At 66.7% G+C, this 57671-nt stretch carries 44 protein-coding genes and 1 other RNA gene (1 of these 45 cut by a window edge); 27 read left to right on the forward strand and 18 right to left on the reverse strand.

Annotated elements, in window-relative coordinates; genetic code table 11:
• The 4 genes in view from ACT3SZ_RS14210 to ACT3SZ_RS14225 are tightly spaced (at most 44 nt apart) and all read right to left on the reverse strand, a layout consistent with a single transcriptional unit that may run on beyond the window.
• Window positions 1-565, reverse strand: the 5' portion of a protein-coding gene (locus ACT3SZ_RS14210; protein ID WP_444619678.1) for a dihydrofolate reductase. The gene continues 71 nt to the left of window position 1, outside the view; only the first 565 of its 636 coding nucleotides appear in the window; it begins with the start codon at window positions 563-565; its stop codon lies off the left edge, out of view.
• 20 nt (window positions 566-585) lie between these two features.
• Window positions 586-1398: a thymidylate synthase gene (locus tag ACT3SZ_RS14215; RefSeq protein ID WP_444619680.1), complete on the reverse strand. Its 813-nt coding sequence runs from the start codon at window positions 1396-1398 to the stop codon at window positions 586-588.
• Window positions 1399-1442: 44 nt separating this feature from the next.
• Window positions 1443-2678: a phospholipase D-like domain-containing protein gene (locus ACT3SZ_RS14220; protein ID WP_444619682.1), complete on the reverse strand. Its 1236-nt coding sequence runs from the start codon at window positions 2676-2678 to the stop codon at window positions 1443-1445.
• A gap of 28 nt (window positions 2679-2706) precedes the next feature.
• A complete protein-coding gene (locus ACT3SZ_RS14225; RefSeq protein ID WP_444619684.1) occupies window positions 2707-3474 on the reverse strand; it encodes a 3'(2'),5'-bisphosphate nucleotidase CysQ in 768 nt (255 codons plus the stop codon).
• Between the two features lie 129 nt (window positions 3475-3603).
• Between ACT3SZ_RS14225 and ACT3SZ_RS14230 the strand changes: the two genes are divergently transcribed.
• From ACT3SZ_RS14230 to ACT3SZ_RS14240, 3 genes are all read left to right on the forward strand, one after another.
• Window positions 3604-8496, forward strand: coding sequence for a DEAD/DEAH box helicase (locus tag ACT3SZ_RS14230; RefSeq protein ID WP_444619686.1), 4893 nt, complete (start codon window positions 3604-3606; stop codon window positions 8494-8496).
• 129 nt (window positions 8497-8625) lie between these two features.
• Complete coding sequence (locus ACT3SZ_RS14235; RefSeq protein WP_444619687.1) at window positions 8626-8832, forward strand: type II toxin-antitoxin system HicA family toxin; 207 nt, start codon at window positions 8626-8628, stop codon at window positions 8830-8832.
• An 8-nt stretch (window positions 8833-8840) separates the two neighbouring features.
• The gene (locus ACT3SZ_RS14240; RefSeq protein ID WP_444619689.1) at window positions 8841-9230 is read left to right on the forward strand and encodes a hypothetical protein; all 390 of its coding nucleotides are present in this window, start codon (window positions 8841-8843) and stop codon (window positions 9228-9230) included.
• Window positions 9231-9291: 61 nt separating this feature from the next.
• Here ACT3SZ_RS14240 and ACT3SZ_RS14245 read toward each other — a convergent pair whose 3' ends face one another.
• On the reverse strand, window positions 9292-10422 hold the full coding sequence (locus tag ACT3SZ_RS14245) for a Swt1 family HEPN domain-containing protein (protein ID WP_444619691.1): 1131 nt from the start codon (window positions 10420-10422) through the stop codon (window positions 9292-9294).
• Window positions 10423-11596: 1174 nt separating this feature from the next.
• On the opposite strand from ACT3SZ_RS14245, the gene ACT3SZ_RS14250 reads away from it, so the two are divergent.
• The 6 genes from ACT3SZ_RS14250 (at window position 11597) to ACT3SZ_RS14275 (ending at window position 18036) form a co-directional block, all read left to right on the forward strand.
• Window positions 11597-12580, forward strand: a complete 984-nt coding sequence (locus ACT3SZ_RS14250) for a GDSL-type esterase/lipase family protein (protein WP_444619693.1) — start codon at window positions 11597-11599, stop codon at window positions 12578-12580.
• A gap of 63 nt (window positions 12581-12643) precedes the next feature.
• Entirely contained in the window at window positions 12644-14317 is a 1674-nt protein-coding gene (locus tag ACT3SZ_RS14255; protein ID WP_444619695.1) for an AMP-binding protein, read from the forward strand.
• 11 nt (window positions 14318-14328) lie between these two features.
• Window positions 14329-16152: an oleate hydratase gene (locus tag ACT3SZ_RS14260; RefSeq protein ID WP_444619697.1), complete on the forward strand. Its 1824-nt coding sequence runs from the start codon at window positions 14329-14331 to the stop codon at window positions 16150-16152.
• Window positions 16153-16241: 89 nt separating this feature from the next.
• Window positions 16242-17084, forward strand: coding sequence for a DNA-formamidopyrimidine glycosylase family protein (locus ACT3SZ_RS14265; RefSeq protein WP_444619699.1), 843 nt, complete (start codon window positions 16242-16244; stop codon window positions 17082-17084).
• A gap of 89 nt (window positions 17085-17173) precedes the next feature.
• Entirely contained in the window at window positions 17174-17509 is a 336-nt protein-coding gene (locus ACT3SZ_RS14270; RefSeq protein ID WP_444619701.1) for a hypothetical protein, read from the forward strand.
• 278 nt (window positions 17510-17787) lie between these two features.
• Window positions 17788-18036, forward strand: coding sequence for a hypothetical protein (locus ACT3SZ_RS14275; protein WP_444619703.1), 249 nt, complete (start codon window positions 17788-17790; stop codon window positions 18034-18036).
• On the opposite strand, the gene pgi is transcribed toward ACT3SZ_RS14275, so the two are convergent.
• From pgi to ACT3SZ_RS14320, 9 genes are all read right to left on the reverse strand, one after another.
• Window positions 18037-19740 carry a glucose-6-phosphate isomerase gene (pgi, locus tag ACT3SZ_RS14280; RefSeq protein ID WP_444619705.1) on the reverse strand — a complete coding sequence of 568 codons (1704 nt, stop codon included), beginning with the start codon at window positions 19738-19740 and terminating at the stop codon, window positions 18037-18039.
• A gap of 89 nt (window positions 19741-19829) precedes the next feature.
• Window positions 19830-20639 (reverse strand): inositol monophosphatase family protein, encoded by an 810-nt coding sequence (locus ACT3SZ_RS14285; RefSeq protein WP_444619707.1) that lies wholly within the window; start codon window positions 20637-20639, stop codon window positions 19830-19832.
• Between the two features lie 25 nt (window positions 20640-20664).
• Complete coding sequence (gene glgX, locus ACT3SZ_RS14290; protein ID WP_444619709.1) at window positions 20665-22857, reverse strand: glycogen debranching protein GlgX; 2193 nt, start codon at window positions 22855-22857, stop codon at window positions 20665-20667.
• A complete protein-coding gene (gene glgA / locus ACT3SZ_RS14295) occupies window positions 22854-24344 on the reverse strand; it encodes a glycogen synthase GlgA (RefSeq protein ID WP_444619711.1) in 1491 nt (496 codons plus the stop codon). Before glgA ends, glgX begins: the two co-directional genes overlap by 4 nt.
• Window positions 24341-25678: a glucose-1-phosphate adenylyltransferase gene (gene glgC / locus ACT3SZ_RS14300; protein ID WP_444619713.1), complete on the reverse strand. Its 1338-nt coding sequence runs from the start codon at window positions 25676-25678 to the stop codon at window positions 24341-24343. The genes glgA and glgC overlap by 4 nt, the downstream gene beginning before the upstream one ends.
• Window positions 25675-27858: a 1,4-alpha-glucan branching protein GlgB gene (gene glgB / locus ACT3SZ_RS14305; RefSeq protein ID WP_444619714.1), complete on the reverse strand. Its 2184-nt coding sequence runs from the start codon at window positions 27856-27858 to the stop codon at window positions 25675-25677. The genes glgC and glgB overlap by 4 nt, the downstream gene beginning before the upstream one ends.
• Window positions 27859-27953: 95 nt before the next feature.
• Entirely contained in the window at window positions 27954-30410 is a 2457-nt protein-coding gene (locus ACT3SZ_RS14310) for a glycogen/starch/alpha-glucan phosphorylase (protein ID WP_444619716.1), read from the reverse strand.
• Between the two features lie 51 nt (window positions 30411-30461).
• Entirely contained in the window at window positions 30462-32120 is a 1659-nt protein-coding gene (locus ACT3SZ_RS14315; RefSeq protein ID WP_444619718.1) for a glycoside hydrolase family 13 protein, read from the reverse strand.
• Window positions 32121-32972 carry an inositol monophosphatase family protein gene (locus ACT3SZ_RS14320; RefSeq protein ID WP_444619719.1) on the reverse strand — a complete coding sequence of 284 codons (852 nt, stop codon included), beginning with the start codon at window positions 32970-32972 and terminating at the stop codon, window positions 32121-32123.
• Between the two features lie 74 nt (window positions 32973-33046).
• On the opposite strand from ACT3SZ_RS14320, the gene prfB reads away from it, so the two are divergent.
• From prfB to ACT3SZ_RS14355, 7 genes are all read left to right on the forward strand, one after another.
• Window positions 33047-34171 (forward strand): peptide chain release factor 2, encoded by a 1125-nt coding sequence (gene prfB / locus ACT3SZ_RS14325; protein ID WP_444619721.1) that lies wholly within the window; start codon window positions 33047-33049, stop codon window positions 34169-34171.
• A gap of 286 nt (window positions 34172-34457) precedes the next feature.
• The gene (locus tag ACT3SZ_RS14330; RefSeq protein ID WP_444619723.1) at window positions 34458-35453 is read left to right on the forward strand and encodes an aldose epimerase family protein; all 996 of its coding nucleotides are present in this window, start codon (window positions 34458-34460) and stop codon (window positions 35451-35453) included.
• Window positions 35454-35477: 24 nt separating this feature from the next.
• The gene (locus ACT3SZ_RS14335) at window positions 35478-37130 is read left to right on the forward strand and encodes a sodium:solute symporter family protein (RefSeq protein WP_444619725.1); all 1653 of its coding nucleotides are present in this window, start codon (window positions 35478-35480) and stop codon (window positions 37128-37130) included.
• Between the two features lie 32 nt (window positions 37131-37162).
• Entirely contained in the window at window positions 37163-37483 is a 321-nt protein-coding gene (locus ACT3SZ_RS14340; RefSeq protein WP_444619727.1) for an LPXTG cell wall anchor domain-containing protein, read from the forward strand.
• 14 nt (window positions 37484-37497) lie between these two features.
• A complete protein-coding gene (gene galT / locus ACT3SZ_RS14345; protein ID WP_444619757.1) occupies window positions 37498-38682 on the forward strand; it encodes a galactose-1-phosphate uridylyltransferase in 1185 nt (394 codons plus the stop codon).
• A complete protein-coding gene (gene galK, locus ACT3SZ_RS14350; protein ID WP_444619729.1) occupies window positions 38676-40010 on the forward strand; it encodes a galactokinase in 1335 nt (444 codons plus the stop codon). Before galT ends, galK begins: the two co-directional genes overlap by 7 nt.
• 311 nt (window positions 40011-40321) lie before the next feature.
• A complete protein-coding gene (locus tag ACT3SZ_RS14355) occupies window positions 40322-41521 on the forward strand; it encodes an RtcB family protein (RefSeq protein WP_444619731.1) in 1200 nt (399 codons plus the stop codon).
• Window positions 41522-41682: 161 nt separating this feature from the next.
• Here the strand turns inward: ACT3SZ_RS14355 and ACT3SZ_RS14360 are convergent, their stop codons facing one another.
• Window positions 41683-45177: a bifunctional proline dehydrogenase/L-glutamate gamma-semialdehyde dehydrogenase gene (locus tag ACT3SZ_RS14360; protein WP_444619733.1), complete on the reverse strand. Its 3495-nt coding sequence runs from the start codon at window positions 45175-45177 to the stop codon at window positions 41683-41685.
• Between the two features lie 468 nt (window positions 45178-45645).
• Window positions 45646-47274 carry an AbgT family transporter gene (locus ACT3SZ_RS14365; protein WP_444619735.1) on the reverse strand — a complete coding sequence of 543 codons (1629 nt, stop codon included), beginning with the start codon at window positions 47272-47274 and terminating at the stop codon, window positions 45646-45648.
• A 113-nt stretch (window positions 47275-47387) separates the two neighbouring features.
• On the opposite strand from ACT3SZ_RS14365, the gene ftsE reads away from it, so the two are divergent.
• The 10 genes from ftsE (at window position 47388) to ACT3SZ_RS14415 (ending at window position 55131) form a co-directional block, all read left to right on the forward strand.
• Window positions 47388-48077, forward strand: coding sequence for a cell division ATP-binding protein FtsE (ftsE, locus tag ACT3SZ_RS14370; protein WP_444619737.1), 690 nt, complete (start codon window positions 47388-47390; stop codon window positions 48075-48077).
• Between the two features lie 14 nt (window positions 48078-48091).
• The gene (ftsX, locus tag ACT3SZ_RS14375; protein ID WP_444619739.1) at window positions 48092-48994 is read left to right on the forward strand and encodes a permease-like cell division protein FtsX; all 903 of its coding nucleotides are present in this window, start codon (window positions 48092-48094) and stop codon (window positions 48992-48994) included.
• 21 nt (window positions 48995-49015) lie between these two features.
• The gene (gene smpB, locus ACT3SZ_RS14380) at window positions 49016-49576 is read left to right on the forward strand and encodes an SsrA-binding protein SmpB (RefSeq protein WP_301442797.1); all 561 of its coding nucleotides are present in this window, start codon (window positions 49016-49018) and stop codon (window positions 49574-49576) included.
• A 99-nt stretch (window positions 49577-49675) separates the two neighbouring features.
• Window positions 49676-50053: a transfer-messenger RNA gene (gene ssrA, locus ACT3SZ_RS14385) on the forward strand.
• A 174-nt stretch (window positions 50054-50227) separates the two neighbouring features.
• Window positions 50228-51556 (forward strand): hypothetical protein, encoded by a 1329-nt coding sequence (locus tag ACT3SZ_RS14390; RefSeq protein WP_444619741.1) that lies wholly within the window; start codon window positions 50228-50230, stop codon window positions 51554-51556.
• Between the two features lie 281 nt (window positions 51557-51837).
• On the forward strand, window positions 51838-52101 hold the full coding sequence (locus ACT3SZ_RS14395) for a helix-turn-helix domain-containing protein (RefSeq protein WP_444619743.1): 264 nt from the start codon (window positions 51838-51840) through the stop codon (window positions 52099-52101).
• Window position 52102: 1 nt separating this feature from the next.
• Entirely contained in the window at window positions 52103-52312 is a 210-nt protein-coding gene (locus ACT3SZ_RS14400; protein WP_444619745.1) for a hypothetical protein, read from the forward strand.
• A 46-nt stretch (window positions 52313-52358) separates the two neighbouring features.
• Window positions 52359-53306, forward strand: coding sequence for a hypothetical protein (locus ACT3SZ_RS14405; RefSeq protein WP_444619746.1), 948 nt, complete (start codon window positions 52359-52361; stop codon window positions 53304-53306).
• Between the two features lie 903 nt (window positions 53307-54209).
• Window positions 54210-54545 carry a hypothetical protein gene (locus ACT3SZ_RS14410; protein WP_444619747.1) on the forward strand — a complete coding sequence of 112 codons (336 nt, stop codon included), beginning with the start codon at window positions 54210-54212 and terminating at the stop codon, window positions 54543-54545.
• Between the two features lie 145 nt (window positions 54546-54690).
• On the forward strand, window positions 54691-55131 hold the full coding sequence (locus ACT3SZ_RS14415; protein WP_444619748.1) for a hypothetical protein: 441 nt from the start codon (window positions 54691-54693) through the stop codon (window positions 55129-55131).
• Window positions 55132-55528: 397 nt separating this feature from the next.
• Here ACT3SZ_RS14415 and ACT3SZ_RS14420 read toward each other — a convergent pair whose 3' ends face one another.
• Window positions 55529-56035 (reverse strand): hypothetical protein, encoded by a 507-nt coding sequence (locus tag ACT3SZ_RS14420; RefSeq protein ID WP_444619749.1) that lies wholly within the window; start codon window positions 56033-56035, stop codon window positions 55529-55531.
• Window positions 56036-56098: 63 nt separating this feature from the next.
• On the opposite strand from ACT3SZ_RS14420, the gene ACT3SZ_RS14425 reads away from it, so the two are divergent.
• The gene (locus tag ACT3SZ_RS14425) at window positions 56099-56266 is read left to right on the forward strand and encodes a hypothetical protein (RefSeq protein WP_444619750.1); all 168 of its coding nucleotides are present in this window, start codon (window positions 56099-56101) and stop codon (window positions 56264-56266) included.
• A 254-nt stretch (window positions 56267-56520) separates the two neighbouring features.
• On the opposite strand, the gene ACT3SZ_RS14430 is transcribed toward ACT3SZ_RS14425, so the two are convergent.
• Window positions 56521-56994, reverse strand: coding sequence for a BRO family protein (locus ACT3SZ_RS14430; RefSeq protein WP_444619752.1), 474 nt, complete (start codon window positions 56992-56994; stop codon window positions 56521-56523).
• Window positions 56995-57671 lie beyond the last annotated feature (677 nt).

Raw genomic sequence — 57671 nt, forward strand, 5'->3', positions numbered from 1 at the left:
CCTTCGCCGAGTCCAGCCACGGGCCGTCGGTGACGGTGAAGGAACCGTCCTCCAGCGTCGCACGCATGTCGGGTGCAGCGACGGTGAAGCGCTCCGGTGCCCCACAGGCGATCTCGGTGACCACCACCCGGTCGGCGACCGGCAGGCACTGGCGGTAGATCTCCCCGCCGCCGAGGATCCACACCGTGGGCACTGTGGACGCGTCCGCACCGGCGACGCGGTAGGCGGCGGCGATGGCCTCGGGGATCGTCGCGCACACCGTCCCACCCGGGGCGTCGTACGAGGTATTGCGGGTAATCACCACGTTGTCGCGTCCGGGGAGGGGACGAAAGCGCGGGTCCAAGGCCTCCCAGGAGATCCGGCCCATCACCACCGGTGCGCCGACCGTGGAGTTCTTGAAGTGCTCCAGGTCCTCCGGCAGGTACCAGGGCATGTCGGTGCCGTCGCCGATGATGTTGTCGGTGGTCTGCGCCCAGATCATCGCCACCTCGACGTCGTCGGGCAGCCCGGCGGCGCGCAGTGCGTCCCTGGTTAGTGCATCCCTGCTCTGTGCGGTCTCGCTCATGCTGACTGTATCGTCCTTCCTCACACCGCCACCGGGGCCTTGATGCCCGGGTGGGGGTCGTAACCGTCCACGGAAATGTCGTCGAAGGTGTAGCTGAACATGTCGGCCGCCTTCGTCAGCGACAGCGTGGGGTAGGGGCGCGCCTCCCGGCTGAGCTGGCGTTCCACCTGCTCCACGTGGTTGTCGTAGATGTGGCAGTCGCCACCGGTCCAGATGAACTCGCCGACCTCCAGGCCCGCCTGCTGGGCGAACATGTGGGTCAGGATCGAGTAGCTGGCGATGTTGAACGGCACACCCAGGAACATGTCCGCACTGCGCTGGTAGAGCTGGCAGGACAGCTTCCCGTCCGCCACGTAGAGCTGGAACATCAGGTGGCACGGCGGCAGAGCCATGTTGTCGAGCTCGGAGACGTTCCACGCCGAGACGATATTGCGCCGCGAGTCCGGGTTCTGCTTCAGCGTCTCCAACGCCGCGGCGATCTGGTCGACGTGTGCGCCGTCCGGGGTGGGCCAGCTGCGCCACTGGACGCCGTAGATGGGCCCCAGGTCGCCGTTGTCATCGGCCCACTCGTCCCAGATGCTCACCCCGTGCTCGTGCAGCCAGGACACGTTGGAGTCCCCGCGCAGGAACCACAGCAGTTCACCCACGACGGACTTCAGGTGGACCTTCTTGGTCGTGATCAGCGGGAATCCCGCCGACAGGTCATAGCGGATCTGGCGGCCGAACAGGCTGCGTGTGCCGGTGCCGGTGCGGTCGCCCTTGGCGTTGCCGTCGGCGAGGATCTCGGCCAGGAGATCCTCGTAGGGCGTGGAGATGGGGGAGGTGGAACTCATGGTGTCCAGAATAGGTGTCGGTGGCGCTGGTGGCACCCGGCGGGTCACAACACCTTGCGCAGCGGCATCAGGGCGATCTCGGCGACACGGGACAGCGGGTGCTCATCGCGCCAGGACGTGGAGTTGACCGTCTCGCAATGCTCGATGTCCGCGGTGAAGATCTCCTCCAGCGTGGCCGCGAAGTCCTTGTCCGTCACCTCCATGTTCGTCTCGTAGTTGAACGACAGCGACAGTCTGTCGATATTCGCCGTACCCACCGTGGACCACTCGCCGTCGATGGTGGCGGTCTTGGCGTGGATCATCGTGGTGGCGTACAGGTGCAGGGTGATGCCGTGCTCCAGGATCTCGCCGTAGAACCCCCGGCTCACCCAGTCGGCGATCATGTGGTTGGACTCCTTGGGCACCATCAGCCGCACGTCCACCCCGCGGTCGGACGCCCGGTAGAGCGCCTGCAGGATCTGCTGGTCCGGGATGAAGTAGGGCGTGGTGATCCAGATGTGATCGCGGGCGCGCTCGATGGCGGTGAGGTACATATTGCGCAGCGGGTACACCAGCTGCACCGGCAGATTCGCCACGACCTGGATCCGGGAGTCCCAGCTGTCCGGGGCGGTCCAGGGGATGTCCCCACCGTCCGGCCACTTCTGGTTCCACACCCGGGTCACCGCGTTGCGCAGCCCCCAGGTCTTCGGGCCGACCTGGCGCACGTGGGTGTCGCGCCAGTGCCCGGCGAACTCGGAGCCGATGTTGTAGCCACCGACGAAGCCGGTGTGATCGTCGACGACGAGGATCTTGGAGTGGCACACCCCGGTGGTGCGCACCGGGGCGGTCCACAGTTTGCGGGTGACCACGGGCAGGCGGGCGACGTGGACCTTGTCGGAGAAGTTGCGGTAGAACGAGCGCGGCACCACGAGGTTGCCGAGGCCGTCGTAGATCACGTAGACATCCACGCCGCGCTCCGCGGCGGCGTTGAGCGCCTCGATGAACGCCAAGCCGTCCTCATCGTTCTTCCACATGTAGTTCTCCATGACGATGATGTCCTCGGCGCTGTCGATGGCGTCGACCATGTCGTCGTAGAGGCTGCGACCATCGGTGTAGACGGTCATCTCGGAGTCGCCGACGGTGGCGGAGAAGGTGCCCGGACGTGGGGCTTCACGCTGCTTGCGCCCCTGGCGCCGGACGAGGTCAGCGGTGAGTGCGGGCAGGGCGGCGGCCGCGGCGAGCGCGGCGGCGCCGCTCACGGCGAGGCCACCGTAGGTGGCGGCGGTGCGGGCGGAGATCATCCCACCGAGTGTAGAGAAGTCGGGAGAACTACGCGGTGGTGTACGAGCCGTTCTCCGCGGTGAAGCGGGCGACGGCGGCGAGGATGTCCTCGGCGACGTCGGGACGGCAGATCAACAGGTCGGGGAGGTAGGTGTCCTCGTTGTTGTACTTCAGGGGCGAGCCGTCGAGGCGGCTGCAGTGCAGGCCGGCGGCCTGGCAGACACCGACCGGGGCGGCGTTGTCCCACTCGTACTGGCCGCCGGCGTGGATGTAGGCGTCATTGTCGCCGAGCAGGACGCTGATGGCCTTGGCGCCGCAGGAACCCATCGTCGTGAGCTCCACGCCGAGCGCCTCGGCAACGTAGGGGGCCACGTCCGGCGTGCTGTTGCGCGAGATCACGAAGCGGTTCGTCGGCGCCCCGGCGACCGCGCGGGATTCCGCAGAAGTGAACACCTGCCCCAGGTCCGGCATACCGACGGCGGAGACGGTGACGGTGCCCTTCACCGCCAGGGCGATGTGCACGGCCCAGTCCTGGCGCACGCCGGCGTACTCGCGGGTGCCGTCGAGCGGGTCGATGATCCACACCCGGTCTTTGCCGAGCCGGGAGAGGTCGTCGGTGGCCTCCTCGGAGAGGACGGCATCGTCCGGGCGGTGCAGGGCCAGGGACCGGGCTATCCAGTCCTGGGCGATCGCGTCACCGGCGGCACCCAGGTCTCCGCCCCGCAGAAGTCCCACGTTGCGGACCCCTTTGAGGATCTCTCCGGTGCCCTGGGCAAGGCGACCGGCAAGGGTCTCGTCGTCGATGAAGCGCGTCATGGGTACCTATTGTAATCGCAGAGGCGTGGAGAGACAGCGGAAAGTGTCGTGAAGTCTGCCGACTATGCCGGAGCAGGGGTTTTGCGTGCCACAATTTTCATGTCCGTGCCGCGTGGTTGACTGGTGGGCATGACAGACGCCCCCGATCCGCTGGACCGTTTCTCCGCCCCGGTCGCCGCCTGGTTCCGTGAGGTCTTCACCGAGCCGACGGTGGTGCAGTCGCAGGCGTGGGACGCAATCAGCCGCGGCGACAACGCGCTGGTCGTCGCCCCGACGGGTTCGGGTAAGACGTTGGCGGCATTCCTGTGGGCGCTGTCGAGGCTGACCTCACAGGGGCTGATGAGCGGGGCGCAGGACGGTGCCAGCGCGAGCGCCGGCACGCGCGTGCTGTACATCTCCCCGCTGAAAGCCCTGGGCGTGGACGTGGAGCGCAACCTGCAGGTCCCGCTCGCCGGTATCGCGCGCACCGCCGCGGCGTCCGGCGCCGACATCGCGCCGGTGCGCGTGGGCGTGCGCTCCGGCGATACCCCGCAGGGCGAGCGGGCGAAGATGCTGCGCACCCCGCCGGACGTCCTGATCACCACCCCGGAGTCGCTGTACCTCATGCTCACCTCCAAGGCGGCCGGCACATTGCGCGGGGTGGACACCGTGATCATCGACGAGGTCCACGCCGTGGCGGGCACGAAACGCGGCACCCACCTGGCGCTGAGCCTGGAGCGGCTCGAGCAGATCGCCGAGAACCCCGTGCAGCGGATCGGGCTGTCCGCCACGGTGAACCCGGTGGACACCGTCGCCGCTTTCCTCGGCGGGGACCGCCTTGTCACGGTGGTCAACCCGCCGACCACCAAGTTGTGGGATGTGCGGGTGCGCAGCGTGGTCGAGGATTTCCGCGACCCGCCGGCGCTGGAGGACGTGGCGGCCGCGGCGGGGGAGAGCTCGGGAGACGACGCGGATGCAGTACCGTTCGACGAGGCACTCGACGGCCCGTCGTTGATCGGCGAGGGCGTTGGCGGGGTCACCGACGCAGGAAGTGGCTCACGGGTGGCGTCCGGCGTGGACCGCGAGTCCGCGCTGCCGCAGCAGAAGTCCGTGTGGCCGCACGTGCAGCGGGCGATCTACGAGCAGGTCATGGACAACCGTTCCACCCTGGTGTTCGTCAACGCCCGGCGCACCGCCGAGCGGCTCACCGGCGCGCTCAACGAGATGTGGGCGATGGAGCACGACCCGGACTCGCTGGCCCCGCCCACACGCCGCGACCCTGCCCAGCTCATGGCGCAGTCCGGGGCGGTGCCCGGCGCCCCGCAGGTCATCGCCCGGGCGCACCACGGATCGGTGTCCAAGGATGAGCGTGCCGATATCGAGGCAGCGCTGAAGGACGGTTCGTTGCGGTGCGTGGTGGCCACCTCGTCGCTGGAGCTGGGCATCGATATGGGCCTGGTCGACCATGTTGTGCAGGTCGGGGCGCCGCCGAGCGTGTCTTCGGCGGTGCAGCGCTGTGGGCGCGCCGGGCACTCCGTGGGTGCGGTGTCACGCGCCACGATCTACCCGCTGCACCGGGCGGACGCGGAGGTGGCGACCGTGATCGTGGACCGGATGCTCGCCGGTGATCTGGAGCCATTGAGGGTGGTGGCCAATGCGTTGGACGTGCTGGCGCAGCAGACCGTCGCCGTGGCTGCCCAGGCGGCGGCGCAGGTGGGGGCGAAGGTTGGGGATAGCGACGGGACGGTGGACGTGGAGGACTGGTTCCGCATCGTTCGGCGTGCCCACCCCTACGCCGCCCTGCCGCGCGAGGCCTTCGACGGGGTGCTGGAACTGGTTAGCGGCCGGTACCCGTCCACCGACTTCGCCGAGCTGCGCCCCAAGGTGGTTTACGACCCCGCGACCGGGGCTTTCGAGGCGCGTCCCGGTGCCCAGCGCACCGCGGTGACCTCGGGCGGGACGATTCCCGACCGTGGCCTGTTCGGCGTCTTCCTCCCCGCCGACGGCGATGCGAATACCGGTGGCCGGCGTGTCGGTGAGCTCGACGAGGAGATGGTCTACGAGTCGCGGGTGGGCGACGTATTCACCCTGGGGGCGTCGTCCTGGCGGATCGCCGAGATCACCCGTGACCAGGTCATCGTTACCCCGGCGGCCGGGCACACCGGGCGCCTGCCTTTCTGGGTGGGCGACGCCGAGGGCCGTCCCGCCGATCTTGCCCCGGTGCTCGGCGCCGCGCGTCGCGGTTGGGGCAGGGGAAAAGACGGTGACCTGCGCGGCTCGGACTTCCTGGACGACAACACCCGGCGCAATCTCGACGACTTCTACGCCGGCCAACGCGAGGCCACCCAGGTTGTGCCCGATGAGCGCACCATCTTGATTGAACGTTTCCACGACGAGGTCGGCGACTGGCGCGTCGTTGTCCACACCCCCTGGGGACGCTCGGTGAACGCGCCCTGGGCGCTGGCGATCGGCGCGGAGCTGTCGCGGCGCTCCGGCATCGACGCGATGGCCGTCGCCGGCGACGACGGCATCGTCCTGCGACTGCCCTATACCGAGGACGCCCCGGGCGCGGAGCTGCTCACCGGTGGGGCCGGTGGTGGTGCAAGTGGTGGGGCAGGTTCAGACGCCGCGCCGGTCGTCGCCGAGGTCACCGACGCCGTCGGATCGTCCGCCCTGTTCGCCGGGCGGTTCCGCGAGTGTGCCGCGCGCGCCCTGCTGCTGCCGCGGCGCAACCCGGGCAAACGTCAGCCGTTGTGGCAGCAACGCCAGCGCGCCGCCCAGCTGCTGGACGTCGCTCGCCCGCACCCGGAGTTCCCGATCATGGTGGAGACCATGCGCGAGTGCCTGCGCGATGTCTACGACCTGCCCGCCCTGGAGGAGGTCGTCGCCGCGGTGGGTACCCGTGCGATGCGCGTCGCCGAGATCACCACCGAGACCCCTTCGCCTTTCGCCGAGTCCCTGCTGTTCAGCTACACCGGGGCATTCCTCTACGAGGGCGACTCCGCCGACCGGGCCGCGGCGCTGACCGTGGATCCCGCCCTGCTCGCCGCAGTGCTGGGGGCACGTGGTGAGGGCCTGGTGCTCGACCCGGACGTGGTCGCGGAGGTCGTCGACTCGCTGCAGTGGCTGGCGGAGGGACGTCGCGCCCGCACCGCCGAGCAGGTCGTGGACATGCTGCGCGCCCTGGGGCCGCTGGCACCTGAGGAGGTGGGCCGACGTGTGGACCCGGTCGAGAGAGAGACGGTGATCGACCAGGTGCGGGGCATGATCCCGCGGCGGGTGTGCGAGGTCAACGTCGGTGGCGTGCCACGCTGGGCAGTGGTGGAGGACGTCGCCCTGCTGCGCGACGGGCTCGGTATTCCCGTGCCACCCGGTGTCGCCGCTGCGCGCGAGACGGTGGACGACGCGGTCGACCAGCTCGTCCTGCGCTGGGCGCGCACCCACGGCCCGTTCAGCGCTGCCGAGGTGGCCGCCGAGTTCGGCCTGGGTGTGGCCACCGCCGACTCGCTGGCCCGGCGGTGGGTCAGCGGTCGACGCCTGGAGTCCCATGAGAATAGGGGAGAGAACCAGGGCGGCAACCAGTACGTGGACGCTGGCGTGCTGCGTCGGCTGCGCGCGGCCACGTTGGCCAAGGCCCGCGGGGCACTGGAACCGGTGAGCGTGCAGACCTACGCCGCGGTGCTCGCCGACTGGCACGGCCTGGGTGTTGGGGAGCGCGAGGACCTGCCTGGGGTCATCGAGCAACTCGCCGGGGTGGCGTTGCCCGCCAGTGCCTGGGAGACCGTGGTGCTGCCCGCGCGCATCCCCGACTACCGCACCGGCGACCTGGACGACCTGGTGGCCGCAGGTGAGATCCTGGTGGTGGGAGCCGGGGCGACCTCGGCGACGGACCCGCGCATCATGCTGCTGCCCGCCGACCTGGCACCCCTGCTCGTGGAGGAGACGGGCGCCGATGAAGGTGCAGATGCTACGGAGGATCCCGTGGGACCGGTGGCGTCCCTGGTGCGCGACCGTGTCGGCGGGGGCGGGGCATTCCTCGCCGCCGAGATCGAACGCGGGTTGGGGGAGACCAGCGACCACGACGCGGTGGACTCCGCCATCTGGGAACTCTTCGACGCCGGGCTGCTCATGCCGGACTCCTTCGCCCCGATCCGGGCACGGTTGGCCGGCACCGGGATCACCGACCGGACCGGTAGCAGAGCCGGTGGGACCGGTTCCGGCGCGCACAAGGCACCGCGACGCAACCGCGGCCGCGGCACCACCCGACGACTGCGGATGGGACGCAGCACCTTCGCCCAGACCGTCGCGTCCCAGGAGGTTCGCTCGCGCCGGGCGGCGATGAATGCCCACGCCGGAGTACCCGGACGCTGGTCACAGGTGCCCGTGGCAGAGGGCGCGGCCGCCGAGCGCGCGATCGCCACCGGTGAGGCGTGGCTGGACCGCTACGCCGTGGTGACCCGCGGCGCGGTGATGGCCGAGCACACCGAGGGCGGATTCGCCGCGGCCTACCGGATGCTCACCGCCTGGGAGGACAACGGCACCGTGCTGCGCGGCTACGTGGTCGACGGACTGGGCGGGGCACAGTTCGCCTCCCGGGAGGTCATCGACCAGCTGCGCCGGGCCGAGGAGAACACCGCCTCCGGCGACGGGGCGGCCGCCCCGCGGCTGCTCGCAGCGTCCGACCCGGCGAACCCCTACGGAGCGGCGGTGCCCTGGCCGGACGTACCGGAGGACGCACCGCGTCCGACCCGTGGTGCCGGCGCCCTGGTCGTCCTGCGTGACGGTCGGCTGCTGGCGCACCTGACCCGGGGCGGGCGCACGGTCACCGTGTTCACCAGGCCCGGGCTGTCGGACGCTCCGACACCGCTAGACCCCGGCGACGTGGCCGGCGTGGTCGCCGTGCTGTCCGATGCGGTGCAGGCGGGCAGGCTGTCGCCGGTGACCGTGGAGCGTGTCAACGGGGTGGACGTGATGGGTGTGGCCACCGGCGTGTGGACCGAGGCCGGTGCCCGGTTCACGCCGAAGGGGCTGGTCGTGCGGTGACGTGGGGGAGGCTCAGCAACGGCGGGAGCGACGGTAAAGTGACAGTACAGATCCGACTACGGGCTGATAAACGGCTGTAAAAGCAAGCGAGGGGTTGCTTGCGATGCAAGGGAGGGGTGTCGTACGCTAATGGCGAGACCGCAGAAGTACAAGGACGTCGCACGTTTTCTCCGCGGTGCGGGGTGGAAAATGCAACGTCGAGGCAAAGGAAGCCATGAGGTCTGGGTAGGGCCGGATGGTGGGAGAATAGTTGTCCCCCACCACAGGGAAGTGTCTGCCGGGATCATCGGGGACATCGTAAGGAAGGTCCCCGGAGCCCCGGACAACTGGAAATGAGGCGTTGCATGAGTGTCAGCATTGAAGCGACGGTAGAGCGTGACGGCCGCTGGTGGGTTATCCGAGTGCCCGAATACGACATCAGTGGTCAGGCAGCTCGACTCTCTGAAGCGGAGTCGGTGGCGAGGGAAATCACGTCACTGTGGCTGGGCATCGAGGAGGAGGACGTCGTCGTGTCGCTGACACAGCGTGTGCCGGATGACGTCACACTGGCACTGCGACAGGCTGAGGAAGAGGGGCGTGCAGCCCGGGAGCTTGCAGCGCACGCAGCTTCGGTGAAGGCTGCGGCCGTGCGGCGGTTATTGCAGACTGGCATGCACCAGAACGAGGCCGCTGAATTGATTGGGGTATCTCGGCAACGGATTGCGCAGATCGCCCGTGCAGGGCAGGAGGTGTAGGCGCGGCGCGGCTCCGTGATGCCCTGTAGGAGTAAGAGGAAACCCGGAGGGCAGTCCGCGGTCAGAGGTGCTGCTGGGCCCGGTCCAGATGCGCGGTGATCCCGCCGGTCATGCGCTTGCGGCCGAACGCCCGCAGGACAGCGCGCCGGGTTTCGCCATCCGAGGCATTCGGGGTGCGCGCGGCGATGATACGCCACGCATTGGCGATCTCGACGGGGCTGATGTCATCGAAGGGCCGGTCAGCGTCGGAGTCATTCGGCCGGAACTCCCGCCAGCTTTCGGGGGTCATGTCGGACGGCCAGATGAAGTCGTCCTCATCGACGGCGAGCCCAATCTGCCGAAGTTGGCGGGCGATCTGCTGCTTCTTCTTGGGACCGCATCGGGACATCCCGAATGACCTGGTCGTCAGTGTGACGAGCCGCTCGATACTGATGGGGCCCTCGAACTCGGCGATCTCGGCGGCGACTCCCCGTACCTGCATCTTGGCGGCCTTCTTGGGAAGGTCGTCGATGACCTCGGAGCCCCCGGCGGGGACGACCTCCCACGCCTCGAACTCATAGCGCCCGTTGCCGATGGTTGGCGTGTTGGTCGGGTCAGCACCTTTGCTGTCGGTGCGATGCAGGTCGTCGGCGCTGGGGGCGGTGTAGTCGGTCTTGCGCTTCGTGGGCTGATCGGCGGGCTGCACGGTGGGGAGATCAGGCAGCGAGACTGATGCTCGCGATGCCTCGCCGTGCGCCGCAACGTAGGCGGTGAGGAGCCTGGTCCGTTCCTCCCCGAGGCTGTGCGCGGCCCCGGCATCGCCGAGGGAATTCAGGAGGCGTGCGCCGAAGTCTGCGGTGCGGACCGCGTCGAGGTCGGTGAGGATGTCGTTGTGTGCCCACCGGTTGCGGATGATGCGAAGCTCGCTGGCGACGGTACTGACCTGGCGGAGCTGGTCGTCGAAGGGGTACCCGAGTCGACCGAGCCTCTCGGTGAGCATGCGGAGCTGGGACTGCAGGTCGGTGCGCTTGTAGGTCCGCGCAGAGCGCCCGCGGGAGTGATCGAGTTCGGTCAGTAGGCTCGTCCACTCCCGTCCCCGGAGTCGGTCCTGCAGTTGTCCGGTGATGAGTGGATCGAGGCGGCGGGCGAGACGGGTGAGGATCTCCGAGACCACGATTGTCGGGGAGGTAGTGGTGCGGGGAGACTCGGGCATGTGATTGATTGTGCCATCTCGTCGTGCCGGGAAAACGGAGCCTCACGGTGTCCGCACTGTGCTGGTGGTGCTCGCGAAGCTTCGGTCGCGTCAGCAGCCGAGCAGGGCGAGGGGAATGACGGCGACACCGTCCGGGCGACGGTAGGCGTACTGGCCCGAGTAAAGAACAACGAGGTCGACGACGTCATCGGGGAACTGGTCGCGGAACCACAGCAGGTGCGAGCCCCGGGGAGCGATAGATCCCTGGAGCTGTGGCTTTGCGGGCGTCGCGCCAGGATTGGATCCGCCGACTGGCGCTTTGGGTCGGGCTGGTCATCTTTCAATGGATTGCGTACCGAGTTCCGGGCGGGAATCGGGTCGAGGACCCAGATTTGCGAGAGGATGCCAGGGAATCCACTGACCGCGATCGCCTCTGTCTAGTCGGGGAGTGCGGCGGCCGAGGTTTCGCTGATTCTGGGGTTATTTCCGGACATGAGGTCAGTGAAGCTGACAGTAGCGGTGAAGTCCCCGCGTTCGAACAGGGACATGGGGCGCATGCGCAACGAAATGACCCGTCCGGCCTCGGGGCGGCGCTTCCCGTGACGAGGAATCTGCCTGCTGGCGCATGGCGGTCGGCCGGATGCCGGACGGCGTCCCACGTCACAGGTGGGTCCTCGAGCCGCTCGTGCAGGGCTGCGTCGGGCACGTGGGGGAGGCCGCCCTTGCTCGATATCGTCGCAGGTAGACAGTGCTACTAGTCCATACTGCGTTCCGCTACTAGTCCATTTTTCGGCCTCTTACTAGTCCATATTGCGCTCCGTTACTAGTCCATTTTGTGAGCGGATGTCGGGGCACGCCCTCTGGGGGAGGCCCTGCCGGTGCCCCCGGAAAGGAAGCCTCCGGGGTGGAAAGATATTCGCTCCGTACGAACTGCCGTAGGTTCCGGATACTTATTAATCATTTTCGATAGTTACGCGCTGAAGTACATTGAGTATTACCGATAGGCGCGCACTATTGACCGCTCGATAACCATTAAAAACTGCACATACCTACAAATATTCCATATCAAATGGGGGAATGTCGCGCCCAATTGAAGTTCGGGGTATCTTCAAAATGTCCTGCGCCTACGGTGGCGAGACGAGGAATTGTCTGACGGAATTCCTCCGGGAACTATTTCTGTACGAAAGGCACTTCAGTGGAGAAGAACAGCACGGCGGGAAAGCGCAAGATCAGGCGGGCGGCCCTGGCCGTCGTCGCGGCGTGGAGCGTCGCCGTCGCCGGCACCGTGGTGGTCAGCCCGCAGGCTCAGGCGGCCCCCGCCCGGAACCTGGTCACCTTCGGTGATTCCTACATGTCCAACCCCACGCCCGCCGAGACCGTCGGCGCGAAGGTCCGGTTGGCCGCAGAGAACGCCGGCATCCCGCTGGACAACCCGGTCACCGCACCGCTGACCCAGTACACCGCCCACGGTTGCGGTCAGTCGCCGACCAACGCCCCGCGTCAGATCGGCCGGATGAAGGGCCTGACCGTCAACGACTACTCCTGCCCCGGAGCCATGGCCTACTCCACCGGCGCCCCGGCGATGACGCTGCGCGGCGAGGTCGACAACGCCCTGGCCGACCGCGCGCTCAACGCCCAGACCAGCAACGTCGTCATCCAGTTCGGCTTCAACGACTCCTATAGCTGGCTGATGGGCAAGGTCATGGCCAACGGCCTGCCCGACACCTACCTCAACCTGCAGCAGCGCTACGCCGAGCAGAAGGTTCTGTGGGACCGCGCGATGAACGACGCGATCAACCGGATCAAGGCCGCCGCCCCCAACGCCCGGGTCACCATCGCCAGCTACCCGACGATCTCCAAGCCCGACACCGCCGAGCAGTGCCTGCTGCACGTCGAGATGATCCCCGGTGACATCGGCATCCCCGCCTTCTGGATCCGTGACGCCGAGGTCAACATCAGCAACTGGTCCAAGGCACTGGTCGCAGCACGCGCCCGCGACAACGTCGTGCTCGCCGACCTGCGCGGCGCCACCGCCGGCCGCGGTGAGTGCGCCCCCGACAACGTCCGGCTGATCGCCGGCGTCATCGACACCACCAACCGCTCCGGCTACAACCTGCCGGTGCACATGACCAACTGGGGCGTCACCCGGTCCGCTGAAGTCATCGCAGCGACCTTCTAACTCCCACCCCTTCCGAGACCTCCGGCCCAACCCCGGGGGTCTCGACCCCTGAAAGGATGCAACATGCACAAGCACGGAACCCGCGTGTCGGCTCGCACACAGGTCACCCAGATGGTCGGCTCACTCAAACCCCTGGTCAAGGCCGGCGTGCTGCGCACCGGCGGGCCCAAGGAGTCCGCCGGACTCATCGGCGCGATGGGTAACTGGGGCATGTCCCTGGCCGCCCTGGCCGAGATGGGCGCGACGTCCTTCCCCGAGCGCACCGCCCTGATCGACGACCGCGGCGCGATGACCTACACCCAGCTGCGCGACGACGCCCGCGCCCTGGCGCGCACCCTGCGCAGCTACACCACCGGCGACGGGCAGGACGTCTCGTCGATCTCGGTCATCGCGCGTAACAGCCGCGGCCTCGTCCTGCCGCTCATCGCCGCCGCCTACCTCGGCGCCGAGGCTAAGATCCTCAACCCCGGTTCCTCGCTGTCGCAGTTGCAGGACATCGCCCGCGAGTACCCCAGCGACGTGACCTTCATCGACGCCGAGTTCGGCGAGGTCCTCGCCGAACTCAACGCCGACAACAAGATCGGCGTCGCCGAATGGTCCGGTAGCACCCACGACGCAGAGACGCTCGAGTCGCTGATTACCGCAGGACGCGGCGCGTACCGCCACGTCGCGCTGCCGCAGCGCCCGACCCAGGCGTCCACCGTCATCATGTCCTCCGGCACCCGCGGCGTCCCGAAGGCGGTCGTCCTGCCGGTCCCGCGCACCCCCAAGGTGCTCGGCAGCATCCTGGAGCGCATCCCGTTCCGCTCCGGCGACGTGATTCAGCTGTCCGTGGGCATGTTCCACGCCTGGGGCTGGCTGAACCTGCACATCTCCATGGCCACCGGCTCGACCCTGCTGACCCGCCGCTGGTTCGACGTGGACACCGAGGTCGCCGACATCACCGCCCACAAGGTCACCGGCATCGTCTCCGCCGCGGTGTACCTGCGCCAGGTCCTCGCCGGCGTCAACGACGCCAACGTGGACGTCACCGGCGTGCGCTACATCGTCTCCGCCGGCAACGCCATCGCCCCCGAACTCGTCGTCGAGCTCAACGAGCGCTTCGGCGACCGGACCGGGGTGGTCCACAACTTCTACGGCTCCACCGAGCACGGCCAGATCACCCTGGCCACCGCCGCCGACATGGTCACCGACCCCACCACCGCCGGACGCCCCGGCCCCGGCGTGCGCCTGGAGATCCTCGGCGACGACCTCACGCCGCTGCCGGACGGTCAGACCGGCGTGATCTACTCGTCGAACTCCATGACCTCGCTGGGCTTCCTGTCCGACAAGGACTCCGGCGACGTGGTCGACGGCATGCTCTCCACCGGCGACAAGGGTTATATCGACGCCGACGGCAAGCTTTACGTCTGCGGTCGCGCCGACGACATGGTCATCCGCGGCGGCGAGAACATCCACCCGCGCGTCATCGAGGAGTTCCTGCTCACCCTGCCGCAGATCGACGACGCCTTCGTCATCGGCCATCAGGACGACGTGGTCGCCACACTGAACGCTTTCATCGTCGTTTCTTCTGAGGTTTCCGACGACGAGATCAACGCCGCGGTGCTCGCCGGGGTCAACCAGTTCTGCTCACTCGACAACATCGTCCGCCTCGACGACCTGCCTCGCAATGACTCCGGCAAGGTTGTCCCGCGCCTGCTGCCGCAGGTCGGCGACAAGGCAGACAACGCCTCCTAGGAAGGAACACCATGTACTACTCCAACGGTAACTACGAGGCCTTCGCCCGCCCGCGCAAGCCCGAAGGCGTCGACGACAAGCACGCCTGGATCGTCGGCACCGGCCTGGCCGGCCTCGCCGCGGCGACCTTCCTGATCAGGGATGCCCAGATGCCCGGCAAGAACATCCACCTCATCGAGGAACTCCCGCTGGCCGGTGGGTCCCTCGACGGTGAAGAGCGCCCCGACATCGGTTTCATCACCCGTGGTGGACGCGAGATGGAGAACCACTTCGAGTGCCTCTGGGACATGTACCGCTCGATCCCGTCGCTGGAGATCCCCGGTGCCTCCTACCTCGACGAGTACTACTGGCTCGACAAGGACGACCCGAACTCGTCGAACTGCCGGCTGATCCACGACCGTGGCAACCGGGTGCCCACCGACGGGGACTTCACCCTCACCGAGAACGCCCAGCTCGAGATCGTCAAGCTGGTCACCGCCTCCGAGCACACCCTCGAAGGACGCACCATCGAGGACTACTTCTCCGAGGAGTTCTTCGCCAGCAACTTCTGGTTCTACTGGGCCACGATGTTCGCCTTCGAGAAGTGGCACTCGCTGATCGAGATGCGTCGCTACGTGATGCGGTTCATCCACCACACCGGCGGGCTGCCGGACTTCACCGCTCTGAAGTTCAATCGCTACAACCAGTACGACTCCATGGTCCGTCCCATCCTGGCCTACCTGCTCGACCACGATGTCGACGTGCGCTACGGCACCACCGTCACCGACATCGACGTCACCATCGACGGTGCCGGGGACAGCGAGAAGAAGACCGCGACCGCCCTGCACCTGGCGACCGCCGAGGGCGGGCAGACTGTGGAACTCGGCGCCGAGGACTACGTGTTTGTCACCAACGGGTCGATCACCGAGTCCACCACCTACGGCTCGCACCACACCGCGGCACCGGTGACCACCGAGCCCGGTGGGGCATGGGAACTGTGGGAGAACCTGGCGTCGAAGTCACCGGACTTTGGCCGTCCGGCGGTGTTCTACAAGAACCTGCCGGAGAAGAGCTGGTACGTCTCGGCCACCGCCACGGTGAAGGACGCCCGGGTGGAACCGTTCATCGAACGACTCACCCAGCGCTCGCTGCACGACGGCAAGGTCAACACCGGTGGCATCATCACCGTCACCGACTCCACCTGGTTGATGAGCTTCGCGGTGCACCGTCAGCCGCACTTCACCTCCCAGAATCCCGACGAGACCGTGGTGTGGATCTACGCGCTCTACTCCGATGTCGATGGCGACTATGTGAAGAAGCCGATCGTGGAGTGCACCGGCGAGGAGATCACCCAGGAGTGGCTCTACCACCTGGGCGTGCCGGTCGACCAGATCGAGGATCTGGCTTCCCAGACGTCGATCAACACCAACCCGGTGTACATGCCCTTCATCACCGCGTACTTCATGCCGCGGCGTGCCGGCGACCGTCCGGCCGTGGTGCCGCAGGGCTCGGCGAACCTGGCGTTCATCGGCAACTTCGCCGAGTCGCCCTCGCGCGACACGGTGTTCACCACGGAGTACTCCGTGCGTACTGCCATGGAGGCCGTCTACACCTTCATGAACGTCGACCGTGGCATCCCGGAGGTCTTCGGATCGGTCTACGACCTGCGCGAACTGCTCAAGGCCACCTACCACCTGCGTGACCGTAAGAGCTTCGACGAGCAGCCGATGACCACGAAGTTCAAGCTGCCGGTGCCTAGCTTCGTGAAGACGAAGGTGCGCGCGAAGCTGGACGGTGTCCTGCGCGGGACCTGGATCGAGGAGCTGCTGCAGGACTCCGGTCTGCTGAAGCGCTGACCAGTTCCACGTCAGTTGCCCTGCGGCGTACCCTGAGCCCCGGATCACCGCTCGTGGTGATCCCAGGCTCGTAGAAGGAGGTGCGCCAGATGCCCGAGGGCGACTCCGTGCTGCAACTGTCCAACCGCATGCAGTGGATGACCGGGCGCACCGTGACCCGGAGCGACATCCGCGTGCCCCGCTTCGCCACCGAGGACCTCGCCGGACGCAGCGTCCGGTGTGTGTGGCCCTACGGCAAGCACCTGTTCATCGACGTCGGCGGGCGCGTGCTGCACACCCACCTGAAAATGGAGGGCGTGTGGTCCATCCACGTCGCCGGCGCGCGCTGGCGCCGGCCCGGGCACACCGCCCGGGTCGTCCTGCGCTTCAGCCCGCAGCACCCCGGCGGCCCCGAGATCGAGACCGTGGGCCACAGCCTCGGCTTCGTCCGACTCTTCGACATCGACGAATACCCGCAGGTCGTCGGACACCTGGGCCCCGACATCCTCGCGCCCGACTGGGCGTCTGCAGGAGGACGGGACGACGCCCTGGCCCGCATCCTGCGCCGGCCTGAGCGCAGCATCGGTGCCGCGCTGCTGGACCAACGCAACGTCGCCGGCATCGGCAACGAGTACCGGGCGGAGGTCTGTTTCCTCGGCGGCGTCGACCCTCGCCGGCCGGTGGGGCAGGGGCAGGACGCTGCGAGCACCGCCGCGCACCTGCTCGACCTGTCGCGCACGGTGATGTGGGAGAACCGGCTGGAACCCCGTCGGCTGTTCACCGGCGACCGACGCCCCGGCATGGGCAACTACGTATTCGGCCGGGCAGCGAAGGCCTGCCGGCGCTGCGGCACCCCGGTGCTCAAGGGTTTCCTCGGCGGGGTGGACGCCGGCGGCGACGACGGGGAGCTCGAACGGGTCATCTGGTGGTGCCCGGTCTGCCAGCCGGAGTGAGGTTGTTATGGGGCGGGGTTCAGCCGCCCTTGCTCCGGACATTCTTCCCGGACCTATTCGTGGGTCGGTCTTTGTGGCAATCTGGGCCTATGGCTACCGCGACGCATCCGGCACATGACACCGTCCGAGAGAGGATCCGCGAGCTTCGGCAGGGAACACTGTCTCCGGTCGACGTTGACATTGATGAGGTGGAGGGACGCTACGGAGACTCCGTGGAAATCACCGTCTCGCTGTCCTCATCGACACGAGGGGCATGGAATCCGCGTGACTTCCTGGAGATTCGTCGATATGCCCGGGCCATCGCTCAAGAAGAGTACGGGAGATTCGGGGAGGTGAGCCTGGTCTATACGTCCGCTGACGAAGGCGATGCAGAGGCGGCGGAGCCCGAGTACTCGTCGGACAAGAACGCTCAAGAGGCGATCTGATGTCTCGGCGGTACATCCAACCGCACGAGCTTCTGGAAGTGGCGGATAGTTTGGCAGGTCGCGGTGCGGGGCCTGGGAAGCCGAAGACCATTGCACTTCGTCGGGCGATCAGTACCGCGTACTACGCTCTCTTCCACAAGCTGTCGCAGCATACTGTCGAGAGGTTAATGGGGCCCGGCTGGTCAGATAACCATGCTGCTGTTGCACGTTGGATTGCCCACACGGACCTCGCCAAACTCTCGATCGCAGCGAACGGGCAAGGGAGCGGGGCGTTGCGGATGGCACTTGAACCCGTGGCACCGGACGTCGCGGACGTGGCACAGGCCTTCGTTGATCTGCAGGACGCCCGGCACGGTGCAGACTACGACGATCTCTTCGACGTGACGAAGAGCATGACTCTTTCGTACGTGGATACCGCGAAGGATTCAGTGGCTCGTGCGGACGCGCTCTTTGAGGCCGAGGATCAGAGTTACCTACGTTTCCTCGGCCTCGCGGTGGGTGGGGTGAAGGTGGCGAAAGCCCGCTGACTAGCGCTTCCGGTTGCGCAGCACGTGGCGCAGCAGGGAGTCGGTGGAGGGGTCGCCGGTGTCGACGTCGGAGGAGTCGGTGTTGGTGCTCAGCAGCGGCAGCAGCTCATTGGCCTGCTTCTTGCCGAGTTCCACACCCCACTGGTCGAAGCTGTTGATGCCCCACACAACACCCTGCACGAAGCAGATGTGCTCGTAGAGGGCGATCAGCGCGCCGAGGGTGCGCGGGGTCAGCTTGTCCGCCACGATCGTGGAGGACGGACGGTTGCCCGGCATCACCTTGTGCGGGATCAGCTCCTCCTCCACGCCGGCCTCGCGCAGTTCCTCGGCACTGCGGCCGAAGGCCATCACACGCGACTGGGCGAGGAAGTTCGACAGCAGCATGTCGTGCATGCTGGTCTCTCCGTCGGAGCCCTTCTGGTCGGTGTGGGGGTTGACGAAGCCGATGAAGTCCGCCGGGATTAGGTGCGTGCCCTGGTGGATCAGCTGCATGAAGGCGTGCTGGCCGTTGGTGCCGGCCTCGCCCCAGTACACTTCACCGGTCTCGGCGGTGGTCAGTTCCCCGTCGAGGCGCACGGACTTGCCGTTGGACTCCATCATCAGCTGCTGCAGGTAGGCCGGGAAACGGCCCAGGTCCTGCGAGTAGGGGAGCACCACGTGGGACTGCGAACTGAGCACCGAGGTGTACCAGACACCGAACAGGCCCATGAGCACCGGAGCGTTCATCTCCAGCGGCTCGGAATAGAAGTGGTTGTCCACCTCGTGGAAACCGGCGATGAACTCCATGAAGTCACGCGGGCCGATCGCCGCCATCAGCGACAGGCCGATCGCGGAGTCCACCGAGTAGCGTCCACCGACCCAGTCCCAGAAGCCGAACATATTGTGAGTGTCGATGCCGAACTTCGCGACCTCGTCGGCGTTGGTGGACACCGCAACGAAGTGCTTGGCCACCGCGTCCTTCGACGCCGCCTCATCAGAGGTATCCACACCGGTGCGCTTGAGGCCGTCGAGAAGCCAGCGCCGGGCACTGTGGGCATTGGCCAGAGTCTCGGAGGTGGTGAAAGTCTTCGAGGAGACCACGAACAGCGTGGACTCCGGGTCGAGCCCGTCGAGCGTGGCGGTGATGTCCGCCGGGTCCACGTTCGACACGAAGTACGGGGTGATCCCGGCGGTGCAGTAGGGGCGCAGCGCCTGGGCGGCCATTGACGGACCCAGGTCAGAGCCACCGATGCCGATATTCACCACGTTCTTGATGGTGTGGTTCGTGGCGCCACGCCAGTCACCGCTGCGCAGCGCCTTGGCCAGCCCGCGCATGCGGTCGAGGGTGTGGTGCACGTCCTCGGCGATGTCCTGCCCATCCACCTTGAGGTCCTGGTCGATCGGCACGCGCAGACCCGTGTGCAGGGCGGCGCGGTCCTCGGTGGTGTTGACGTGCTCACCGTTGAACAGTGCCTGGCGGTAGTTCTCGATCCCCTTGGCGCGGGCCACGTTGAGCAGCAGGCGCACCGTGTTCTCGTCGACGAGGTTCTTCGACAGGTCCACGTGCAGTGGGCCGACCTCGAAGGTCATGTCGCCGGCACGCCCCGGATCGTCCTTGAACAGCTCCTTCAGGGTGGTGCCCTTGAAGCGGGTCGCGTGGGCGACGAGGGCCTGCCACTCCGGCGTCTTCGTCACGGGGGTGGGGTTCGGGACGGTGAAAGTCACAGGTGTCGCCCTTTCGAGAATCCGGTGTGTCGTGTCAGTTCACCGCCCACGGTAGCGGAAAACCGGCTGCCCGGCCGGGGATCAGGGGGTCAGTTCGGGGTGAGCGCGGTGAGCACCGCGTCCTGCAGCAGTCCGTTGGACGCCACGGCGGAACCCTCGTACGGCCCTGGGGTGCCGTCGAGGGCGGTGAAGCGTCCGCCGGCCTCGCGCACCAGGACGTCCAACGCGGCGAGGTCCCACAGGTTGACCTCGGGTTCGGCGGCGACGTCGACGGCGCCCTCGGCGACGAGGCAGTAGGACCAGAAGTCGCCGAAACCGCGCAGGCGCCAGGCGGCGTCCGTCAGCGCGATGAGGTCCTCGCGGCGTCCGACCTTGTGCCAGCCCTCCAATGAGGACAAGGAGATCGAGCAGTCCGCTACCTCGGACACCTTCGACACGTTGATCTGGCGCGCCTCGCCGGTGCCGAAGGTGGACCAGGCGCCCATGTCCTCTGCCGCCCACCAGCGCCGCGACAGGCCGGGGGCGGAGACCACGCCGACTACGGGGGTGCCATCGACGACCAGGGAGATCAGCGTGGCCCATACCGGCACGCCGCGTACGAAGTTCTTCGTGCCGTCGATCGGGTCGATGACCCACTGGCGGCCGACGCGGGCGGCATCCCCGCCGAACTCCTCACCGAGCACGTCGTCGTCGGCGCGTCGGGAAGAGAGCACCTCGCGAAGCTGGCGTTCCACCTCCGTGTCGGCGTCGGAGACGGGGGTGAGGTCCGGCTTCGTGGAGACCTGCAGGTCACCGGCACCGAAGCGGGCCATCGTGACGGCGTCGGCGGTGTCCGCCAGGTGCAGGGCCAGGGTCAGGTCGTCGGCGTAGCGGGCGACGGTGGTGGCGTTGTCACTCATGGGGACAAGGATAGCCAGGTGCGTGTTACCGCGAGAACACCACCACCGACTGGGCGGCGACGTCGTACTCGCCGGACCAGGTCGCCGACCGGGCGGAGGTGCCGCTGCCCCCACCGTCGGGGAGCGAGGTGTCCACCTCCAGGCGCCATATGCCGTCCGGGAGGACGATCCCGGTGGCCTCGCCGGGGTTCAGAACAATGAAGACCACACCGGTCAGTGACTCGCCGACCGGGTCGCCCGCGGTGCCCCGCAACTCGGCGCAGACCGTCCGGAATTCGGGGTCGTGCCAGTCCCCGGCATCTGGTTCGGAACCGTCTGCGCGATGCCACACCACGTCCCGGGCCCCGTCGCGGCGCTGCCTCCCATGCCGGAATGCCGTCTGGCGGAGCACCGGCAGTCGCCGTCGCAGGCTGATGAGTCGACGGGTCAGATCCAGCAGGCCCGTGTCCGGATCCGACCAATCAACCCAACCGGTCGGGTTGTCCTGGGCGTAGGCATTGTTGTTGCCGCCCTGGCTGTTGCCGATTTCGTCCCCGGCCAGCATCATCGGGGTGCCCTGCGAGACGAACAGCATCGCCAGCATCCCGCGTGCACGTCGGTACCGCGCCTCGAGGATCGCCGGGTCCGAGGTCGGTCCCTCAACCCCGAGGTTGTCGCTGATGTTGTCGTCGTGCCCGTCCCTGCCGTCCTCGCCGTTGGCCTCGTTGTGCTTCGCGTCGTAGGACACCACGTCCGCGAGCGTGAACCCGTCGTGGGCGGTGATGAAGTTCACCGAGGACGTCGCGGCCCGGTGGCCGTGCTCGAACTGGCCTGCCGACCCCAGCAGGCGTGAACCGGTCTCGGCGTTATCCAGCGACGATGCGCGCCACGAGTGACGGACCGTGTCCCGGAACCTGTCGTTCCACTCGGACCAGGGGTGGGGGAAACCACCCAGCAGGTAGCCGCCCGGGCCCAGGTCCCACGGTTCGGCGATGACGGTGAGTCGGGAGAGCACCGGGTCCTGGTTCACGGCCTGGAAGAACGCCGCCTCGGGCGAGAACCCGCCCGGGGTGCGGCCCACCGAGGCCGCGAGGTCGAACCGGAAACCGTCGACACCGAACTCGGTCGCCCAGTACCGCAGACTGTCCATGACCAGGGCCAGCACCATCGGACGTTCGACGGCCAGCGTGTTCCCCGTCCCGGTGTCGTTGACGTAGGCGCGGTCGCTGGAATCACCGGGATCGTCCGGGGAGCCCGGGGCGTCCTGCAGGCGGTAGTAGCCGGCGTTGTGGAGTCCGCGCAGGCCCAGAGTGGGGCCGTGCTCATCGCCCTCCCCGGAGTGGTTGTAGACCACGTCGACGATCACGGCGATACCGGCCTCGTGCAGGGTATGCACGAGATGACGCAGTTCGGCCCGCGCCCCGGTGCCCGACTGGTCGACGGCGTACCGGGGTTCCGGGGCGAACCAGGTCAGCGGCTGGTAGCCCCAGTAGTTGGACAACCCCTTTTCCACCAGGTGCCGGTCGTCGAAGAAGCCCTGCAACGGCAGCAGCTCCACCGCCGTGACCCCCAGCCGGGTCAGGTGGTCGACGACAGCGGGAGACGCCATCCCGGCGTAGGTGCCCCGGAGCTCCTGAGGGACCTCCGGGTGCGCCGCGGTCAGTCCCCGGAGGTTGGTCTCGTAGATCACCAGGTCGCTGGGGCTGACGACCGGCCGGTTCGCCGCCGGGTCCGGTCCGGCTTCTGGGCCTGTTTCTGGGCCCGTCGCGGTGGCGGTCACGATGCACTTCGGCACCACCGCGGCACTGTCGCGCTCGTCGGGACGCTGGCTCCCGTCCTCCCCGAACACGGTCCCGGACATCTCCGGAGCCCACCGCACCGGCCCCTCCAGTGCCCTGGCGTAGGGGTCGAGGAGCAGTTTGGCGGGGTTGAACCGGTGCCCCGCACTAAGGTCCCAGGGGCCGTGGGCCCGCAGCCCGTACCGGGCACCGGGTTGGATCCCGGGGACGTGAGCGTGGAGGACGCCGCCATCGCGGTGACGCAACGGGTACCTGGTCTCGTGCGCGTCCTCGAAGACACAGAACTCGACGAGCTGGGCGTCCGGCGCCCACACGGCGACGTTCACGCCGTCGCCGTCCGGGGTCACTCCGAGGGGACGGGACAGGCCGGGCGACGTGGCGTTGTGAGCGGTGCCGTGAGCGGCGTCGTAAAAAGCGTCCGGGGACGCAGAGGGGGTCATTCCAGCAGCGTAGCGAACAATCCGGCGTAACGTGATGCCGACGTCGACCAATCGACCGGGGTAAGCATCGCCTGTGTACGCAGCCGCGCCCACGCCTCGGGGTCGGCGTACAGGTCCACCGCACGGCCCAGGGCGAACCGGAGACCGCCGGCGTCCACCGTGCCGCCGAGGGAGGCATCCCCGAAGGTGAACCCGGTCGCCGTGCCGTCGGCCAGGGACTCCGGCGTGGCGTCGGTGACGGTGTCACGCAGTCCTCCGGTCGCGGCGACGAGCGGCACGGCACCGTAGCGTTGCCCGTACATCTGGGTCAGGCCACAGGGTTCGAAGCGGGACGGAACGAGCACCAGGTCCCCGCCGGCGTACATACGGTGGCTGAGCGGCTCGTCGTAACCGATCCGCACGGCCACGGAACGCGGGTGGGCGTCCTGCAGTTCCAGGAGCCCACGTTCGTACGCCGGGTCACCGGACCCCAGCACCACCACGGCACCGCCGTCGTCGATGAAGGAAGGCAGGGCGTCGAGCAGCAGGTCGACACCCTTCTGGTGCGTCAGCCGGGTCACGACCACCGCCAGAGGGCCCTCCGGGACGGGCAGGTCGAACTCGTCGAGCAGGGCCCGTCTGGCCTCCTGCTTACCGGACTGGTCCTGCGCCGAATAGGGGACCACGTGCGGGTCCGCGGCAGGATCCCACACCGTGGTGTCGATGCCGTTGAGGATTCCGGCCATCTGCCCGCGGTCGCGCCGGGCGGCGACCACCCCCTCCAGGCCGAAACCGAACTCTGGGGTCGCCAGTTCCTCGGCGTAGGTCGGGCTCACGGTGGTGAGGAGGTCGGAGTGCACCATGCCGGCCTTCAGACTGCTGACCAGACCGTGGTACTCCAGTGACTCGGGATGGAAGTCCCAGGTGGGCAGCTTCAGCCGGTCCAGCTGATCGGCGCCGAAGACCCCCTGGAAGGCGATGTTGTGGATCGACATCACGGTGGGGATGTCCGCACCTGCGTACCGCAGGTAGGACGGCACGAGGCCGGCCTGCCAGTCGTGCACGTGGACCAGGTCCGGACGCCACACGCCGTCGCGTCCCGCGGCACCTTCCACCGCCAGCTGCGCGCCTACCCATGACAGGGCGGCGAACCGGACGTGGTTGTCCGGGTGGTCCTGACCGTCGACGCCATACGGGCCGCCTGCCCGGTCGAACAAGTGCGGGGCGTCGAGGACCAACAGGTCCAGACCGGCCTGCCGGGACGGGAGAACGGCGGCGGGGCCGCCGAAGAGGTCGTCTGTCTGCCACACGGGCTCGTCGGTGGTGCCGGTTTTCCCGTCACGGACTCTGTCTAGGACCGCCGGGTAGCCGGGCAGCAGGACGCGGCTGGCCCAGCCGTACGGTGCCAAGGCCGCGGGCAGGGCGCCTACGACATCGGCCAACCCGCCGGTCTTGAGCAGCGGGGCACACTCCGAGGCCACCGACAGGACGTGACGGGTCCGGCTCATGAGTCGAGTCCGGCGGCGCGCCGGTCCAGCATTGGCTGGGTGATCAGGGTGATCCCACCGGGTGAACGCCGGAACCAGCGGGCGTCCTCCTCGGGGTCCTCGCCCACGACGAGTCCCTGGGGGATGTGCACGCCGCTGTCGATGATGCACCGGGTCAGCCGGGCATTCCGCTCGATCTGTACCCGTGGCAGGACGACCGCGTGGTCGAGCATGCTGTACGACCTGACCCGAGTGTTGGTGAACAGCAGGGAGTTGTATACCTCGGACCCGCTGATGATGCATCCGCCGGCGACCAGGGACTGGATCGCCTGGCCCCGCCGTTCGGCATCGTCGTGGATGAACTTCGCCGGCGGGACGATCTCCGAGTAGGTCCAGATCGGCCACGAGTGGTCGTACATGTCCAGTGCCGGGACGAACTCCGTGAGGTCGATGTTGGCCTGCCAGAACGAGTCCACGGTGCCCACGTCGCGCCAGTAGGGTTCCGTCTCCAGGCCGCTCATCACGCAGGACTCGCTGAACCGGTGGGCGAACGCACTGCCGTCGGCCACGATGGAGGGGATGATGTCGTGACCGAAGTCGTGACGGGAGTCCGGGTCCTCCGCGTCCTGCAGCAGCATGTCACGCAGGAACGTCCACTTGAAGACGTAGATGCCCATCGACGCCAGCGAGACATCCGGGTCCTCCGGGGTGCCGGGCGGGTCAGCCGGCTTCTCGAGGAAGTCGACGATGCGCCCACGCTCGTCGACGTGCATCACCCCGAACCCGGAGGCCTCCTCGCGGGGCACGGTCAGGCAACCGACCGTCACGTTCGCCCCGGTCTCCAGGTGCTGCTGCAACATGATCTCGTAGTCCATCTTGTACACGTGGTCACCGGCTAAGACGATGACGTACTCCACGCCGTAGTCGTCGACGATGTCGATGTTCTGGGTGACGGCGTCGGCGGTGCCCAGGTACCACTTCGACTCCTCCACCCGCTGACTGGCGGGCAGGATGTCGAGGTACTCGTTACGCTCGGCACGCATGAAGCTCCAGCCACGCTGCATGTGCCGGATCAGGGAGTGGGCCTTGTACTGGGTGGCGACGGCCATCCGGCGGATCCCCGAGTTCATGGCATTGGACAGCGCGAAGTCAATAATGCGCGTCTTGCCACCGAAGTGCACCGCCGGCTTCGCCCGTCGATCCGTGAGCTCCTGGAGCCTGCTGCCCCGTCCGCCGGCGAGGACGAATGCCATCGCCTGGTTGGAGAGCCGGGGAGGGGCGCCGACATGTCCCGGACTCGCCGGGGTGCGGGGCGAGTTGTGGGGTGTGTTCTGTGGTGAGTTTTGAGATGTCATGAGGGTGGTTCCTCCACGAAGTAGATGGCTGAAAGTGGTGGCAGCGTGAGCAACGCAGACTGCGCCTGGTCGCCGGACGGGACGTCCTCGGTCTCGATCGCCCCGGTGTTTCCCCGGTTGGCTCCGCCGTAGAACGCGGAGTCGGTGTTCAATGCCTCGACCCACCGTCCACGGACGGGGAAGCCCACCCGGTATCCCGTACGTTCGACGGGGGTGAGGTTCAGCACCACGACCACGTGAGGGTCGCCCGGGTTGCCCCGTCGGAGCCAGGCGAAGACCTGGTCCTCCACGGCGTCGACGGTGATCCACTGGAAACCACGGGGGTCGCAGTCGCCGACGTGCAGGGCGGGCTGCTTGCGGTAGAGCATGTTGAGGTCGCGGACCACGGCCCGGACCCCCGCGTGGCCGGGATCGTCGAGGACCGCCCAGTCCAGCTCGCCGCGGTAGTCCCATTCGGCGGGCTGGCCGAACTCCTGACCCATGAAGAGCAGCTTCTTGCCCGGGTAACCCCACATGTAGCCGTAGAAGGCCTTGAGGTTGCCCAGCTTGTCCGCGTGGTTGCCCGGCATCCGCCCGTACATGGACCCCTTGCCGTGCACGACCTCGTCGTGGCTGATCGGCAGGAGGAAGTTCTCCGTGAAGGCGTAGGTCAGCCCGAACGTGAGCTGGTTGTGGTGGTGGCTGCGGTACAGGGGGTCCTTGCCGAAGTAGGCCAGGGAGTCGTTCATCCACCCCAGGTTCCACTTGTAGTCGAAACCCAGCCCCCCGGATGCGACGTCGCCCGTCACCCCGGGGAAGGTCGTGGACTCCTCGGCGACCGTCGTGGTGCCCGGACGCTCCAGGGAGGTCTGCACGGTGGTCTCCTGCAGGAACTCGATGGCCTCGTAGTTCTCCCGGCCGCCGTCCTTGTTCGGGATCCATTGCCCCTGTTCACGGGAGTAGTCGCGGTAGATCATCGAGGCCACCGCATCCACGCGGAGCCCGTCGAGGTGGTACTCCTCGAGCCAGTACACCGCATTGGACACCAGATAGTTGCGGACCTCGGGGCGCCCGTAGTTGAAGATCAGGGTGTTCCAGTCCGGGTGGAACCCCGACCGGGGGTCGAGGTGCTCGTAGAGCGCGGTCCCGTCGAACCGTCCGAGCCCGTGGGCGTCGGTGGGGAAGTGGCCCGGCACCCAGTCGGCGAGCACGCCGAGACCACGCGCGTGGGCGGCGTCGACGAAGGCGGCGAACTCCCGCGGCGTTCCATAACGGATGGTGGGGGCGTACATACCGATCGGCTGGTATCCCCAGGAGCCGTCGAAGGGGTGCTCGGTCACCGGGAGAACCTCGATGTGGGTGAACCCCATCTCCGCGACGTAGTCCACCAGGTCGGTCGCCGCCGACAGGTAACGCTGCCCGGACCGCCAGGACCCGAGGTGGACCTCGTAGACGCTTACCGGGGCGTCGACGGCGTTGACCTGGGCGCGCCGGGCCTCCCAACCGTGGTCCTCCCAGGTGTGGGTGCCGAGCGTCCGCACGACCGAGCCGGTGGCCGGCGGATGCTCCGATCCGAACCCGAGCGGGTCGGACTTCTGCGGCAGGGTGTGGCCGTCGCTGTCGAGGATGTCGTACTTGTACACCGCGCCGTCGGCCAACCCAGGCAGGAAGATCTCCCACACGCCGGTCGCCCCTCGGAGGCGCATTGGGTGTGCCGTGGGGTTCCAGGCGTTGTGATTCCCGACGAGCGACACCCGGGAGGCATTCGGTGCCCACACGGCGAAGTGGACCCCCTCGACGCCCTGGTGGGTGAGTACGTGGGCACCCAGAACCGTCCAGAGACGCCGGTGGGTGCCTTCGCCGATGAGGTGCTCATCGATCTCGCCCATCACGGGGCCGAATCGGTAGGGGTCCTCCCGAACCTCGACGCTGCCGTCCGGCCACGACACCCGCAGCCGGTAGTAGGGCAGTGCCCGACCGGTGAACACCGCTGTGTCACCTGTGACACCCGCATACCGTTCCAGCTCGATCTCGTCGGTGTCGTTGACCACCCACACCCGCTCCGCACCCGGGATGTGCACGGTCAGGTCGCGGGCGCCGGACGGGCCCAGGATGGCGAACGGGTCCGGGTGGGTGCCCTCCGCCAGGCGCAGGGCGTCTGCGGCGGTCAGCGGGAGCCCGTCGGGAGGAGGGGACGTCATCAGATCCCTTTCAGTTAGGTTTGATGAACCATGCGTTCACTCTAGACCACCGCGGGCCACGGTGCCGGGTCAGAGAGCCGGACCACGGAGCCGGGTCAGAGAGCGGGGGTGACGTCCCAGATCTTCGTCATGTACTCCCGGACCGACCGGTCGGAGCTGAAGAAACCCATCCCGGCGATGTTGTGGACCGCCATGCGCTGCCACCGCTGCGGGTCGGCGTAGGCCTTCTCCACCTCCGCCTGGGCGGCGTCATAGGCGTCGAAGTCGGATGCCACGAGGAACCAGTCGCTGTTCCACATATTGTCCACCAGTGCGCCGTAGCGGTACTTCTCATCCGGGCTGAACGTGCCCTCGGCGATGGCCTGGAGCACGTCCTGCAGCGCCTGACTGGCCTCCACCGCTGACCGTGCGTGATCCGGCGTGGCGCGACGCTCGGCGACCTCGTCGGTGGTGAGCCCGAAGAGGAAGAAGTTGTCCGCGCCGACCTGCTCCCGGATCTCCACATTGGCTCCGTCCAATGTGCCGATGGTCAGCGCACCGTTCAGTGCGAACTTCATATTGCCGGTGCCGGACGCCTCCATGCCGGCGGTGGAGATCTGCTCCGACAGGTCCGCCGCGGGGATGAGCTTCTCCGCCATGGACACGTCGTAGTTCGGTGGGTAGACGACCCGCAGCAGGTGGCGGGTGTCCGGGTCGTTGTTGACGACCTCGGCGACATCGTTGATCAACCGGATGATGTCCTTGGCCGTGTGATAGCTCGCGGCGGCCTTGCCACCGAAGATCTTCACCCGGGGAACCCAGCCACCGCCGCCGTTGGCGATGTTGTCCGGGTCGCGCTTGATGCGCTGCCAGTGTGCGATCGTCCACAGGATGTTGAGCAGCTGGCGCTTGTACTCGTGCTGCCGCTTGACCTGGATGTCGAAGAGGGCGTCGACCGGTACCTCGATGTTGTGCTCGGCGGCCAGCCACGCGCACAGCCGTTCCTTGGCCTGGCGCTTGGTGCGTCCGAATGCGGCGAGGAACTCCGGGTCGTCCACCTGGGCGTCCAGTTCCTGCAGCCGGTCCAGGTCGGTCTCCCAGCCCTCTCCCACGGTGTCGGTGATCAGCGAGGACAACGGGGGGTTGGCCAGTTTCAGCCAGCGCCGCGGGGTGATCCCGTTGGTGATGTTGAGGATCCGCCCCGGGTGGCGTGCGTCGAGCTGCGGGAACAGGTCCCGCTTCACCAGGTCGGTGTGCAGCGCGGACACGCCGTTGACCTTGTGGCTCGTGAGGAAGGCCAGGTCGCCCATCTTCACGTCGCCGTCGCCGATCAGACCGACCCCGTCCGGACGGGGTCCGTGCAGCTCGACCTCGCGGGTGTCCAGACGTTCGATGATCTGCAGGTGGCGCGGCAGCTGCTTGGCCATCAGCCCGACCGACCAGCGTTCGAGCGCCTCGGGCAGCAGGGTGTGGTTGGTGTAGCCCAGAACCTCGGTCGTGAGGTCGGCGGCGGTGTCGAAGCCCATGCCGTGCTGATCGACGAGAATCCGGATCAGTTCGGGCCCGGCGATCGCGGGGTGGGTGTCGTTCATCTGGATGGCCACGAACTCGGGCAGCCGGGTGAGGTCGTCGTGGGAGGAGAGGTACCGCCGGACGATGTCCTGCACGGACGCCGACGTCAGGAAGTACTCCTGGGCGAGCCGCAGCTCCTTGCCGCCGTCCGTGGAGTCGTTCGGGTAGAGCACCCGGCTCAGGCTGCGGGCGAGCGCCTCGTGGTTGGACGCCGCGACGAACTGACCGGCGTTGAACCTGTCGAGGTCGAAGAGGTCGGCGGTGGGCAGGGCCGCCCACAGCCGCAGGGTGTTCGCCCACCGTCCGCCGTAGCCGACGACAGGGGTGTCGTGAGCGGCGGCGACCACCCGGTTGCGGGGAGTCCAGAGGACGCCACCATCTTCATCGGACACCGACCCGCCGAAGCCGACCTCGTAGGAGGAGTCGGGGCGGGTGAAGTTCCACGGGTTCTCGGTGGCCAGCCAGTCTTCCGGGGTCTCCACCTGGCGGCCGTGGTCGAAGCCCTGCTTGAACAGTCCGTGCTCGTAGCGCAGCCCGTAGCCGAAACCAGGGCAGCCCAACGTCGCCATGGACTCCATGTAGCAGGCGGCGAGGCGGCCGAGACCGCCGTTACCCAGGGCGGCATCGGGTTCGTCGTCGGTGAGTTCGGCGAAGCTCAGGCCCAGTCCGTCGAGCACCTCGGCGGCGACGTCGCGCAGGCCGAGGTTGATGGTGGCGTCCTCCAGCAGCCGGCCGATGAGGAACTCCATCGACAGGTAGTGGACCCGCTTGCGCTTCTCGGCCCAGGTGCGCCGGGTGGACTCGAACCAGGGGGTCAGCGCCCGGTCGCGCACCGTGTGGGTCAGGGCGAGACGCCAGTCCGTCTTTGTCGCGTGTTCCGGGTCCTTCCCCACGGTGTACTGCAGGTGGTGAAGCAGCCACCATCGGAAGTGGTCGGGCGTGGGCTCAGGCAGCGAGAGGTCGTCCCGCTGCACACCCTGGACGGTCAGTCTGTCGGTCATGGCACTCCAGGTGTCTCGGTCCGGTCGGTGGAAGCACCCCGGATGTGCCACTTATCCTATGACAGTCAGCCACACCGCGCAGTCGGGGAGTACGGTGACCTGCGATGATACGGCGGCATCGTCGGCGGAGGTGCTGGTAGCCACGACCGCCCACCCCTCGGGGATGGGCCACTCCTCGTCGCCGAGGTTGAGCACGACGCGGGTCGTGACGTCCTGCGTGACCTCGAACGCTACGAGCGACGGCCCCAGGTCGAGCAGGGAGAACGTCCCCGCCGGGTCGCCGAGGTTGCGGTCGCGGCGCAGGCGCAGCAGGCGGCGGTAGAGCTCCAGCGTGGAGGACGCATCCCCGCGCTGCACGTCGGCGGCGAGGGGGGCGAACTCCGCCGGCTGCGGCAGCCACGGCGCCTGGGCGCCGTCCGGACCGAAGCCGAACCCCGGTGCGTCCGACCGCCAGGGGAGCGGGACGCGGCAGCCGTCCCGGCCGAGCCGCTCTCCCTCGGTGCGCCGGAACGTCGGGTCCTGGCGGACGTCGGCCGGCAGGTCGAGGACCTCGGGCAATCCAAGTTCCTCGCCCTGGTAGATGTAGGCAGAGCCCGGCAGGGCGAGCATCAGCGTCGTCGCCGCCCTGGCCCGGCGCAGCCCCAGGTCACGGTCGGGTGCGGGCACCTCCCGGCCGAGCTGGGTGGAGAAGTCCTCCGGGGGGAGGGCAAGGCGGGTGGCGTGGCGGATCACGTCGTGGTTCGACAGCACCCACGTTGTCGGTGCGTCGACCAGCGCACTGACCCGGTAGGACTCCGAGATCGTGTGGCGCAGCAGGTCGGCGTCCCAGGGGGTGTCGAGGAAGGAGAAGTTGAAGGCCTGGTGGTGCTCCCCGGGGCGGATGTAGCGGGCGATGCGCTCGAGCGGCTGGACCCACGCCTCGGCGACCATCATCCGGTCGCCCGGGTAACTGTCCAGCAGTCGGCGCCAGTCACGGTAGATCTCGTGGACCCCGTCCTGGTCCCAGTAGGGGGTGGCGCTCTGCGCCATCGACTCGCTGTCCCCGGCGCTGGTCTGCACGTCCGGGAGGCCGGGGGCCTTGACGAGGCCGTGGGCGACGTCCACCCGGAAGCCGTCGACGCCGAGGTCCAGCCAGAACCGCAGGACGTCCAGGAAAGACGCCCTGACCTCCGGGTCATCCCAGTTCAGGTCCGGTTGCCTGGAGTCGAAGAGGTGCAGGTACCACTGGTCGCCGGTGCCGGACGGCCCGGGGACCTTCGTCCATGCCGGTCCGCCGAAGATCGACTCCCAGTTGTTCGGGGGACGCTCGGGGTCGGTCGGGTCGACGTCGCGGAAGATGTAGCGGTCCCGCTCCGGGGAACCGGGAGATGCCGCGAGGGCCCGTTGGAACCACGGGTGCTCGTCGCTGGTGTGGTTGGGCACCAGGTCCACCACCACGCGCAGACCGAGCTGGTGGGCACGGGTGATCAGAGCCTCAGCATCGTCGAGGGTGCCGAAGAGTTCGTCGACACCGCAGTAGTCGGAGACGTCGTAGCCGGCGTCCGCCTGGGGCGAGGGATAGAACGGAGACAGCCAGACCGCGTCCGCCCCGAGGTCGCGCAGATGCTCCAACCGGTCGGTGATGCCGCGGAGGTCACCCATGCCGTCGCCGTCGCCGTCCGCGAAGGAACGCGGGTAGACCTGGTAGATGACCGCGCTACGCCACCACATTTAGATCTCCTCGGACTCGGTGAGGCGGGCCACGACCGCTTCGACGCTGGAGGGGGCCCCGGCGACCGACCACAGGCGCCCGCCGGCGCTGACCCGCTCGCAGCGTCCTCCCGCGCCTTCGATCAGCGCGCGGCCCGGCAACAGATCCCACGGCAGGACGCTGTGCTGGAACCAGCACGCGCCGTTGCCGGCCGCCACGCCCGCCATGTCCACCGACGCCGAACCATTCCAGCGCACCGTCGCGAAATCGCCCACGACCTTCGTGAACACCGCGTTGAGCTCCGGGTTGGCGATGTCGGTGGGGTGCAGGTAGCCGCTGAGGCAGGACTGCTGCGGCGCGAGGTCCGGCAGCGTGCCCACCGGGGCACCGTCCAGCGTGGTGGGGATGCCGGGGCCACCGAACCACGTGTAGCCCATCGCCGGACGGTGCACCGCGCCGAAGTGCAGCCGCTCCGGATCCTCCGGATCGCCGTCGACCAGCGCCAACGCCGAGCACCAGTAGTCCGAGCCGGTGGTGAAGTTGTATGTGCCGTCCACCGGGTCGATCACCCACGTTCGTCCCGACTCCGAGGGCGCGGAGGCGCCCTCCTCGCCGAGGAGGCCGTCCTGCGGACGCAGCGTCCTGAGTACGTCTGCGACGAAGCCCTCCGCCGCGCGGTCGGCCTCCGTCACCACGTCCGACACCGAGGTCTTGAATTCGGTGGTCAGCCCCGCCTCGCGCATGCGCCAGGCCAGCCGGCCGGCGTTGTAGACCAGGGCCTGGGCGAGGGTGCCGTCGTCGTCCCGGTCGTGGGAGATGATGAACGTCTTCGTGATGGCCTGCAGGGCGTCCGCCGGGATGGGTGAGTTCATGCCCACTATTGTGCACGCGGTCCGCCCGGGGTGCAGCCCCTGGGGTCCGTGGCGGGTGAGTACAGTGGACGACCATGCAGCCCGATGTGATCTCCGCGATCGACGACCTCGACTCCACGCTCACCACCATCGAAAAGGTGCTCGACCTGGACGAGATGGAGTCGCGTTCCCGCGAACTCGAGGACCAGGCCGCCGACCCCTCACTGTGGGACGACCCCGAGCACGCCCAGCAGATCACCAGCCAGCTCAGCCACGTGCAGGCCCGGCTGAAGAAGGTCCGTGGCCTGCGCGACCGGCTCAACGACGTGCCCGTGATGTACGAGATGGCCGACGAGTCCGAGGGCGACGAGGCGGCCGAAGCCACCGAACTGGCCGACGGCGAACTCTCCGACCTGCGCGAAGAGATCGAGTCCCTCGAGGTCACCACCATGCTCTCCGGCGAGTACGACTCCCGCGAGGCCGTGGTGAACATCCGCTCCGCCGCCGGTGGTGTGGACGCCGCCGACTGGGCCGAGATGCTCATGCGTATGTACACCCGCTGGGCCGAGAAGTCCGGGCACAAGGTCGAGGTCTACGATATCTCCTACGCCGAGGAGGCCGGCATCAAGTCCGCCACCTTCGTGGTGCACGGCGACTACATGTACGGCACCCTGTCGGTGGAGCAGGGCACCCACCGCCTGGTACGCATCAGCCCCTTCGACAACCAGGGCCGCCGCCAGACCTCCTTCGCCGAGGTCGAGGTGCTGCCCGTGGTGGAGACCTCCGACCACGTCGATATCGACGACAACGACGTGCGGGTGGACGTGTACCGCTCCTCTGGTCCCGGCGGCCAGTCGGTGAACACCACCGACTCCGCGGTGCGGCTGACGCACATCCCCACCGGCATCGTGGTGACCTGCCAGAACGAGAAGTCGCAGATCCAGAACAAGGCCTCGGCCATGCGAGTGCTCGCCGCGAAACTGCTGGAGCGCAAGCGCCAGGAGGAGGCCGCTGAGCTGGACGCGCTGCGTGGCGACGGCTCGAACTCCTGGGGCAACCAGATGCGCTCCTACGTGCTGCACCCGTACCAGATGGTCAAGGACCTTCGGACGAACTTCGAGGTCAACGACCCGTCCAAGGTGCTCGATGGCGGCATCGACGGCCTGCTGGAAGCTGGTATCCGCTGGCGTATGGCCGAGCAGCAGGGCGAGGGGAAGTAGCGCCTGCGGCTGGTGGGGGGCGGCTGGTGGGTGCGGCTGTGGCTGGCGCATGTCGCTGTCGCTGGCGCATGTCACCTGAGTCATGCCCCAGGTAGATTTCCGCCCGTTTTTCGCCCTGGGGCATGACTCAGGTGACATGGCGGCCGCTGTGTGACCCCATGCGACCTCATGTGGCACCGGGGACGCCTGGGGACACCTGGGGACACCTGGACCCCCGATACGCACCCCCGGTATGCCGCTTATAGGAGGGTCCCATTGTGGGGTCGGGTGGACTAGTGTCAGGTGAATGGAAGCTGGCACGGCAGGTGTGACAATCGTCTCCGGTGAGTGTGTGGCGACCCTGGCGCTTCGCGGCGGTGGCCCCTCCCGGTTGACCTGGCAGGATCGCGAGATCCTCGAAGGATACGCAGGTCCGGGGCAGCCGGACACCGCTCCGCTGTCGGCGAACGTGGTCCTGGCACCCTGGCCGAACCGCACCCGCGACGGGCTCTACGAGTTCGACGGGCAGCGCAGGCAACTCCAGGTCACCGAGCCGGCGAAGGCCACTGCCCTGCACGGCTTCGTCGCCGAACGGGGGTGGACCGTGGCGGAAAAGGGGGAGGACTTCGTCCGGCTCGTGGTGGATCCGGGCCCGCAGCAGGGGTGGCCGTGGCCGGTGCACCTGTCCGTGCAGTACACGGTGACGGGGGAGTCGGGTGCACCCGGTGCACCCGGCCTCAGTGCACACGCCACGCTGCGCAATGACGGCGACTCCGATATGCCCGCCGCCCTGGGTTTCCACCTGTACCCCAGCGCGCTCGGCGCGGCGACGGACGCCTGCACGCTGTCCGTGCCGCCCCACCGCGTCCTGCCGCTGGATGAGCGCGGACTGCCGGACGGGCCGCTGCAGGCGGATACCAGCGTCCTGCCGGATGCGGTGAACCCGCTGGCCGGGCTGGTGCTCGACCACTGCCTGCGGCTCGACGACACCGCGCAGGACGCTCGCTTCGTCCTGCGCGGCGGTGCCGGTGAGGCAGTGGCGCTGACTACGTCCCCCGAATTGCGGTGGGCGCAGGTGTTCACACCGGACGCGTCCACCGGCATGCCCTATCCGGGGCGTCCCGGTGGCCGGGCCGTGGCAGTGGAACCGATGACCGCCCCGCCGGACGCACTGAACTCCGGCACCGGCCTGGCGCGCCTGCCACCGGGGGAGTCCCTGACCTGCTCCTGGCGTCTTGCCGTACTTACCCCTGAAATGGCCCCGAGACCTGACGCACCCCTCCACCTCGATCAGCCTGCCTGATCCCGAACAGAAAGCGACTCTCTTATGGAGACCGCACCAAACGTCCTCCGGCTCGACGCGAGCTGGGTGGATTACGCGCTGGTGGCCCTGTTCTTCGTCTTCGTCCTCGGCATTGGCTGGGCGGCGAAGCGCAGGGTCTCCAGTTCCATCGACTTCTTCCTCTCCGGGCGTGGACTGCCCGCCTGGGTCACCGGCCTGGCGTTCGTCGCGGCGAACCTCGGTGCCGTCGAGATCATCGGTATGTCCGCCAATGGTCTGGAATATGGCCTGCAGACCATGCACTACTTCTGGATCGGCGCCGTGCCGGCCATGGTCTTCCTCGGCATCGTGATGATGCCCTTCTACTACGGCTCGAAGGTCCGTTCCGTGCCGGAGTTCATGCGCCGCCGGTTCGGCAATGGGGCACACCTGGTCAATGCGATCTCCTTCGCCGTGGCCCAGCTGCTCATCGCCGGTGTGAACCTGGTGCTGCTGGCCAAGGTGGTCAACGCGCTGCTCGGCTGGCCGCTGTGGATCACGCTGATCGCCGCGGCGGTGATCGTGCTGTCGTATATCACCCTCGGCGGGCTGTCGGCCTCGATCTACACCGAGGTGCTGCAGTTCTTCGTCATCGTCGCCGCGCTCGCCCCGCTGACCATCATCGGGTTGAACCGGGTCGGCGGCTGGGGTGCGCTGCGTGAGCAGGTGCAGGACTTCCAGAACCACGCGTGGCCGGCGCAGGAGCTGTCCGGGTTCAACAGCCCGGTGTTCTCCGTGATCGGCATCGTGCTGGGCCTGGGCTTCGTGCTGTCCTTCGGCTACTGGACCACGAACTTCGTGGAGGTGCAGCGGGCGATGGCGTCGGACTCGATCAGTGCGGCGCGCAAGACCCCGATCATCGGCTCCTTCGTGAAGCTCTTCATCCCGTTCATCGTGATCATCCCCGGCATGATCGCCGGCGTGGTGGTCTCCGCCTACGCCGAGGGCGGCGATGCCGAGCCGAACGACGCGATCCTCTACCTCATGCGCGACCTGCTGCCCACCGGCTTGCTCGGCGTGGCCATCGCCGGCCTGCTGGCCTCGTTCATGGCCGGCATGGCGGCGAATATCTCCGCCTTCAATACCGTGTTCAGCTACGACCTGTGGCAGACCTACGTGGTCAAGGAGCGCGAGGACGGCTACTACCTCAGCGTGGGACGCTGGGCGACCGTGGGCGCGACCGTGATTGCCGTGGGCACCGCGCTGATCGCGAATAACTTCGGCAATGTCATGGACTACCTGCAGACGTTGTTCGGCTTCTTCAACGCCCCGCTGTTCGCCACGTTCCTGCTCGGTATGTTCTGGAAGCGCATGACCCCGCACGCCGGCTGGTCCGGCCTGGTCGCCGGTACCGCCGCGGCGATTATCTTCTGGGCCTGCTCGCTGGGTTCCGACCCGCTGGTGAATCTGCCCGGGCAGGGGACCGCATTCGTCGCCGCCGGCCTGGCGTTCGCCGTCGACATCCTCGTTTCCGTGATCGTCACGTCCTTCACGAAGCCGAAGCCGGACAAGGAACTGGTCGGGTTCGTGAAGTCGGTGACCCCGAAGGCGATGCTGGAGGACCCGGTGGAGAAGACCCTGCCGTGGTACCGCCGCACCGTGCCGTTGGGTGTGCTGGCGCTCGTGATCGCCGTGGTCCTCAATGTGATCTTCCACTGACCTGTACCGACCTGAACTGAAAGGAGAACACCATGTCTGCGAATACCACTGATACCGCCACCATGACCGACCCCGCTGCACCGGCCACCCACCGGGCGGGAGCCTTCGACATCCGGACGGTCACCGCGGCCCTGCTGGGGATCTACGGCGTCGTCCTGCTGCTGGTCGCCGCCTTTATGGACCCCGGCGTGAACCCGGACACCGGCGAGGCGAAGTCCATGACGGACAACGTCTGGGCCGGCATCGCCCTGATCATCGTCGCCGGAGCCCTGGTGCTGTGGGCCCGGCTGAACCCCGTCGTTGTCGATGAGTCGCTCATCGACGAGGACAAACTCCCCGGGGCCGACGACTGATGGCCGAGCACCCCATGGCGATCACGCCCACCCGCCTGGCCGATGGCCGCGAACTGATCTACTTCGACGACGACCCGGATGTTCTCGCCGGACGCACCACCCGCGAACTCCACGACCCCCGGGACCTGCCCGGCTCGGTGACGGAGTCGGAGATGCGCCGCGACCCGCTCACCGGCCAATGGGTCACCTATGCCGCGCACCGCAACAACCGCACATTCATGCCCCCGGCGAACGAGAACCCGCTGGCCCCGTCCACCCCGGGCAACCTGCCGACGGAGATCCCGGCGGACGACTACGACGTGGTCGTCTTCGAGAACCGGTTCCCGTCGTTCTCCACGAGGATCGTGATGCCGGACGACCCGGCGGACTACCCCTGGCAGGTGGACGGTGAGGAGCTGGTCCCGCGGCGTCCGGCGGCCGCACGCTGCGAGGTCATCTGTTTCACCCCGGACTCCTCGCTCTCCTTCCGCGACCTGCCGCTGAGGCGCATCCGCACGGTCGTGGAGGCCTGGACTCACCGCACCGCGGCGTTGTCTCAGGTCGACGGGGTGCTGCAGGTCGCCCCCTTCGAGAACCGGGGCGAGGAGATCGGGGTCACGCTGCAGCACCCGCACGGGCAGATCTACAGCTACCCCTTCCTGCCGCCGCGCAGCCGCCAGATCCTGGAGCAGGCGCGCGCCCACCGCGCGGCCACCGGCGGCGACCTCTTCGACGACGTGCTCGCCGCGGAGCGTCGGGCCGGTACGCGGGTGATCGCCGACGCCGCGTCCACCGGCGGTTTCACCGTCTACGTGCCGGCCGCGGCGAAGTGGCCGGTGGAGGTGATGGTGGTGCCGGAGCGTCCTGTCGCCGACTTCACCGGGCTGACCGAGCAGGAACGCGCCGCACTGCCGGGTGTGCTCAAGGCCCTGTATACCGCGGTGGACCGCTACTTCGAGGGCGTGGAACGCACCCCCTACATCGCCGCCTGGAACCAGGCGCCCGTGCAGCCGCGGCTGACCGGGGAGGACGAGTCGCTGCGTGGGGAGGGACGCCTGCACCTGCAGCTATTCTCCCTGATGCGCTCGCCGAACCGGATGAAGTACCTCGCCGGCTCGGAGTCCGCTTTCGGCGCGTGGATCAGCGACACCACCCCGGAGGCCGTCGCCGAGCGGCTGCGCGCGGTGTGGCCTGATGAGAAGGAGATCGACTCATGGTGACACCGGACTGGTGGGCCACCCGCGATGAGCAGCAGCTGGCCGATGATGCGCAGGCGCTCTTCGCGGAGCACTTCAGTGACGGTACTGGTGACGGTACCTGCGAGGGTGTGTGGGCCGCGCCCGGGCGGGTGAACCTCATCGGCGAGCACGTCGACTACGCCGGCGGCATGTCCCTGCCCTTCGCACTGCCGCAGAACACCGCCGCCGCGGTGGGACGCAGGACGGACGGGGTGCTGCGTCTGGTGTCGGTGGTGCCCGGCACCGGCGGCGCGCAGGATGCGCAGTCCACCGAGATCGCCCTGGCCGACATCGGACCGGGTAACCCGTCCGGGTGGGCCGGCTACGCCGCCGGCGCGGTGTGGGCCGGACTGCAGGACGGGGTCATCCCGTCGTGCGAAGGACTGAATATTGCCTTGGTCTCCGACGTTCCCCTGGGCGCTGGGCTGTCGAGTTCTGCGGCGTTGGAGTGCTCCGTCGCCCTGGCCGCTTATGAATTAGCCACCGGCCACGCACCTGACAGCGAGGCGCTCGAGCGCCTGGTCACCGCGTGCATGCGCGCGGAGAACGAGGTCGTCGGAGCGTCCACCGGTGGGCTTGACCAGCGCAGTTCGCTCTACGGACGCTCGGGCATGGCCCTGGCCGTCGACTTCCTCGACGGCTCCGTCGAACTGGTGCCCTGCGACCTGGCCGCGGCGGGCCTGGCGTTGCTGATCATCAACACCAATGCGTCACACCAGCTCGCCGACGGCCAGTACGCCTCACGCCGCGGCGTGATCGACGCGGTTTCCGCCCACCTCGGCGTGGGTACGCTCGGCGAGATACTGCAGGACGCCGCGGCGTCCTCCCGACTGCCGGACGAGGTGCGCGCCTGGTCGGCGACGCCACAGGCCCACGCGCTGCTCGGCGGCAGTGACGGCGGCAGCGACGGTGGTGATGTCGCGCAGCGCCGCGTCCGGCACGTCGTCGAGGAGATCCGGCGTACCCGCGACGAAGCGGTGCCGGCGCTGCGCGACGCCGGTGCGTCCGGCGAGATGGGTGGGCTCGGTGCGCTCAGTGAGCTGATGAACGCCAGCCATGCCAGCCTGCGCGACCTCTACGAAGTCACCGTGCCTGAACTCGACGGCGCCCAGGAGGCCGCGCTGGCCGCCGGGGCGCTCGGCGCGCGGATGACCGGTGGCGGCTTCGGCGGCAGTGTCATCGCCCTGGTGCACCGCGAGCAGGTCGAGGTCGTCGCCGAGGCGGTGGACGCCGCAGCCCGCGAGCGCAGCTTCCCGGCGCCGACGTTCTTCGTGGCCGCACCGTCCGACGGGGCACGTCGGATCCGGTAATGCTGCACACCTCTTGCCAGCCACAAGGGGCTGTGCCATGATCGGGGTGCCCGGAGCGAGATGCTGCGGGCACGAACCAGTTCGAGTCAGAAGAACTCAGAATTTTTCCGGAAAGGGGAGCGGCCATGACGGCGACGCATCGCGCACAGCACCAGTTTTGGCTGCTACCCGACCACCGCTGACTCCGACCCACATTTTCCCGGGCGGGGCATCGGTGCCCCGTCCGGACGAGTTCCTCAGCGAACCCTCTTTCAAGTCTCTCGACGTGTGCCCGCCGATGCTGCCGCCCCTTTCACCAGAAAGGGACCACCATGTCCAGTAGACACGTCGACACACCGGGAGTGACGCTCCAGGAGAACAAGCTCCTGAGCTTCGCCTCCGACGTCGACGACAACACGCTCGAGCAGGCGCGCCAGATCGCCGGGCTGCCCTTCATCTTCCCGCACGTCGCGCTGATGCCCGACGCCCACTTCGGCAAGGGATCCTCCGTCGGCACCGTCTTCGGCACCGAACGCGCCGTGATCCCCGCCGCCGTCGGCGTGGACATCGGCTGCGGGATGATCGGTGTGCGCACCGCATTCACCGCCGACGACCTGGCCGGACACGAACTCACCGACCTGCGCGACGCCATCGAAGGCGCCATCCCGCTGTCCCCCGGACGCTACAACGGCTGGGTGCTCGGCGGCACCGCCGAGGCACGCACCCGCGAACTCGCCGACCTCGCCGAGTCCACCGGCGTGGACCTGGGGCATTCCAAGAAGTGGCGTCAGCAGCTCGGCTCCCTCGGCGGCGGCAACCACTTCATCGAGCTCTGCCTCGACGAGGAGGAGCGTGTGTGGATGTTCCTGCACTCCGGCTCACGCGGGGTGGGCAACAAGATCGCGCAGAAGCACATCAAGACCGCGCAGCGGCTGATGCGGAAGTTCTGGGTGCAGCTGCCCGACGACGACCTCGCCTACCTCCCCGAAGGAACCCCCGAATTCGACTGCTACCTGCGTGAACTCGCCTGGGCGCAGCGCTTCGCCTGGCTGAACCGCGAGGAGATGATGGACCGCTTCTCCCGCCTGCTCGGCGAGTGGATCGGCACGCCCGTCGAGGAGACCGAGCGGATCAACTGCCACCACAACTACACCGTCAAGGAAGAGCACTACGGACGGACGGTGTGGCTGACGCGCAAGGGTGCCGTGCGTGCGGACGAGGGCGTGAAGGCGCTGATCCCCGGGTCGATGGGCACGGCGTCCTACGTGGTCGAGGGACGCGGTTTCGCACCGGGACTTCGTTCGGCACCGCACGGCGCAGGACGCCGCTTCTCCCGCACGCAGGCGCGCAAGCGGTTCAGCGCCGAGGATCTGGACGCCCGGATGGACGGCATCGTCTACCGTCCCGGCGACGCCTTCGTCGACGAGATCCCCGACGCCTACAAGGACATCGACGTGGTCATGGCCGACGCCGAACCGCTGGTGCACGTGCTGCACAAGCTGCGCCAGGTGATGAACGTCAAGGGGACGTAGGGCGCGCCCGTCTGCGCGCCCGACCGCTCGCTCGTCAGGGCGCCCGTCACGAAACCCCGAGCGATTGGTGGTTTCCGGGATGGAGACCACCAATCGCTCGGGGTTCTGGGACAAGGGGGCCAGCGCTACCGGCGCTGCCAGCCGCCCCAGCCCTACAAGCCCTACGGCGTGGTGCCGTGGATGTAGCCGAAGCGGTGCTCGGTGGTGGTCACGGCCTGCTCCAGCAGCATCGGCAGCAGCTCGCGGCGTCCGTCGGGGAGGACCTGCTGGTCGAGGACGACCGAGCCGGAGCGCGCGGCAGCCTCGTAGAGGTTCTCGTCCACATCGCCGAGGGTGCGGATCCGCACGCTGGGCTGCACACCGATCTCGGCGGCGAACTCCATGTCGGAGACCATCCGGATCCGGTTGGCCAGCTCGCCCATCTCGGAGGTCACCGACGGTGCGGCGGACACTTCGAGCTTCGTGCCTGTCACCGAGGCGCCGAGGTAGAGTCGCAGCAGGTCACGCAGGTTCGCGTTGGCCCCGATGCGCACGCGCAGGGGTTCCAGTAGCGGCCGGTAGCGGAATACGTTGGACTCCACGACCAGGGCGGTGCGGTCGTGCTCGATGCCGAACTCGGAGGTCCACGCCTGTGCATCGGACTCCGCGGCGCGGCGCAGCCAGCGGTGGTCCTCCTCGGTGAGCACCGGGTGCGCCATGCCGTGGAACTCGCGCAGCATCTGGGTGATCGCGGTGGACACGCTGCCGCTGTGCAGCTCGCTGATGTCGCCTTCGGCCCAACGGCCCTGCTGGGCGACGTAGTTCGGGCCGCCGGCCTTCGCACCGCTGCCGATCGAGGAACCCTTCCAACCGCCGAAGGACTGGCGCTGGACGATGGCACCGGTGATGCCGCGTTCCACGTACACGTTGCCGGCCTCGACGCGGTCACGCCAGAACTCGGTCTCGTCCCGGTCGATGGTGTGCAGTCCGGCGGTCAGCCCGTAGCCCGTGGAGTTCTGCCACTCGATGGCTTCCTCCAGGGTGTCGGCGTGCATCACGCCGGCGACGGGGCCGAAGCACTCGTGGGTGTGGAACCAGGCGCCGGGACGAACATTGTCGCGCAGCCCGGGGGTCCACAGCGTGGCGTCCTCCGCGGTGCCGTTGAGCGGTTCGGGCTTGACCAGCCACTTCTCGCCCTTGTCGAGCTTGGTCAGTCCGCGCAGGAGCTTGTCGCCAGCGGGCTCGATGATGCCGTTCATGTCGGTGGCGAGGTCGTCGCCGGGGCCCACACGCAGGGACTTCACGGCGTCCACCAGCTGGCCCATGAAGCGCTTGGACTTGCCCATCGACCCCACGGTGATGATCAGCGACGCCGCGGAGCACTTCTGCCCGGCGTGGCCGTAGGCGGAGGCGAGGATGTCGGAGACCGCCAGGTCAGGGTCGGCCGCCGGGGTGACGATGATGGCGTTCTTGCCGGACGTCTCGGCGTTGATTGTCATCTGCGGGTCCCAGGAGCGGAACATGCGGGCGGTCTCGGAGCCGCCGGTGAAGATCACCGAGTCGATGTCCTCGTGGGAGACCAGGCGCTTGCCGGCCTCGCCCTCGTCGGCGTTGACGAGCTGCAGCATGTCCTCGGTGACACCGGCCTCACGCAGCGCCTCGACGAAGACCTCGGCGATGCGCAGGGTCTGCGGGGCGGGCTTGATGACCACGCAGGCACCGGCGGCGAGGGCGGCCATGCAGCCGCCGACGGGGATGGCGATGGGGAAGTTCCACGGCGGGACGACGGCCACCGTGCGGTAGGGGGTGAACGTGGAGCCGCGGTGGCGGTCGATCTTGCGCGCGGACTCGGCGTAGTACCGGCAGAAGTCGATGGCCTCGGAGACCTCGGGGTCGGTCTCGGAGACGGTCTTGCCGGCCTCGTGGACGGCGGCGGCGATGAGCCGGTGACGGTTGTCGGCCAGGGTGTCCGCGGCGCGGTCGAGCACCTCGGCGCGCTCCGCGCCGCTCTTCGCGGCCCACGCCTCGTGGGCGTCCAAGGCACGCTGGACGGCGGCATCGACGGTGGCGGGGTCGGTGACCTCCTCGCTCACCGTCGGGCCCGGGTCGGAGGACGCGTCGACGATGCGCGCGGCCCACTCGCGGTTGGCGGGCAGGTCGGAGTCGGTGTCGGGCTCGTTGACGAAGTTGCCGGGGACGCTGGCGGAGCTGGTGCCGGCCTTGGCACGGGCCTCCTCGGTACGGTTCTGCGTCCGGCGCGGTCCGGCGTCGGTGGACCACCGGTCGCGCACGGCGGCGAGGTAGCGCTCGCGCTGACCCTCCATGGGGGTCATGCCGGTCTCCTCGTCGTCCTCGGGGGTGAACATGGCGTAGAGGAAGTTCTGCTTGGCGCCGTTCTCCTCGAGGCGGCGCACGAGGTAGCTCACCGCGACATCGAAGTTCTCCTTCTTCACCACCGGTGTGTAGAGGATGACCTCGCCGACCACGCTGCGCACCGCCTCAGCCTGGGCGGGGGCCATGCCCTGCAGCATCTCGGCGTCGATCTGGTCCTCCACGCCACGCTCCACGGAGAGCTCGTGGGCCAGCGCCATGTGGAAGACGTTGTGCGTGGCCACGCCGATACGGATCACGTCGGAGTGCTCGGGGCGCAGCACCCAGTCGAGCAGGCGCAGGTAGTTGGCGTCCACCTCGGCCTTCGTGAGGTAGGGCGTCTGCGGCCAGTCGTGGAGCTCGGCGTCCACGCGCTCCATCGAGAGGTTCGCACCCTTGACGATGCGCACCTTGATCTTCGCGCCGCCACGCTCCCGACGCTCCTGGGCGAACTCGGTGAGCTGACGCAGCGCGTCGAAGGAATCCGGCAGGTAGGCCTGCAGGACGATACCCGCCTCGATCTCCAGGAACTCCTCTTCGCCGAGCAGCTCGGTGAAGATGCGCAGGGTGAGGTCGAGGTCCTTGTACTCCTCCATGTCCATGTTGATGAAGGGGTGCGGTGAACGCTTCAGCGACTCGCGGTACAGCGGACGCAGTCGCTCCTTGAGACGCTCGGTGGACCCGTCGAGGTCCCAGTGGTTGAGCTGCGAGACCACCGCGGACGGCTTCACGCTGATGTAGTCGACCTTCGGGTTACGCACCAGGTCGATGAGGTCGTCGCGACGGCGCACCGCCTCATCCTCACCGAGGACGGCCTCGCCCAGCAGGTTGATGTTGAGCCGGAATCCGGCGTCGCGCGCCTCCTCGAGCATCTTGTCCATCGTGCCGCTCTCGGCGTCCAGCACCAGGTGGCCCACCACGGAGCGCAGGTAGGACCGCGCAATGGGCATCACGATCTGCGGCAGCAACGGGGCGGCGATCGAGCCGGCGGTCATGAGGATCTGGTCGACGACGCCGAGGAAACCCGGCACCGGAGCCTGACGCTTCACCGGGTGGGCGATCTTGGCGAACTCGTCGGCGGCGACCTTGTTGTCCTCCGGACGAGCGACGCGGTCAACGAAGCTGAAGGTGAACTCCACACCACTGGGCTCGTGGACCATGTCCGCGAGCTGCTTGGTCGACTTGCTGGTCTCCTCGACCTGCAGCCAGGTGTCGGCGAGGCCGAGGGACCGCTTGACCACGGCTTCCACGTCGTCGGCCTTCTCCGGACGGGTGGTGGCGGTGGACGGTGAGTTATTGGATGACACGCGTGTTCTCCTGACGGGGCCGTGGTTCTCGGTCCACTGGCCCCGGGGGTCGGGTACGGGGCTAGAAAATTCGTGGTGAGTGCTCAGTAGGACGGAGCCGGAGGACGGTCGCCGACGGGACGCAGGCCGGTCGGCGCCGTGAGCTCGGACGGCAGCAGGTGATGCGGCACGTGGGCTCCTCTCTCGACGAGGACGTCCACCGTGGTGTGGACGACCGTGGTGACATGTCGTTCGGTCCACGGTGCGCGGGGCGGAGGAGAGCGGCCCGTGGGTGATGGGGCACCGAGCCTACGCTGAGCAGAGGAGGTGTGCCGGGGGAGGACGTCCCGCGGGTGCGTCCGGGCACCACCCCGGGAGGTGGTGCGGACGACGGTTTCTGTCGACGCAGGACGGCGAAGTGACCGCTTCGTCCTGCGCGATGGACAGAAACCGTCGTGCGTGTTTCTTGGGCGCGTTTTTGGGACGCGGTTAGTTCGCCGGGTACTCCATCGGCGCGCCGGGGCCGAGCGGAATGCCGAGGGCCCACCAGGCGAGGAAGAAGAGGAACCAGCCGACGAGCATCGCCATGGAGTAGGGGATCGTCATCGACAGCAGGGTGCCGAGGCCGGCCTTCTTGTAGTAGCGCACCAGGAAGGACAGGGCCAGGGCGAAGTAGGGGCTCATCGGGGTGATGATGTTCGTGGTCGAGTCACCGATGCGGTAGAGCATCTGGGTGACCTCAGGGGAGATGCCCACGTACATCATCATCGGGACCACCACCGGGGCCATCAGCGCCCACTGCGCCGAGCCGGAGGTGATCATGAGGTTGAGCAGGCAGACCATCACGATGAAGCCGGCGAAGAGCACCACCGGCGGCAGATCCCAGGTCTGCAGCACCTCACTGCCCTTGATGGACAGGAAGTTGCCCAGGTTGGACCACTCGAACCAGGCGAGGAACTGGGAGACGGCGAAGAACAGCACCATCATCGGAAGCAGGGTCTTCAGGCCGCGGACCATGAACTCGGGGATGTCGGCGGGGCTGGTCACCGAGCCGACGACCACGCCGTAGACCGTGCCCAGCAGGAAGAAGCCCAGGGCGATCGGCACGGCGATGTCGGTGATCAGCGGGCTGTCCATCACCGCGCCACCTTCGCCCTGCAGCGGGGAGCCGGGCACGAAGAGCAGGGCGAAGTAGACGGCGAGACCGACGAGAGCGACGAGGCCGGTGATCTTCAGGCCGCGGCCCTCGACGTCGCGCAGGGTGAGGTCCTTGACCTCGTTGCCGTCCTCATCGGTGAAGGCGACTTCTTCGTAGTTCACCTGGTCGTGGTCGACGAGCTGGTGGATGCGCTTGTTCATGAACAGCTCGGTGACCAGGGTGATGATCACGGCCAGCAGGATCGCGGACACGGTGACGAAGTAGTAGTTCGACAGCGGGTTGACCACGTAGTCGGGGTCCACGATCTGCGCGGCCGAGGTCGACAGGCCGGACAGCAGCACGTCGGTGATGTTGAGCACCAGCGAGGAGTTGAAGCCGCCGGAGGACGCGACGAAGGCGACGATCGCGCCGACGATGGGGGAGCGTCCGATGGCGTGGAAGGCCATCGCGCCGAGCGGGATGACGATGACGTAGACCGCGTCGGACGCGACGGACCCGGTCACGCCGGCGAGCGCGACGACGAAGGTCAGCGTCTTCGGGCCGGTTTTGGCCACCATGGCGCGCACGATGGCGCTGATCAGGCCGGCGTACTCGGCGACCGCGACGCCGAGCATCACGGTGATGATGACGCCGAGCGGCGGGAAGTCGGTGTAGTTGGTGACCACGCCGGTGACGATCTGGTGCAGACCGTCGGTGTTGAGCAGGTTGGTGACCTCGACGGGGTCACCGGTCTGCGGGTCCTCGGCGGACCAGTTGGCCAGCGAGCCGAGCCAACTGAGGACCAGCACGAGCCCACCGAGGATCACGAAGAGCCAGAAGGGGTTGGGCAACTTATTGCCGAGCCACTCCACCCACCCCAGGAAACCGTGGGGTCTGCTGTGGTGTTTCTTCTTGTCTTGTGGCTTCTCCGCTGGTTCGGGGGCCTTCTCCGACGGCGTCTGAGTCTCCTGAGGCGTCATGGGGCAGCAGACTACCAATCCGGCCGATCTGCTGCAGGACATGCACATAAATAGTGTTGTCACTCCAGCCACATCTGTTTCTTTTGTCCCAGGTGGTCGGGTACGGTAGCGGCGTGATCACATTCGACAAGGTCAGCAAGACATACCGGACGTCCACCCGGCCTGCGTTGCAGGATGTCTCGGTCGAGATCGACAAGGGTGAGTTCGTCTTCCTCATCGGGCCTAGCGGCTCGGGCAAGTCGACCTTCCTGCAGCTCATGATCCGTGAGGAGGAGGTCGACTCCGGTGATCTGCACGTCGCAGACTTTCACGTCAACACGCTGCGCAAGCGCAGGACGCCGCAGCTGCGTCAGAAGATCGGCTACGTCTTCCAGGACTTCCGCCTGCTGCCCAATAAGAACGTCCACGACAACGTCGCCTTCGCCCTCGAGGTCACCGGGCGACGCAAGGACGCCATCGAGAAGGCCGTCCCCGAGGCGCTCGACATGGTCGGCCTGGCGGGCAAGGGGCAGCGCATGCCCGATGAGCTCTCCGGCGGCGAGCAGCAGCGCGTGGCCATCGCCCGCGCCACCGCGAACCGTCCTCTCGTCCTGCTCGCCGACGAGCCGACCGGCAACCTCGACCCGGACACGTCCGCCGAGATCATGGCACTGCTCAACCGCATCAACCGGGGCGGCACGACCGTGGTGATGAGCACGCACGACGACGTCGCCGTCGACTCGATGCGCCGTCGCGTCCTGGAACTGTCCAACGGAAAACTCGTGCGCGACGACGCACACGGCATCTACGCCGTCGGACGCTAGGGAAGAGGGAACACATGAAGATCCGTTTCGTCCTCAAGGAAGCCTTCTCCGGGCTGACCCGCAACGTGACGATGACCGTCGCGATGATCATCACCACCGCCATCTCCCTGGCACTGCTCGCCACCGGCGTGCTGATCACCAACATGACCTCCGATACCAAGGAGCTCTACCTCGATCGCATCGAGGTGATGGTGCAGCTCGACGATGAGATCTCCACCACCGACCTCGACTGCTCCAGCGAGGTCTGCGCTGATATCCGCGACACCCTGGAGTCCGACGACGACGTCGAGTCGGTGACCTACCGCAACAAGGAGCAGAGCTACCAGCGCTTCGTTGAGCTCTTCGGCCAGTCCGATCCCGTCCTCGTGGAGCAGACCTCGCAGGACGCCTTCCCCGCGGCGCTGCATGTGCGCCTCGCTGACCCGTTGGACACCACGCCGATCGACGAGATCGCCGAGAAGCCCGGCGTGGCCACCATCGTCGACCAGCAGGACGACCTGCGTGGTGCGACGCAGAACCTCGACGCCGTGCGCAACGCCAGCTTCGTGCTGGCCGCTGTGCAGGCCGTCGCCGCGATCTTCCTCATCATGAACATGGTGCAGCTCGCGGCATACTCTAGGCGCCACGAGACCAGCATCATGCGCATGGTCGGCGCGACGCGCTGGTACACCCAGGCGCCGTTCATCCTCGAAGCCATGCTCGCCTCGATCATCGGCTCGCTGCTCTCGGTCGGCGCGCTGCTGCTGGGCAAGCGCTTCCTGCTGGACCAGGCGCTCGGGTCCCTCTACGACGCCAACCTGATAGCGCGGATCTCCGCCTCGGACATCTGGCTGGTCTCGCCATTCGTCATCATCGCCGGTGCCCTGGTCGCCGGGGTGACTGCGCAGGTCACACTGCGCTGGTACGTAAAGAAGTAAGCGGGTAGACTTCCTCGGGCTATGGCGAAGAAGAGCACACCGGTGGATTCCGGACGGAAAAAGGGCGACAAGGCTGCCAAGTCGGGCAAGGCCGGGAAGGCCGGCACGAAGAACGGCGGTCCGCTCGTCGTCGCCACCAACCGCAAGGCCCGCCACAACTACCGCATCCTGGAGACCGTCGAGGCCGGCGTGGCCCTGGTCGGCACCGAGGTCAAGGCGCTGCGCGAAGGCAAGGCGTCCCTGGTGGACGCCTTCGCCACCGTCGACGACGGCGAGGTGTGGCTGCGCAACCTGCACATCCCCGAGTACGCGCAGGGGACGTGGACGAACCACGCGCCGCGTCGCGTCCGCAAACTGCTGCTGCACCGCAATGAGATCGATACCCTCATGGGCAAGGTCCGCGACGGCAACAACACCCTGGTTCCGCTGCAGCTCTACTTCGTTTCCGGACGCCTCAAGGTGGAGCTTGCGCTGGCCACCGGTAAGCAGGACTACGACAAGCGCCAGGACATCAAACGACGCACCGAGGAGCGCGAGGCGACCCGCGAGCTGGGGCGTCGGATCAAGGGCATCAAGGGTTGACCTGGGGCAACACCCGAGGTTGACGGCGGTGCGCGGCGCGAACTAGAATGGATCTTCCTGCCGTCGCCGAGCTTTCCGACGACAGGGAATGTACACCAAGGGGTCGATCAGGTTTCGACTTCGTGCATTGAGCCAGGGGAAGCGTGCCGGTGCAGGCTGGAGACCACCGTGAGCGTCGCAGCAACCTATAGGCGCCGAGAAGAACACTCAGCGCGACTACGCCCTCGCTGCCTAATCAGCGACCGCGTGTCTGTCAGCCCGGGTAGGTCCCTGACCCGGTCACTGGCATCAGCTAAGGGACTTCACGCTACCGCCCTGTCGTTCGGGCGGGTGGCGGACATTTCAGAGCGACTGGGCTCATCATCCGGGCACGTCCGCATGACCCGGAGAGCCGAGCAGAGGTAGCCGCGGACTGCGCACGGAGAAGCCCTGGCGAGGTCGCGAAGGACCCGGGTTCAATTCCCGGCGGCTCCACTAGTATGAATCCCGTTGGTCATTACGACCAGCGGGATTCTTTCTTTGTGCAGGTCACGGCAGAGTCTACATGATGCACTGTTCCGCACAAGTACCCCAGGTAACGGCACACGTTCCCAACTCCGATCCCAACAGTCGTTGGGCGGTGAAAATCCGTTGGGAAGAGAGCAGGAGATCATGGCAAGGCCACGGAACAAGCGGACGTTCGGAGAGATTCAGGAGCGCCTGACAAAGCAAGGCAAGAAGTTCTACCCCCGGTACAGCCTGCCGGGTGTAGCGGAGCGCTTCAGCCCCGGTGTCGGCTTCACGTCCTACGAACTGGCGGCACGGTGGCTCGACACAGAGCGTGAACTGTGGGAGAAGCACGTCGCTGCCGGGACCGAACATGAGTGGCTGGCACCGACCGCTCGGCGTGCGGCGGCTCAGGCTCAGCGAGAGCGGGACAGTGTGACCGTGGGGGACATGCTCGGCAAATGGATTGCGTATAAGTCGCGGGGCTGGTGGGAGGAGACTACCCGTCAGACCAATCAGCAACAGGTGAACAGCCGACTGCTAGAGATCGACGGCGACGCTGGAGTGTTCCGGTCACTGCCGCTGTCTAAGGTCACGGGGCAGGATGTCCGCAACTGGTGGGCCGGTGTGTGGTCACAGTTCCCCAAGACACGTCCGACGAATCTTGCTGCGCGTAAGCACGTTTCGGCAGCGTTCAAATGGGCCGTCAGTGAAGAACTGATTCCCGCGAACCCGGTTGGTGATCTCCCCATTCCGTCGGTCAGGGTGGGAGATGCACCGGCGCGGGTGGATCGTCCGACACGGGAGGAGCTGCAGGCGATTCTGCACCACGTCCCGAAGTACTATCGGTTCCCTACTGCGCTCGCCTTGTTTCACGGTATGCGGACTCAGGAGGTACTGGGGCTACGACGGTGGCAGGTGAAGCGCTCTGTGGACGATGAGGGCACGGTGTCGTACGTCGTAGACCTGCGCGACCGGAAGCGGGTTCGGGCGGCTGTGAAACTCAAACGGGATGGCAGGCACCAGATGGTAGAGAAAGGCCTGAAAACTGACACCTCCTACCGGGCGGTGCCGGTGTTCGCTGAGTTTGTCGACATGCTGGAGGAGCACATGAGCACCTACGCGGGTGCCGGTGCTGAGGGGCTGGTCGCTGTCACACGTACGGGCGAACGTCCGCTCGACTCCAGTTGGAACAGCGTGCTCAAACGGGCGGCAAAGAAAGCCGCCGCTGAGATCGCTAAGCAGCGTGGGCTGTCGGAGGAGCAGGCTAAGGCGCTGGAGGAGCGATTCGTTTCGATCCGGAAGCATGACGGTAGGAGGTTCATCGCCACGGAGTTACTGGAGTCTGGCACGTCGGAGGTTGCCGCCGGTGCGTTCATTGGGGACCGCAACCCTGACGTTCTGCGAGAGCACTATCTGCGCCACACAGATGAACACCTAGCGACGGGGCTACAGGCGGTCGGAGAGCGGCTGAAAGGTGCGGCGGGGGAGTAAGCAAGGCTAACGGCCCTGGTGGAACTACAGAGTTCACCAGGGCCGTTTTGCGTGTCTGGAGCAGATCGCGCCAGAGCTCCTAGTACTATTCTGACTAGAATGTCAAGTCCTGACAAAAGTAAACGCTATTAACCCCTTGACCGGGGGTGATGTAGCATGTTAACTTTAGGGGGTCAAGTCCGATGCAGGCGGGGGACACCTGATCCTCGGACATTCCTGATTGGCGCACGTTGACCACCGGTCAACGTGCCACTTCCGCATTCCTAGACTAGGAGTAACCCTTGATCCAGCGTGAACCCAACGCGCCTGCACCCGTGCTCAGCGAATATGTGCCGATCGAACCGGTAGCAAAGATCGCCCTGACGAAAGCCGAAGCCGCCGAAGCCGTAGGCGTCTCTATCGCCACGGTTGACCGAATGATCGAGAGCGGAGACCTCATCGCTCGACGTTTCGGGCGGCGCTCAGTCCGAATCCACTTGCAGGACTTAGAACAGGCTCTCCGACCGATCCCCTCCGCCGGAACCTACGCAGCAGGGCTGGTATGAGATGAACACCCAGACCTACGCCGACGTTGCAGCCACCGCATACCCGGCGGCATGGAGAGCCGGAGCGACCAACCCGCTCGACGGCACCAGAGATCCGTACAGCATGGCTGAAGCCCTCAGGGCCGATCCGTTGCTCAACGACGACGGCACCGACCTTGCCAAGACTCCAGCACCTGAGCCGGACGCCTACCCGGCCCACTGGCGAATCTAACCCCGTCACGACCAATACCATCCCCCACCACACGACAGGACAACACATGCTCATTGGCTACCACGGTCAGTACACCCGCCCCCGCGCCAGCACAGCCGCGCCGCAGCGCTATCAGCGAGCCGCCGACGCACTGAACCTCGACCTCGACACCCTCCTACCGCCGGAGTACCGACAGGCCACCGCGAAAGTTCAGGAATGGCGGCGATTCCTCGACAGCAAGCGCGAACAGAAGCCCGAACCATTCACCGCTGATTGGATCATGAACACCGCCCCGAACACATGGGGGCAGCGACTTTCAGCACACGCCACCGCCCTAGCACAGGGCAACGTCGCCGGACAGTTGAACCGCATGGCGACAGACCTCGACCGGCACGCCGTCGGCAACCTCACCGGGCCGGAGGCTTTCGCCCACGTCATGGCAACCGCCGACGTTGACGGCATACTCACGGAACTCAGTGATGCCGTAGCCGAACTCGCAGCGGTCAATGTCTACGATCCAAGCACGCCGGGCCGTGACTACACCCGCTATCGCGCAGCAATGAACGCATTGCTGTCCCTCGACGTCGCACTCGACCCAACGGATGCAACGGCATGGGCCGCACTGTGGTTCAACCCCGGCGACCTGCGCCCCCTGCGCACGATCGTTCTGGAGCGGTTCAACGGCGCACCGAAGCGCAAACAGGCTGATTACAGTGCTGCCGACCAGGCGGCGCACGAATCGGTGCAGGTCTGGCGTGACATCATCCGAGATCAGGATGCAGAGGGCGCACGGAATGTGAGCCAGCACGACGGCAGTTTCTCCGTCAGGCCCAACAAGTACCGCGACGTCGCGCCGGGTGATGCTGCAGTCTCGGCGCTTGCCGTGGGTGACTTGGAGGAGCAGTTCGGCTTGACGCTGGACGTGGCAACCTCGTGGGACGAACTCACACGCCGAATGCGGGCATTCGACACCGCAGGTAAGCATGAGTTCGTAGACGCCGAAAACGTGGCTTAGAGAGCCGCACAGCGCCGACAGTGAACAGGTGCTGTGAACAACAACAATAACAACACCAGAGAGACAGAACCGGCCCGTGGAAAGGAACTCTGCGGGCCGGGTAAATAACAGTCAACACACTCAAAGGATGTTGTAGTACGTATGTCAATCATACACGAATTATCAGGTGAAGTCACTGCAGACGACACTGAATCGCCCTATTGGATTCAGGGCGCAGGGTACCGATCCGTACCAGGATTCCCGCATATTCATATTCTCATCGACGGTTCAGAAGTCTGGAACGCTAGGTCAGAACGATCGCTGAGCATCTACCATCAACACGGCTACCCGTATGTCGCATTCTCCGGTCGGAGTTGGCGGCTTCAGCGTCTCGTTCTGGCGGCATGGTTTCCCGGTTGTCTCGACCACGGAGAGATGGCCCTACATCGGACAAATGACCGTGACAATGTCGCTGTCTGGAATCTCTATCCGGGTGACTTCTCGCGCAACGTTCAGGACAGGATGAGGGACGCGGGCAATGCAGACAATTGCTGTAGTCGCGGGCACCTCTACGTGCCATGTAATCTCGTTCCTAGTTCCCTGAAGCGGGGCTGGAGGTCATGCCTTGCATGTAACAGGGGCCGCTCTAAAGTTTCCGGGAAGCGACGTGAGGGAAGCGCTGACTACCCCGCTGAAGTGCAGGATGCTACCGATGAGGCCTACGCAAAGATCCTCGGGAGTCTGGTAGGGACGTTGCGTTTCCAGATTCTCAACGGCTCGAAAGCGGTGACTGCATGAGTCCGGCGGAAGCGGTCGACGCAGTAGCGTCAATGAGAGCCGAAGTTACGGACCTGAGAGCGCAGATCGCCGAACTTCTGGAGGTGACGGTCCATGCTTAGCCGTGCTCGACGATATGAGGATAGAATGATCGCCGGGGCGCAGGTGACAAAGATGCCCGATTGGAACAGGGCGGAATTGGACATGAACGCCGTGTTCAGAATGTGGGAACAGTCGGTGCGGCGATTGGACATTCCGTCAAGCGACGCCGACGGAATTGTTAAGGTGGTTCGCGGGGGGACGTTCCTTGGTCGGTTCTGCCAATGGTTTTTCAGTGAGGACGCGGCGGCGTATTACGCGGGCGTGAGTGTGGAGCGTTGCCGCGACTTGGTCGGAATTGCGACCCGTTCCGGAATTGTTCACCTCTACCCCGATCGGGATATGTATGGCGGAACTCGTATCGAACTTGATACCGGCATTTAGGCGGTATCGGCCCTGAGTGGCCCTGTGGCGGACTTTCAGCAGTTCTCCGGGCACTCAGTCGTAGCACCCCGCGAAAGGCGCTCAGCAGGCGTCTCAGCGGGGTGTTTTGTAGACAGGCACCAATAAGCAACGTAAGGATAGAATCATGGAGTTCACGGACCTAAAAACGACGATAGACCGATCGTCCCCGTCACTGTATCCGGAGTTCGCCGAAGATTGGCGTTCAATGCTGGATTCAGCAGGGCTGGAGGGCGATGCAGTCGTGGCGGCACTCGCTGAGGGTTGCACCCCGATGGCTCACTGCGGAGGTGTCGCGCTCATTATTGGCGGGGAGTTGCTTTCATCCGCCGGGCGCTACTGGGCTGGATATGAGAAACTCGCGGAGGATGCCGGTTGTAGTTTGGAAACAGTAAAGCGTCGCATGGGGGCCCTGAAGCGGGCCGGGCTGTTGATTGTGCGGCGGCGTGACCATAAGCCGTCGATCGTCACCCTGACTGTTCCGGGTATCGGTGAATACGACGATTGGAAGCAGTGGCGTGCTGAGTCGCTCGCCGGGCGGGCATGGTTGCAGGGTGTCGCCATTTAGTCACGGAGCGAGACACTTTCGCTCACATTCGACGCTCTAGGGCCGTAGTATTGGAGGCTCTCAGGTTCGATTCTGGCCGATGCGCTGAATATTCGCTGATGGTGGGCTATTTCCGGGGCCGATTCCCCTATAGTTGGAAACTTTAAGGTAGCCGCGAAAGTGTCTAGTACAATTCGGACTAAAGTGTCCTGACCTGCACGAATAGATGTTTTGCATTGTGAAGTGATGACACTTCATATATAGGGCGATTGCTACGGGCCGTGACGATACCGCGAAAGCCACAACCGATACCAAGCGTCAAACGGTCAAGGTGAGCCCTCCGCTCCGCCCCTATATTGGTCACCGTTGGTGGGTGGCAGGCGGAAACGGCACCGTCGTTCTGATCTCGTAAGGAGATTCAGTCCCATTCGTACGGCGGGAGAGTGATAGTGAATCTTGCGTTTTCGCTTATCTCCCCCTCCCAGTAGACGTCATCCACATAACCGTCGTAGTTCAGTCCTTGCACTTCCGCACGGCATTTAAGCGAATTACCTTCGACGGGGAAAAGTTCAACCATGCTGAAAATAGGCTGGTCTGTTGTTTGCTTAATTTCCCTGGACCGCATCGTCAGGTCGCCTGCCCTGCCTAGTGAATACGATTGCCCGCGCTCGTTGTCGTAGATCGTTTCTACGGGGGCATCGTTATCGTATGCCTCTTGGTCTTCGTACTCCCTGGTTATGACCCTCACCGCCATGCTCGAAGGCGAGCAGAGAGACAGGTGAACTTGATATGCGTAGTTATCTACCTGAATCATCTCGCTAATCCCGTATGGACTATCGCTCTCCGCTTCCTCTGCGCATCCCGTCAGAGTCGTAGCGCTAATCATCATTGCGGCAATCGCCGCACTCATCCTCTTAATCGTCATGGCACATGACCTTACAGAACGCTTACTAGATGCTTCAACTAGTCCAACTCTAGGAGTAGACCAATGACCGACCACCACGCCACCACCCCTTGGGATACCGGGGGAGACGCCTTTATAGACATGCTCAGGGGACGTCAACGCCAGGTACTCGCCGCGACGATGTACGGCGACACAACCGGCGCGGAATACCGCGACTCGACGCCCCTAGTACCCGCCTACATTCAACTGTAACCGCAGCGTAGAGGGATATTCCCTCATTGCAACATCTAAAGGAACACCTTGAACACCTACCGAATCACCACCGTGCGAGCGAGCAGAACAACAGCGACCGCGAGCGCGGGAACGGGTACGTCAGCCATCGTGCACGCGCACCTGCTGACCGCTGAGAACGGCAATCGGACAGTGACGATCACCGACGGAAACCGGACGCTCAGGCTGGTACCCGACCAGGCAGCACGGCTTGCAAGCGCGATTCTCCGGGCGCTCTAACGCCACCGGGGGAGCGCCCATGTCCTCGGTCCTGCGCCGACCTGACGCTCGGCGATCTCGGCGCGGTCTGTCGCGTCTGCAGCGGCCCGTAGCGCGGCGGCGTAGGTCGCGGGGATCTCGAACTGCGGTTCGGCCTTGCGCTGCTCGTTCTCGTAGGTGTTGACCGCGAAGTATGACTGCGCGGCGGCAACCTCAGCCTTGTTAGGATCGCCGTTCATCGCGACCAGGTAGGCGGCGAAGCGTGTGAGTAGGACATCCTCCTGAGGTGGTCCACTCACAGATACTTTGCGCGATCCCGCAAAGTGCCTGGCCTTGTCATGTCCCTGGTTAACGGCGGTAGCCATCGCCCGGTTCATCGGGACGGCAAGGTTCCGCCAAGCGCTATACCCCAGCAGCGGCATGAGGTCTCGCGCCGACCAGAACTCCGCGCCGTCCTCGTCGACCTGACGGATGCCGTCGAACGGCGACACCGTGCGCGGCCCGTCCTGCGACGGGGTTCTCCCGCGTGGGAGAAAAGGCTGGTCAGGTGTGTTTCGCGGCGAACCTAGTGAGCCGAACGTCCTCACGCTTAGGTCCACGCTTTCCGGAAATTTCATGGTTGACCATGAAAATACTGGTCACGTCCATGTTCTGCGCTTCGGCAGAAGCCTTCGCCCGCTCTGAAAACAGTACGATCGTACTGTAAACGTTCTCAACCCGTACGCGGTCCTGGGCGCATTGACCCTGCCCTGGCGGCGCGTGGCGTCTCGGGGTGCCCCCCTCCCCTTTGGGTTGTTGCTGGTCAGGTGTGTTTTGCTGGTGGCGTTGACGGTGCCGGAGGTCAGGGGGAACCTGACTAGCGTCGGTAACGTGGCTGGTCACGGCGATATGTCGTGACGCCGGTGCTTTACCTGCAGGGTGCGGTGGCTCTAAGGGGGTGGGGTATCCGGTTGCGCGTGTCTGTCTCCGTGTTCGGCGGTGTACCGGGTGGCAGCGGGTGCGCTGTGTGGCTGTCTCTGGCGCTGAGTGTGGCGTGCGCAGTGTTGGGGTGCCTAGCGTTGTTCCGTGGCTGTACAGCACGTAGAGCGCTGTAGGGGAGCGTAGGGGCCTGGTCTGTCGTCCCGGTGCGTCAGCGTGTCCGTGGGGCTGGGAGGTGACTGGAGATGGT

Origin of the sequence: Corynebacterium sp. AOP40-9SA-29 (assembly GCF_052377405.1) — a bacterium.
Lineage (GTDB): Bacteria > Actinomycetota > Actinomycetes > Mycobacteriales > Mycobacteriaceae > Corynebacterium.

Bases quoted from the DNA above. Each gene is read 5' to 3' on its own strand.
- ACT3SZ_RS14255 (WP_444619695.1), top strand. From the start codon at position 12,644: ATGCACAAGCACGGAACCCGCGTGTCGGCTCGCACACAGGTCACCCAG.
- ACT3SZ_RS14275 (WP_444619703.1), top strand. From the start codon at position 17,788: ATGGCACTTGAACCCGTGGCACCGGACGTCGCGGACGTGGCACAGGCC.
- ACT3SZ_RS14230 (WP_444619686.1), top strand. From the start codon at position 3,604: ATGACAGACGCCCCCGATCCGCTGGACCGTTTCTCCGCCCCGGTCGCC.
- prfB (WP_444619721.1), top strand. From the start codon at position 33,047: ATGCAGCCCGATGTGATCTCCGCGATCGACGACCTCGACTCCACGCTC.
- ACT3SZ_RS14215 (WP_444619680.1), bottom strand. From the start codon at position 1,398: ATGAGTTCCACCTCCCCCATCTCCACGCCCTACGAGGATCTCCTGGCC.
- ACT3SZ_RS14355 (WP_444619731.1), top strand. From the start codon at position 40,322: ATGTCCAGTAGACACGTCGACACACCGGGAGTGACGCTCCAGGAGAAC.
- ACT3SZ_RS14285 (WP_444619707.1), bottom strand. From the start codon at position 20,639: ATGAGTGACAACGCCACCACCGTCGCCCGCTACGCCGACGACCTGACC.
- ACT3SZ_RS14405 (WP_444619746.1), top strand. From the start codon at position 52,359: ATGCTCATTGGCTACCACGGTCAGTACACCCGCCCCCGCGCCAGCACA.
- ACT3SZ_RS14340 (WP_444619727.1), top strand. From the start codon at position 37,163: ATGTCTGCGAATACCACTGATACCGCCACCATGACCGACCCCGCTGCA.
- glgB (WP_444619714.1), bottom strand. From the start codon at position 27,858: ATGACGTCCCCTCCTCCCGACGGGCTCCCGCTGACCGCCGCAGACGCC.
- glgC (WP_444619713.1), bottom strand. From the start codon at position 25,678: ATGACATCTCAAAACTCACCACAGAACACACCCCACAACTCGCCCCGC.
- ACT3SZ_RS14315 (WP_444619718.1), bottom strand. From the start codon at position 32,120: ATGTGGTGGCGTAGCGCGGTCATCTACCAGGTCTACCCGCGTTCCTTC.
- ACT3SZ_RS14390 (WP_444619741.1), top strand. From the start codon at position 50,228: ATGGCAAGGCCACGGAACAAGCGGACGTTCGGAGAGATTCAGGAGCGC.
- ACT3SZ_RS14220 (WP_444619682.1), bottom strand. From the start codon at position 2,678: ATGATCTCCGCCCGCACCGCCGCCACCTACGGTGGCCTCGCCGTGAGC.
- glgX (WP_444619709.1), bottom strand. From the start codon at position 22,857: ATGACCCCCTCTGCGTCCCCGGACGCTTTTTACGACGCCGCTCACGGC.
- ACT3SZ_RS14240 (WP_444619689.1), top strand. From the start codon at position 8,841: ATGAGTGTCAGCATTGAAGCGACGGTAGAGCGTGACGGCCGCTGGTGG.
- ACT3SZ_RS14420 (WP_444619749.1), bottom strand. From the start codon at position 56,035: ATGACGATTAAGAGGATGAGTGCGGCGATTGCCGCAATGATGATTAGC.
- ACT3SZ_RS14320 (WP_444619719.1), bottom strand. From the start codon at position 32,972: ATGAACTCACCCATCCCGGCGGACGCCCTGCAGGCCATCACGAAGACG.
- ACT3SZ_RS14365 (WP_444619735.1), bottom strand. From the start codon at position 47,274: ATGACGCCTCAGGAGACTCAGACGCCGTCGGAGAAGGCCCCCGAACCA.
- ACT3SZ_RS14335 (WP_444619725.1), top strand. From the start codon at position 35,478: ATGGAGACCGCACCAAACGTCCTCCGGCTCGACGCGAGCTGGGTGGAT.
- ACT3SZ_RS14235 (WP_444619687.1), top strand. From the start codon at position 8,626: ATGGCGAGACCGCAGAAGTACAAGGACGTCGCACGTTTTCTCCGCGGT.
- galK (WP_444619729.1), top strand. From the start codon at position 38,676: ATGGTGACACCGGACTGGTGGGCCACCCGCGATGAGCAGCAGCTGGCC.
- ACT3SZ_RS14270 (WP_444619701.1), top strand. From the start codon at position 17,174: ATGGCTACCGCGACGCATCCGGCACATGACACCGTCCGAGAGAGGATC.
- ACT3SZ_RS14415 (WP_444619748.1), top strand. From the start codon at position 54,691: ATGGAGTTCACGGACCTAAAAACGACGATAGACCGATCGTCCCCGTCA.
- glgA (WP_444619711.1), bottom strand. From the start codon at position 24,344: ATGAGCCGGACCCGTCACGTCCTGTCGGTGGCCTCGGAGTGTGCCCCG.
- smpB (WP_301442797.1), top strand. From the start codon at position 49,016: ATGGCGAAGAAGAGCACACCGGTGGATTCCGGACGGAAAAAGGGCGAC.
- ftsX (WP_444619739.1), top strand. From the start codon at position 48,092: ATGAAGATCCGTTTCGTCCTCAAGGAAGCCTTCTCCGGGCTGACCCGC.
- ACT3SZ_RS14245 (WP_444619691.1), bottom strand. From the start codon at position 10,422: ATGCCCGAGTCTCCCCGCACCACTACCTCCCCGACAATCGTGGTCTCG.
- ACT3SZ_RS14400 (WP_444619745.1), top strand. From the start codon at position 52,103: ATGAACACCCAGACCTACGCCGACGTTGCAGCCACCGCATACCCGGCG.
- ACT3SZ_RS14425 (WP_444619750.1), top strand. From the start codon at position 56,099: ATGACCGACCACCACGCCACCACCCCTTGGGATACCGGGGGAGACGCC.
- ACT3SZ_RS14330 (WP_444619723.1), top strand. From the start codon at position 34,458: ATGGAAGCTGGCACGGCAGGTGTGACAATCGTCTCCGGTGAGTGTGTG.
- ACT3SZ_RS14310 (WP_444619716.1), bottom strand. From the start codon at position 30,410: ATGACCGACAGACTGACCGTCCAGGGTGTGCAGCGGGACGACCTCTCG.
- ACT3SZ_RS14410 (WP_444619747.1), top strand. From the start codon at position 54,210: ATGATCGCCGGGGCGCAGGTGACAAAGATGCCCGATTGGAACAGGGCG.
- ACT3SZ_RS14225 (WP_444619684.1), bottom strand. From the start codon at position 3,474: ATGACGCGCTTCATCGACGACGAGACCCTTGCCGGTCGCCTTGCCCAG.
- ACT3SZ_RS14265 (WP_444619699.1), top strand. From the start codon at position 16,242: ATGCCCGAGGGCGACTCCGTGCTGCAACTGTCCAACCGCATGCAGTGG.
- ACT3SZ_RS14260 (WP_444619697.1), top strand. From the start codon at position 14,329: ATGTACTACTCCAACGGTAACTACGAGGCCTTCGCCCGCCCGCGCAAG.
- galT (WP_444619757.1), top strand. From the start codon at position 37,498: ATGGCGATCACGCCCACCCGCCTGGCCGATGGCCGCGAACTGATCTAC.